The organism is Pseudofrankia sp. EUN1h (assembly GCF_001854645.1).
GTDB lineage: Bacteria > Actinomycetota > Actinomycetes > Frankiales > Frankiaceae > Pseudofrankia > Pseudofrankia saprophytica.
Genome location: NZ_MBLN01000054.1, coordinates 57,672 through 115,342, shown reverse-complemented (window position 1 = coordinate 115,342; position 57,671 = coordinate 57,672). Strand labels below are relative to the sequence as shown.

The window sequence follows — 57,671 nt, the reverse complement described above, 5'->3', positions numbered from 1 at the left end:
TTCCGAGCCACTATCCGAACGGGACTGTCGAGCCGGGGGGCGCGAAAGCCGCGACAAGCGTGCGGACCAGGTAGGGGCCGGCGTCAGCGGCGGCCAACCGGTTGGCGTCCACGTCCTCCGCGGCGGCGTGCATGAGCGTGAGCATCACGGTGACGAGCCACGAGCCGGGCAGGTCGTCGCGGAAGACGCCCTCCGCCTGACCGCGCTCCACAAGTTGGCCGACACGCCCGAGGATGCCGTCGTGCACGTCGCGGATGCGCTCGTGCGCCAGCTCACGCGACGCGGCGCCCAGCACGCCACGGTGCTGCTCGATGGTCCGCCACGAGGAGGTCACGAGCGTCGCCAACGCCCCGACCGGGTCACCGGAGAGATCGAGGCCGTCGAACACGGCGTTTGCGTGGCCGATCGTGCGGGCGAGAACGGCTTCGACCAGGTCGGCCCGGGTCTTGAAGTGGCCGTAGAGCGTGATGCGGCCGACGCCGGCCTCGGCCGCGATGTCCGCGATGCTCACGTCCGGGTCGCGCCGCAGGCTACGCGTGGCCGCATCCAGGATCGCCTCCACGTTGCGGCGCGCATCGGCCCGCTGGGCCCGCTGCCCGGTCGAGCCGCTACCGCTCACCGTTGCCCGACCCTCCCAGACGATCATCGATAACCCGTACTCATGGGTTCGAGTTCACGGTAGCGTGCCGAATAACTCGTACAAGCATGTTCAAGTTATGAGGAACCATGCCCCTCAGCCAGCTCTGCGAGAACTGCCACCAACTCATCACGGCCCGAGACGAGCACGACCTCGCGACCATCGCCGAGGCCCACCTCGACACGCATGCCGACGCCGTGATCGCACGGCTCGCGCCCGAACTGATGGACGCGGCTGCGATCGTCGAGGCTCTGACGACCCAGGAGGGGCGCGCCAACCCGTTCCCGCTCTACGAGCGAGCGCTCGAACTCGGCCCGGTCTCGGTCATCGCCGACGGCTGGTATCTGGTTTCCAGCTACGCCGAGGTCAACCGCGTACTGCGCGATTCCCGTTTCGGGATCGCCGAGCCCGACGACGGCTCGACCGAGCACGACGCATTGGCGGCTTTGAACCGGTCGATCCTGCGAGCCAACCCGCCCGAGCACGGCCGGATGCGATCCCTGATCTCCTCGGTGTTCACCCCGCGCCGGGTCGCGGCCCTGCGGCCGGCGATCGAGAACGCGGTCGACCTGCTCCTGGACGGGCTGTCGGGCGCGGGCGCCGCGGGCGCACCCTTCGACTTCATGGAGGAGTTCGCGTTCCAGCTCCCGGTCTCGGTGATCTGCGAGCTGCTCGGCGTACCGTCCTCCGACCGCCACCGGTTCCGGGCGCTGGCCGCGGACCTGACCGTCGCCCTGGAGCTCACGGCCGACCCCGCCGTCCTGGACCCGGCCGGCGCGGCGGCACGGGAGTTGTCCCGCTACTTCCGGGAGCTGATCACCGAGAGCCGCGCCGACCCGGGCGACAACCTCGTCAGTGCCCTGGTCGCCGCCCGCGACGCCGACGATGGCCGGCTTTCCGACGTCGAACTGGTCGCCAACCTGGTCGTCCTCCTGGTCGCGGGATTCGAGACGACCACGAACCTGCTCGGCAACGGCCTCGCGATCCTCTTCGAACGGCCCGGGTTGGCCGCGCGGCTGCGTTCCGGGGACGTCCCGACCGCGGGATTCGTCGAGGAGGTTCTGCGCTACGACTCACCGGTCCAGGCGACCATGCGGGTGGCACGCGCGGATGGCCTGACCGTGGACGGGACACCGGTCCCGAAGGGTGGCCAGCTCCTCCTGCTGATCGGATCGGCCAACCGGGATCCCGACCGCTATCACGACCCCGCCAGCTTCGACCCCATCCGCCCCGGCAGTGCGCCGCTCGCCTTCGGCGCCGGCGCGCACGTCTGCCTTGGCAACAGCCTGGCCCGGCTCGAGGCAGGAACGGCATTCCCCCGGCTACTCGACCGCTTTCCCGACCTGGCGCCCGCTGGAACGCCCACCCGCCGAGACCGCCTCGTCCTGCGCGGCTACGAGATCCTCCCGGTGACCATCACCGCGTGACGAGGCAGGGCGAGCCCGGGACCCGAACCTGACCCAGAGACGTCCTCGATGGGCCAGAAACGTGGCTGCGTCTCCGGTGTCGGCGTCAGGAATCAGCCGGGTCCGTCRCTCGCGGACGCCAACAGCGGCACCACCACATTGCTGACGGGCGTCGGGATGCCATGTGCCCGGCCACGTCGCAGGATGACACCGTTGCGGGTGTTCCATTCGAGCGGCCGGTCGGCTTCACGGTCGGCGAGGATGGAGCTTCCCAGGTCGGCCGGGTTGGCCTGGAAACTGTCGACGATCTCCTGCGGCACCTCGTCGCCCAGGACCGCGCCTTCGGCTCGGGCGACCTCGAGACACTCCCGTAGGTAGTCCAGGGACAACTGGGCGATGTCAGCGCGGCCAAACATGCCGGAACGGCGGCCGCTGAGGGCCATCAGCCCGGCGACCGCGTTCTGAAGCAACTTGCGCCACGCCACGGACGTGAAGTCCACGGCCAGGTGGACCGAGCACTGAGTGCCGCGCAGTGCCTCAAGCACCACGCGGGCCGCCGGTCTGTCCGGCACGGTCAGGCGGGCTTCGCCGCGCAGCCACACCGAACCGTCGGGCCGGACCTGGGCCGGGAACCACACGACAGCGGGCAGTACTGGGCAGTCGGGGACGTGGGGCGCGACGGTCGACTCCTGCTCGACGCCGTTCTGCAGAACGCAGACAATGGTGCCCGGATGGCACAACGCCGCCAACCACGGCGCCGCCGCGTCGACCTGTGTCGACTTGACGGCGAGGAAGACAAGGTCGACCGCCTCTTCGATCTGCGCTGGATCGATCCGCACAGGACCCGGCACGACGACGAGACCTTCGGCATCCTGCAGCACCAGGCGCTCACGAGCCGTGCGGCCACATAGCAGCGGGGTGCGGCCGGCCTTGTGCAGCGCCGCCGCGACCGTGGTGCCGATCGCCCCCGGACCCACAACCGCGACGGTTGGATTCACGGACGTTGTCATCCTTTCTGGATAGTCGATCGCCGCGGGGCCGGTCGAACCCGGCCACGAGGAAGGCCGTCTCGAGCCAGGTGACGGTGTCCCGGCGGTTCCGCCCCGCCCGAAGATCCATCGGGCTGCGATATAACCGAAGCTGGGCGAATCCCACGGCTGCCGACGGGTCGGGGCAATGGGCACGGTGATCCTCACTGGGGGTGGCGTGGTCGAGGTGCCGGCAGGAGTGGCGCCGCTCGACGACTTCGACCCTCGCCGGATCGGGCCCTACGTACTGCTTGGACGGCTGGGCCACGGCGGCATGGGCAGCGTCTACCTGGGGCACCGCGACGACGCCGACCCGAACGGCGGCGGCCCGAACGGCGGCGGCCCGCTCGTCGCGATCAAGGTGATCCGCGGGGACCTGGCGCAGGTTCCCGCGTTCCGTGCCCGCTTCGAGCGGGAGGCCCGGGCAGCGCAGAAGGTCCACCATGCGTTCACGGCCGCGGTGATGGACGTGGATACGGCCGGTAGCCGGCCCTACCTCGTCACCTCCTACATCCAGGGGCCGACGCTGGCAGCCCAGGTTCGTGACGACGGGCCGCTTCCCGCGACGAACCTGGAGTGGCTGGCGGGGGCGATCGCGGGGGCGCTGCGGGCGATCCACGCGGTCGGGGTGATCCACCGGGACCTCAAGCCGGCGAACATCCTGTTGTCGCCCTTCGGCGCCCGAGTGATCGATTTTGGTATCGCCCGCGCGCTTGACGCCACGACGATGGCCACCGAGGGCACGATCGGCACTCCGGCGTTCATGGCACCGGAGCAGGTCCTCGCCCAGGAGGTCACGGCGGCGGCCGACGTCCACGCCTGGGGCGCCGTCCTGGTCTTCGCCGCGACCGGCCACGCCCCGTTCGTCGGCGACACGATTCACACGATCATGCGCCAGGTCGTGGAGGAGACGCCCGACCTCGCCGGTCTTCCCGAGTCGCTGCGTCCGCTCGCCGCTCGCGCCCTGCTGAAGGACCCCGCGGACCGGCCCACCGCCGCGCAGCTCGTCGAGGCGATCCACGACCTCCACGCCGCTACGACGCAGACAGCGCCTCCGGAGCAGGGCTCTGGCCCCGGCACCACCGGGCAGGGCCCGAGTCCCGGCGCGACCATCGAGGCCGATGCGCCGCAGGCCGGGCCGACCGGCGGCGGAGCCGGCCGGGTTGCCAGCACGACCGAGCCGGTCGTCGTTGTCGGCGGAGYCGACCAGGCCGTGGACAACCGGTTCCCGCCGCCGGCTCCTCCACCCTCCAGCCGGCCAACGCACCGCCGCCGCGGGCTCATCACGACGCTCGCCACGGCGCTCGCCGTCGTGATCGCCGTCGTGATCACCTCGGTCGTCCTGACCAGCGGCGGCGGAACCGGCGGCGGCGAGGACGACCCGACGCCCGCGGCCCATTCGCGGGCGACCTCGATCCCGACGGCCACAGGCACCGGTGCCAGCCCTTCGGGCACGGCCTTGCCCTCGCCCTCACCTGAGCCCGCGATCACGACAGCCACGCCCCTCGGCCAGCCCCTGACCGGACCCACCGACTCGGTGACCTCGGCGGTGTTCTCCCCGGACAGCCGCACCCTGGCGGTCGGCAGCGACGACGCCACCGTGCGGCTGTGGGATGTCTCGAACCCGACCCGCCGCAGCCCTCTCGGCCAGCCCCTGACCGGGCCGCCCGGCACCGTGGTGTCGTCCGTGGCGTTCTCCCCGGACGGCCACACACTCGCCGCCGGCGGTGGCGACCGGTTCCACTCGCTGAGCGGTGCGGGCACCGTACGGCTGTGGGACGTGTCGAACCCGGCGAGCCCCAGACCGCTCGGCCAGCTCCCGACGGGCAACGCCGGCTCGGTGTGGTCGGTGGCCTTCTCGCCGGACGGTCACACCCTCGCCGCCGGCAGCGACGACTCCACCGTGCGGCTGTGGGACGTGTCGAACCCGGCGAGCCCCAGGCCGCTCCAGCAGCTCCCGACCAACATCAAGGCCGACGTGGAGTCGGTCGTCTTCTCCCCGGATGGCCGCACGCTCGCCGCCGCGATCGCCATCACGGCCCAGCTATGGGATGTCTCCAATCCGGCGAACCCCACCCATCTCGGCGAGGTGGCCGCGAGCGGCGCCGGCGGGGCGCGAGCGGCGGCGTTCTCCCCGGACAGCCACACGCTCGCCGTCGGCTGGGGCGACGGCGCCGTCCGGTCGTGGAACGTCTCCGACCCGGCGCACCCCACCCAGCTCGGCCAGCCGCTGACCATCCCAGGCGYCAGCGTCACGTCGGTGGCGTTCTCTCCCGACGGCCACGCTCTCGCCGCCGCCACGGTCGGAAGCGGCGGGCACCTGTGGGACATCTCGAACCCGGCGAGCCCCAGGCCCATCGAGTTGTCGCTGGCCGGCTCTCCCATCACCAGGCTTTCCACCGTCGTCTTCTCGCCTGACCGCCGCATCCTGGCGGCCGCCAGCTACGACAACGTAGTGCAGCTGTGGAAACTCAGCTGACTGCGAAGACTTGTTCGGCGGTCAGTCATGCGCAGGTGAGCGGAACCCGCCCCGCTCCTCCTACTGACCGGGCGCAGTGCGGAAAGGCCTTCTTCACCACTTGACGGCACAGGGCGTCAGACCGTCGTCGGCGTGGCGCGGGGCTCGTCGCCGGGGCGCTGGGCCGGAAGCCARGGGGGCTCCCGTAGCACCGGACGTAGGTAGACGTCCGCGGCGCGGCCCTCAACGCACCGGACCATCGCGCCGTACCCCGCGCGGATGCCATCGAACAGGATGCCGCGGTCGCGGGTGAACCGCCCGACCTTGTGTGATCCCGCCGGGCAGACGACGTCGAGCAGTTGGTAGGCCTGACCTGGCGCCGGAGGGGTGGCGGGATCGAGGATTGCCTGCACACGTTCCTGGTCGCGCTGTGCCTCCAGGAATGCCTTCCCCAGGCCAGAACGCATCTTCTCCAGCCGGCGGGCCGCATACTGCTCCACCGGGCCGACGTCGTCCCGGCGGGAGCCCTCCGGCTTGGTACGGAACACGACGATATGGCTCGCGCCATCCTCAATGGCCGTCAGGACGGGATGGGAGAGCAGCACGCCGCCGTCGAGGAGCAGATCGCCGTGGTAGGGCACGGGCGGACCGCCGACAACTGGGAGGCAGGCAGTTGCCCGGAGGACGGTCTTGAGGTCCTCCTTCGAGGCGAACTCGCTGATAGTCCGTGCCTTGATGTCCGGGATGGACGACACCGTCACGTGCAGCTTCAGGCCGGCGTCGAGCACCGCCTGAAAATCGAGCGGGTTGCGCCGCTCCATAATTTCGTCGATGACGAAGTCCAGTGACATCACCGGCTCACGGCGCAGCACGCGGCGCGGGTCAAAGAAGCCGGGTTCGATGAGGTGGTCGTAGTAGCAGGCAAGTGCCTCCCAGCTGGCGCCGGTGACAAAGTAGGCACCATTGAGCGCGCCCGCCGAGAACGCGTACACCGCGTCGAGGCCGGCCGTCAGCCCCATGTCGTTGAGGGCGACCATCATCGCGCCGGAGACGATCCCCCGCATCCCGCCGCCCTCGATCGCCAACGCGACACGATGAGGGTCGGTCCGCGATCCCGGGCGGCTGCCGGCGCGGCGGCGTTCGAGAAGGACATCCACTACGGAATTTCCCACGCCTGTCCCCGTCCCCGCGGCACGTCGCGCCGCCATCTTCAGACCTTTTCTGACACGCGCCGCCTCAATTGACCCAGGCGAGACGAGTCCCGCCGCGGTCTCGCCCGGCGGGCGGGCCAGCCAGCAGTTACGAAGAAGTGCGGCCCGAGCCTAGGAGTCCGACACGGCCGCGTCCACCGTGAACCGACCGCAAGTCCCTCAGTCGACCGGCCGGCACCCTTCTGGGCCGGATCGGCGACCCGTACGGCCCGCCGCCGAGTGACCACACGCTAAGGTCTGAACCGTTGTTGGGTTCAACTGACAGCTCCTGTCGGGGGGAGGCTGGTGTTGCGCCGGCTGAAGGTAATAGATGACTAATCCACCGTCGTCAGCACGGCCCAGTCCAGGCAGACCGGGGCGGCAATCGACGCCTCCCCAGGTGAAACCCGGCCCGTTCCAGGACTTCGTCCTGGAACTGTGGAATTTCCGAGAGTCTTGCGGGTCGCCGCCCTTCCGACAGATGGCCAGCTCCGTGTCGGGCACCAGCAAGGACTCGATGCGACGCGTCGTGGGCAGCGGAAAGCTGGAGCCCTTGGCTCGGGTGCTGGAGTTCGTGAAGGCACTCGACGGCGACGAGTCCTACTGGACCAACCGGTGGAACCAGACCAACGCGGCTCTCCTCCGCGAACGCCGACCAGCCGCGCGGAATCCAGGTCCTCCACCCGCGGGCGCGACGGCGACCCCGTCACCGTCCACCTCGTCGCCGGCCACGCCCTCGCCGCCAGGGCCAGGTACACCGCGCCCTGCAATGTCCAGCGCCGCGAACTCCGACCTGGCGTCCGGCCCAGTCGCGCACCCGTCCTCAGCCACGCCGCCAGAGGCGATGTCCACGCCGTCGCCGGCCACGCCCTCGCCGGCCGAGCCGAACGCACCGCCCTCAGCGGTCTACGGGACGCCGAACTCACGCTCCACGACCGACCCGAGCGCTCAGCCGTCCCCGGTGTCGGCGCCGTCCTCGCCCGTGCTGTTCACGCCCTCTCCGGTGGAGACGCACGCTCCGACCTGGAAGCCCGCGACGCCCGACCAGACGCCCGGACCGGACCMGCGCCCAGGCGGCCCACCGACGCCCTCCCCTCCGTGGGTCGARCCGTCGTCCGAGGCCAGGGAGGTCGCGGACAAACTCGCCAGGACGGTCCTGGGTCAGTGGACGAAGGAACTAGATCTTCGGCGGATCTGGGATCCCGCACCTCTTCCCGTCTCCTGGATGGAGGCTCCGCCAGACCTGGTGGAGCGCTGGGAGCACATCGACAGCGCCCTGCGCCAGCTGCGAACGGAAGGGGCGCGAGGGGAACGGCTTGCGGCCGTCGCGCCGCCATGGCTCGCCGGCGGCGACACCCAGATCGCCGACATCTTCAACACGCTTCCGACGCGGCGCCTAGTGGTGCTGGGCGATCCGGGCTCGGGCAAGTCGATCCTGCTCGGCCGCCTGGTCGTCGACCTGCTCAGGGAGCGCCGGCCCGGTGGCGCGGTGCCCGTGATCGTGTCGGCGGCCTCCTGGAACCCGACGGCTCAGGATCTGTGGCCCTGGTTGACCGGCAGGCTGGTCGCCGCGTACCCGGGCCTGGGCCGGCCGATGCCGGGCCAGCACTTCGTCCGGCGTTCACACCGCGTCCGCGAGGTGGACGCGCTGCGCGAAGCGAACCTGCTGGTACCGGTCCTCGACGGCCTCGACGAGATCCCTGGCCGAGTCCAGGCACAGGCCATCGCGAAGATCAACGAGGCGTTGCCCCCCGAGGACGGCATCGTCGTCTCCTGCCGCGTCTCGGAATTCCGCAGCGCCCTGCGCGCGGCGCCCAAGCTACGGAACGCGTTCGGCATCACCCTGCGCGATCTTGAGCCGGACGCTGTCAGGAACTACCTCGAACACGACGCCGGAGACGACCGGTGGGATCCGATCATTCCCGTCCTCGGTGGCAGTTCGCCGGTCGCGCAGGTGCTGCGGGTCCCGCTGTACGTCAGCCTGGCACGCACCATCTACAACCCCCATTCCGGAAACCTCGGGGCTGGCGCGGCCGGGCGGCCGACTGGCGTGGGCCGGAGTCCGGGTGAGGCGCCTCGCGGAGGCCTGCCGGACCCGGAGGAGCTCCTCGACGAGGAACGCTTCCAGACGCCGGACAAGGTGAAGGACCATCTCTTCCGCGCCTTCATCCCGGCGGCCTATCGCCGCACGACACCATCGCCGGGCCCGCGGGGCCCGACGCCGGCCGGCAGATGGTCCCGACGCATAGGCGGCCCCGGGCGTTATACAGCCGAGCAGGCCGAACGGTGGCTGACCTATCTCGCCAGGCACCTGAAGCGCAACGCGGACAACGTGACCGACCTGGACTGGTGGGATATCCGGCGAGCTGTGCCGCGGCCGCTGGCCGGGGCTGTCGTGGGTGCCATCTGCGGTCTCGCCACAGGGCTCGTCGCCCTCACCGACCCTCGGCTCGGCGTCGGCCTGGGAGTGGGGATGCTCACGGCGCTGGCCGTAGCCCTCCCTGTGCGGTTTCTCGCCGATCGGCGCCGCTCCGAGGCGGCTGGGAGCCACCCAAACGGGCGGATCCCGCTGCGGAAGGACCGCACACTGGCCAGCAGCCTCGTCTGTGGCGTCGTGGGCGGCCTGGCCGGCGGAGTCCTCGGCGGCGCCGCCARCATGGTCGGCATAGGCACGGCATCCGGACTGCTCAGCGCGACCGCCGGGGCTCTCGCGGTCGGCCTTGGGATCGGCGCGAGCGGCGGGCGGCTGGGCGGTGCGCTGGGTGCAACGGCGGGAGGGTGCGCCACCGCGCTCACGGCGGGTGTCGGTCAGGGCGTGCTCCCCGCGATCATCGACGGGCTCGCGATCGCGCTGGGCGCCGGGTTCGCGGTCGGGGTCGGCGGGGCCGATGAGCCCGCCGAGAAGCTGCGCTGGTCCTCGGCTGRCCTTGTGGGCGGCCTCGCCATCGGGGCGGGTGTCGGGGTGGGCGCCGTCCTGGGGCTCGGTGCGAGCCTGTTCAACGGCCTCATCGCCGGCCTGACGGCTGGCGTCGCGGCCGGCCTGGCGACGGGGATGCGCGGCGCGGCACCCACGGATCTGACGTTGGCGGCCGGGCCCAGGACGCTGTATGCCCGTGACCGGAAGACCTTCGCGGTCGTCACGACCATCTTCGGCGTCACCATGGTCTTCGGCACCTATGTGCCTGAGGGCTACAACGTGAGCCTCGGCGCCGCCTTCGCGGGCGCCCTGACCATAGGGCTCACCGGCGGCTTCCTCCATGCCTGCTGGGGGACGTTCGCGATCGCGCGTGCCTGGCTCGCGATACGCGGCGAGCTTCCTTGGGACCTGATGGGATTCCTCACCGACGCCCACGAGCAGCGAGGCGTGCTGCGCCAGGCCGGCGCCCATTACCAGTACCGTCACGCCGAGCTCCAGCGCCACCTCGCCGAGCGCGCCGACCACTGACCCACGCGCTGGTCGCCGAGCACGCCGGCGGCCGAGCGCGCCCGGGCCGCCCGGCGCATGCCGCCGTCGCCCGCACCCGCGCCGCACACATACGCCCAGGTCGCGTGGCCTCGCGACCGGAGGGCCACGCCAGAGCCGCCGGCGAGCGCGCCCCCCCCCACCCCGCGCCGCGGCGTCCGCGTCCGCGTCCGCGCCACCCGAGGTTGGCGCAGGGCGTGCGCCAACCTCGCCCATCAATGTGTGCGCCATTCTGCGTTTGAGCGCGCCATGAGACAACCATTGCCTTTCGCGAACCCACTTCTAACAATTCTGGTCATGCACCACGCCGCCGGCACGTCCCCACCCTGCCCGCACCGGGCAAGAGAAAGGGTGATGACCATGGAAACCTACGACTAAGAGACGGCCGGCGCACCCGACCACTCTGAGAAACGGGGGGCGGGCGGCGCCGGGAGACCCACGTCTTCCGGCGCCGCCCGTGGTCTTCCTGAAGGTCTCGGCTCGGGCAGCGCGACGAAAATCCTCACGAGAAAAAGCCATCCTTTCCTGGACCGCCTCACCATTCTTCCCCCGTCGACCCTTTGTTTAGGAGGAGATGTGGCCGACAACCTCCGGCAGACCCGATATGCCCGTCCGGGCCGGTCCCGGCGCAGGGGCGGGTCGTGGCTCCTTCTCGCGGGCGTTCTCGCCGTCGTCCTGGGCGTGGGCTGGTTCGTCCTCGCGCCAGCCGGCACACCGCCGCCCGCGATCGCCGCGGCACCGCACGCGAGCCGTCTCCTTCCGAACGTCTCAGGGGACCCGCTGGGGCCGCTGCCCGGGTGCGACGGCGAGGTCACGATTCCCGCCATCCTGCTGTTCGACCTGGACTCGGCGCGGCTCCGTCCCGAGGCGGGCGCGACGCTGCGCGACTGGGCCAGCGCCCACCAGTGCGGCGACCGCCCCATCACGGTGAGCGGCTACGCGGACGGGCTTGGCGACGACAACCCCGGCTACCTGCTCGATCTGTCCCGGCAGCGGGCATCCGCCGTCGCCGACGCGCTCGTCGACGGCGGCCTCGAGCGGGCCCGCATCACCGTGCGGGGCCACGGCGCCGAGGGCGCACCCCCACACATCGCCGCGCCCGAGTTCCGGCGCGTGATCATCAGGATTGGTTGATCGACATGGAAATCACGCGAGGTGCTCGTCCTCTGCGGTCGGCCGTCGGCCTGGCCCTGTCAGCCGTCATCACGCTGACCGGCGTGGGCTGCGCGAGCCACGGCAACACCCACACTGCCGTCGACGACTGCTCGGCGTACCAGGACCCCTACAGCCGGGCGCCGAGCGGAGTGGCGCCCTCCCTCCAGGTGATCGCCGTGGATGTGCCCGACAACGGCGAGGGCATGGAGCAGACGGTGCTCGACGTCACCAAGCCGATCATGGCGGACGCGCTCGAGCACGGGGCCTTCGTCCACCTCCTGACCAGCGGCGGTGTCGACCAGGAGATCAGGACATCGCCCTGCATGGCMGGGATCAACGGCTCCCAGTTCCTCATCGCGTCGGGCTCGCGGGCRCACGACCGGGCGGACTGGACGGACAAGGGAGACGAACTGGCCGTCATCGCGGGCGCCTTCACTCGGGAGCAGCCCGTCTCCCCGCATGGCAGCCTCACCAGGGTTCTCGCGGTCGTCGGTGGCGTCGTGCGCGACGCCCGGGCGTCCGGAAAGGTCGGCGACATCGACGTCACCGTCGTCACCAACCTTCTCGGTAACACCACGGCCGAGGACTGCCTGAGCATGGACAACATGACATTCCGACCCGACATCGCTGAAAAGATTGTGGACCGCTGTTTCACCTCCGGCCAGGTGGGGGCGTTCGACGGTATTCATTCGCTTCGTTTCGCCGGGGTCGGTGGCTACGCGCGCACGACGAATCAGGTACTTCTCGCCGAAAGTGTCGCCGAAGCACTCGGTCCCCGTCTCAGCCCCATGTTCAGGCAGGGAGCACAGTGATGGGCCAGGAAATCGTAGGTGCGTCGCACCCGTCCTCCGCCACGTCGACGATGACCATCGAGGACCACCGCGGGCCCGCCGCGGGGATCCTTTCCGACGACGCAGGCGCCGCCGGACCGCCAGAGGGTCGCTCGGGTCGCCTGCGCGAGCCCTGGGAGCACCACCTCAGGCCGCAGTATCTGCGCAGTCGGCACCCCCTGGCCGCGACCGTCGCCCTCGTCGTCGCCTCGGTCGTGTGCCTCCAGTTCATCGCCTCCGACGCGGTCGAGCGCCTCGCGCTGGGCATGTCCCTGCTTCTGTGCACCGCCGGCGCGACCCTGGCGGGCAACGCGGGCGGGCTCGAGCGTTACCGGACCGCTCTTGCCCGGGTCATCCGAACCAGCCGCGACCTGGAGCAGCGCCGGAAGGCATTGGAACTGCTCCCGCCTCGGTTCGTCGTCCGCCGCCGCAAGGTCGTCGCCGGAGCATGTGTGGCTCTCGGCGCCCTGGCGCTCGTGGTCGCCGCCTGGCGCACCGACGTCCACGACGACGCCTTCGCCCTGGTGATCGCGGCGCTGACGGTGCTCAGCTGCTCGGCGCTGGGCTGGTACCTCGGCTCGCTCATGCGCCCACTCGACTGATCGCCCTTCGTCCTCGGAGGAGGAGCAACTCATGAAACTGCTGTCCCCCAGGCACCGCCTGCGCCCCGAAAAGGTGGCCAAGACCGCACTTCGCGGCATCGAGAGGACTATTGCCAGTCCCGATGCCAGGCCCGGCCTGGTCGACGGGCAACGCGATATCGCTCTGGCCCAGATCGACTCCGGAACGCATCAGCGGACCGGGCCGCATGACGTGAAACGCGCCGAGCTTGACGCCCAGATCAGCAGGAACGCCCGACGTCGAACCGCCAAGCTCGCCGTCATCAGATCGCGACGGGAACAGGCGAACAGGCAGTACGACGCGGAGCGATCCCATGCCGACGACTGGCGGCTAGCCGGACTCGGCTGGCGGTTCACCTCCGTCCGTACCTCCGGATGGCTGCGCGTCCTGCTGCTCATGTTCCTGGCGGCGCTGGACTTCAAGGTGTTCGCCGACGCCTGGGCCTACGTCAACCGCGCCGAGTCGGGCCTGGTGCACTATCTGCTGGGCGGCGGAGTCGGGCTGGGCGTGTTCGTCGTCGGCATGGCGTTGGCCCACGGGCTGAGCCAGGTGTTCCTCGACCGCGCGCAGCGCGGCTTGCTGGAAGACGCCGACGCGGGCCTCGTGCATCTGGACGAGGATCTGCGCCGCCGGCTCGTCCTGGCGCGGCCGGTACTTGGGCGGGTCGTGATCACGGGGGTCATCTTCATGGTTCTCGTGCTGCTCGGGATGCTCGTGCGGATGGGCGCCGACCTGAACAGCGCCGACCGGCCCGCCGTCATCATGCAGGCACTGATCCCGCTCGTCGGCGTGGCGGCCGAGTTCTGGCTGACCGACCCGCTGGACCGTCCGGAGCGCCTCGCCGGCCACAGGGAACGCAGGCTGGCCGGTCCGGGATGGCTCGAGCAGCTGCGCGTCAACGCCCGCACCCGCGAGGAGACGAAGATCGTCGCTATCGCGACGGAGGGTGAAGACGCCAAGAACGTCCAGCGCGCGACCTACGGACACGCTCGTGACCTCGTCTGGGTGGCGCAGACCGACGCCGGTGTCATCGACCTCGAACCGCTTGACGTGCACCAGTCCGGCCCACACCCGTCAGCCATCAGCCGGCCGGAGCCGTGGGCTCGCCGGCACACCGACTAACCCGGCCGGCGGCGACGCCGGAAGGTATGCGCGGCCGGTGGCGCCCAGCGCTGGGTGCGCCACCGGCCCGCGGCCCAGTGACTGACTCGTCGCCGCCGCCCGGGCGACCGTTGCCGACAGGACCTCGGAGCCTAGAAGATGACGCTCACTCAGCCCCTTTCACCGCTCTATCTGACGCTGACCGTGTTGGGGCTCGTGATGTCGGCGCGAATGATCCCCGGGCTCCTGCTCGGCCGTGGGCTGGGCTCGCTGCTTCTGCCACGAGGCCTGCTGCGTGCGTTGGTCCTCCTTCTGGTGTTCGCGGCGCTGACCAGTGTCGCGGTCAGGGCCGCGAGCGACACGGCGATGACTACCAAAACCGACAGAAGTCCACGGCAGATCTACGTCGCCGACAGCAACATCTTCATGAACCGGCCCAAGGGCGCTGCCGCGCCCTGCGTGGCCCTGATCGAGAGCGCCTACCTGGAGAACCCGGCCGTCTACCTGTACATCCACCAGGTGGTGATTCTTCAGGAGGCACTGACGTCCGTGAACGACCCGGACGGGGTTCAGAGGTCGAGGCTCGACTTGGTGGCTGGCTACCGTCGCATCCCGGTCGCCACGCCGCCACCCGCGGGTGATCTGGAAACGGTCTCCAGGATGTTCGACCTCAACGAGCGTTTCAACCTCAATGATCTGACGCTCCTGGAGACCGCCCTCCGGCGCGGAGTCCCTCTCCTGACCACGAATACAAAGATGCGTGGCCAGATCGATGGTCATGCCTCACGGAGGCAGCGGTACGGCGGCGTACGGCTTGTGGACCCCTGCCCCGGCCTTACATAGCCCGCGGGCCGCGGATGCCGGAAATCAATGACTGACGATAGGGCTGACCCACCGGTCCGCGGCCGAAGGTCTTACGAATCCGACCTCGACAGGGCGCTCTGTCGTGCCGTCGAGACACCACCACGCGTGAACGGCGGGACGCCCGCGGGAGACCTCTCTCGTCTCTGGCACCAACCGCCGAACCACGCGTCAATCCGACCCGCCGCGGGGAGACAATGATCAGTAGATGGCCAGTGGTGGCCGCCATCGACTTCGGTACCCACAGCACTGGCTTCGCCTGGACCGAGGTCACCGAGGAGAACCGCGACCCGCGCCACCGCCGCCCGCTCGCCCGGTTCACCTGGCCGGGGGCACCGCACGGCGCGAACTTCCCCAAGGACCTGTCCGCGCTACTCCTGGGCGCGAACGGCGAGGTAGTCGCCTGGGGGCATGAGGCGAGGCGAGAGTGGGTCGACCGGGTGGAGACCGGCCACCACGGCCACGCCTACATCACCGGGTTGAAGATGGCCCTCAAGGCAGATGCCTACCACGGCCCCAGGCAACCAGGAACCGGCGCCTGGACCGTTGACACCCCGGCAGCGGCGTTTCCCCTTGTCGTCGCCTCGCTGCGCCGGATGTTCCAGCTCGCACTCGACGACATCCAGAAATGCGGATATCGCGAGGACCAGATCCGCTGGTGCCTGACCGTCCCGGCGATCTGGGACGACGCGGAGAAGCAACTCATGCGCGACGCCGCGCGCGCGGCGGGTATGCCAGCCGACCAGGAGCGTCTGCTGTTCGCGATCGAGCCCGAGGTGGCCGCGCTGCACTGCCAGATCCATCTGGCAAGAGTGTTCGGCACCCCGGACGAAACGGCCGACGTCACCGACATCGGCAGTCGTTTCCTGGTGGTCGACTGCGGCGGCGGTACCGTCGACATCACCTCCTACCGGGTGGACACCAGCCCCGACGGACAACCTCAACTCAGCCAGTTGAGCCGGGCGACCGGGGGCAGGCTCGGTTCCGAGTACATCGACGAGGAGTTCGTCAACAAGGTGCTTGTTAACCGCCTCGGCGGCTTGGAGGTGATCGACCGGATCCGCGCCCGATCCCCGCGAGCGCTGCTCGAGATCCTCCAGGCATGGGAGGGGGTCAAAAACTCCATGACCGCCCACCTCGACGAATCCAGCGACGGGGTCGTGGTCGATCGCGACGTGCTGCTGCCCCTTCCCGGCGAGGTGCGGGACCTGCTGGACGAGGTCGCGCTGGAACGCATCGCCGCGTTGCCCGGCGGCCGCAACCGGATCCAGGTGTCCGCTGAGGAGACCCGAACGCTGTTTGAGTCCGTCGTCGGGCCCATCGTCGTACTGGTGCGCGACCACCTCGCCGAGATGGTCGCGCACGACGGCCCCGCGACGGCTCCGGAGCACCTGCTGCTTGTCGGCGGCCTGTCCGAGTCGCACTACCTCCAAGCCCGGCTGCTGCGAGAGTTCGGCGACACAGTTCGGATCATCGTGCCCCCACAGCCGTCGGCCGCCGTGCTGTTCGGGGCCGTGCACTTCGGCTATGAGCCGGAGATCATTCGTATGCGGCGCACCCGGTACACCTACGGCTGTGCCTCCGGCCAGCAGTATGACCCGGCGCATGACCCGGTGGACCGATGGTTCCAGGACGACCGCGGGCGCGACATGTGCCGTGGCCGGTTCGACATCTTCGTCCGCAACGGCGATGAGCTCGCGCCTGGCCAGGAGATCACTCACCGGTTCGTGCCGAACTACCGCGCCGAGAAGCGCGCCAGCTTTGGCTTCTACCGGACACAGAGCCGGACACCGCGGTACGTCGACGAGCCCGGCTGCGAAACGATCGGCGAGCTGTCCCTCGAATACGGCGAGKAGATGATGGCCCTGCCCTTCGAGCGGCGTGGGCTGACCGTGCGACTGCGGTTCGGCGAGACCGAGATCCGTGTCATTGGCGCGACTACCGACACGGGCCTAGAAGCGATCATCACCCTGCGGCTCGACACGGCATATTGATCATGTGCGCGAGATCGGTGTCTCGTCAGGAGCCTGCAGGGACCCTGTCGACATGGCGCTGGCGCACTTGCGGATCAGTGACGGCCACACATCATGATCGCCATGCTCGGACAGTTCAGGGTCGCCCGAACCATGTCCGTTTCGATCACCGAATCGTGATCATTGAAGGTCCCGCGAACAGGTGGTGTGTGGGCGTGGCAGGGATCGAACCTGCGACCGCTCGCTTGTAAGGCCGAAGCCTGCGAGCGCTGTCCTGACCAGCCTTTTCGCACCACCCGCGCGAACGAAGACGCAACAGGCGAATTGTCTTCGGATAGGGTAGCAGGTCCCAGCCATCTGTCGCGCGCCGCTCACTCCTGCAAGCAATCGCTTGCAGGAGTGCGCAAGCATCGCTCACTTGCCAGCGCCTCGATGCTCCCTCGGTAGCCCGCACGCACGCGCACCCGCCGTCACGCTGAGTAGCCAGACAAGTCATTGATGGTGTCAGCCGTAGGTCACGCTCCAGCAAGGCGAGTACCGCGCTGGCCGAGGTTCGAGTCAGGTCAGAACGTGAATCGGTCCCATTACAGACGTCAACCGCAGGCGTGAGATGATCGGCACGTGAAGCAGGCTTTCCGCGCATGGTACCCGCTCGATGACGAGGAAAAGAAGGAAATTTACAAGTCAGGGATTGTAGTCCTTGATACGAATGTTCTCCTAGAATTATACCGATTCTCGACCGAAACGCGAGATGAGGTACTTACGGTTCTCGCCAAGGTTCAAGACCGACTCTGGATTCCATATCAAGTCGCGCTCGAATTTCATCGAAACCGGCTCGTGACGATGGGAAACGCGGGGAAAGAGGCGACTGAACTTTTCAGGGAAATCGCCAGCTCCGAGAGCAACGTAATCGAGAAGTTCCGGACAGCTGCAAAGCGGCGCGGGATTCGTGACCTAGACGAGTCGCGAATCGCAGCTAGCTTTGACGCGCTACGTTCGCTTGCCGGCGAGCTTGGGCCACAAGAGCCGTTCGAGCTTCCAGACAGCGCAAGTGATGATGCGATACTGAGCCGAATTACAGACCTGTTCGATGGCAGGGTTGGCCAAGAATTTGACTCTGACCGGCTAGCACGTGAATCAACAACGGGAACCAAGCGCCTGGCCGCCAAGATTCCTCCCGGGTATGCGGATACTAAAGAGAAGGGAGTTGACGCATCGCTAGGTGACTACTTTGCGTGGCGTCAGATCCTCGATGAAGTCCAGCGTGAGCCACGCAGTGTGCTTCTAGTGACGAACGATCAGAAAGAGGACTGGTACCAGAGAATCAAGGGAAAAATCTTGGGTCCCCGACCCGAACTGTCGGCAGAAATCATGAAGGTCGCCGGGGTGCGACTCCATCTTGCTACGACGCAGACGTTCCTAAGTCAGGCAAAAAGATATCTCGATGTATCAGTCAGCGATCGCGCGGTTGATGAAGCAGCAGCGGAGTCCGAGCCTGGAAGGCCCGATTTTGATAGGGTTGTGGCAGACCTCTTAGCAGAAACTGGGCGAGCTCATAGGGGTCCCTCCGCAGGATTGGAGCGATATCGCGCATTTGAGTCTCTATGCATGAACGCTCTGAGGGAACTTGGATGGCTCGCGACATCGACAGGGCGAGGAGACTATGACGCCGAGGTTCCGCTCRCCACACCGGACGGGAATCCGGCGGGGCGCATAATATTTGACTTTTCCACCATAGAGGCCTTCCGGGGAAACTCCGGAGCCAGGGGCCGAGTTGTTCGACTTGAAGAGCGAATGCGGAATATGGTCGACCGGTACCCATATCCGGTCGTCCTCGTGAATCCCGGACCTGATCCGATTACTTTCCAGACACCTCCCAGCGGGAGGTATTCATGCCCTTGGGGCGACTACCCTCGCTTTCAGTCGATTACACTGAGAAATCTCTTGACCGGCTCTTTTGATCTTCCCGTTGAGGGGATCGTTCCAGCCGAGTAATGCTCGCACGATGTGCTAGTAGCCGGGAGTCTTCCCGGCCCACTGCTCGGCCTCATTGATAAGGATGCGGCGCTGGTCTGACCGGTGGGGTAGCGGGTAGCGGCAGGAGTCGGGGCACGTGGCCCCACGCAAGCCATTCGGTGGGCTTCCGCCGCGTGACCGCTACCCGCTACGTCGGGCCATTGTTGCAGCGTGTCGGGGGTAGAGGGTGTAGCGGCGGGTGTAGCGCCGCCGCTACACCCTCGCCCAGCCGCTACAGGCGCCGTGAGACACGAAGGCTCGTCGAGTCGGCAGAGCGGCGCCCCGGACGCGGTGTGGCGATCAAGTGTGAAGTCGTCCGCGTCGTCGCCCGCCACGCGACGGGTGTAAGCCGGCCGATCGCCATGTGGCGGTCGATCGGGCCGCGCGGCGCCGGGAGGTAACGGGTAACCGCTCGTTCGGTCCGGCGCGGGCGCTGGGAGCCGTTTCTGGGCCGCGCTCCGATGATGGGGTTACCCGTTACACCTGGACGTTCATGCAGCTCAGACCACGTGCGGGGTGTAACCGCGTGTGTAACTCGGCGGTTACACCCTTCGCTGGCGGTTACATCGCCGGGCGATGGATTGCGGGGGACGTAGGTGCGCCGGTCCAGCCGTTCCAGGTGTCCGGGACCAGCGCGGCGACGACGGCCGCGAGTACGTCTCGGTCGGATGCGACGTCGTCCGCTGGTCCGTAGACGAGGATGATCGTGGTGTCGCCGAAGATGCCGACGAGCATCGCCCCCTCGGGGAGCGTGGCGACCTGCGCGGCCAGTTCGGCCGCTGTGGTGCCGGGGGCCACCGTAACGGTGGCTACCGGGCTGTGGGCGCTCACAGCGCCGCCGCCGACCGCGTCCGGCCCATGCCTGCGAGCATTGCGGGGACCTGGAACCTGTCGGTCATCTCCCAGATCACCCAAGACCGTGACGTCCCGTCCGCGATGACGATCACGGGATGCGGGACGATCACTACGCCAGCTTCCCACGCGCACGGGGGCCGAACCCCGCATGTGATCACGGCACCTGGGCCGTCCCACAGCCCCCGTTCGTCGACCAGGAGCCGCGCGACTTCCAGCGCCACCATGCTCCCAACGGGAGACACCAGCGCCGGGCAGAGGGCCAACACGCGACCTGCGCCCTGAGCCACCAGCGACCGGGCGATCGTGTCCGGCCAAAACCGCTTCGCCGGAACGAACCTCGGCGCTGGCGACCCGTCCACCAGCACGCCCGCGCGCATCGGTAGCGGATACGGCCGCCAGGGCACCGGAACGGGTCCTGACTCGTTCCCGTCCAGTTCGATCGTCACCACCGGCATGGCGCCTCCCACGGTCGCGCTCGACAAGGCCATCCGCGCACGCGGGCGGCCCGGAGTCAGTCAGACCGACATGTCCGATCCGACCAGCAAGCGCAACTATCCGGGGTCAGGAGAACGCCGAAAGTGACAACTCGGGATGGCACCCGGAGGACATCGGCGCGCGTGTCCAGGACAGCGATGGGGACATTTTTCGGGCCATTCGCCAGGACGGTGCCCGTCCGGGCTGACAGCGCGATGCACGCCCGCGACGATCAGGGGATCGCCACCGAACCGCCGAGGAAGCCATGCCCCCGAGCCCCCGACCGCGCACGCTCCTGGCGCTCTTGCTCGTCCAGCGGGAGTGGACCGTAGAGCAGTTCCGCAGCGCATACGCGGATACCGCGACCAGCCTTTACCGCAAGGCTCACGCCGTCAGCGACCGCACCGCGAAACGCTGGGTTGCGGGAGCCATCGACCGCCCGCACCCGGTTTCGCGGCGCGTCCTTGAGACGATGTTCGACGCTGACGTGAAGGCCCTCTTCGGGCCGCCCACCGCCACCGCCGGCCGTGACACGTCACTCGTCCCAGGCGGGATGGTCACCGATGCGCAAACGGGCGACGATGGTGATGCCATGCCCACCGCTCCAGCGGAGGTGAGTTCAGCGAACCGCCGTGACCTGCTGAACGCCGGAATCGCGCTTGCCACGACCACCGCCACCGGCGACCCTCTCGAACGGGCCGAACGTATTTCTCGTGCCATGGCCGCAGCGGCGCCCGACCCGCTTACGCTCGCCCAGCTCCAACACGGCATCCACTACCTTGCGGGTAGCTTCGCCGCCACCTCACTGACCGAGCTGACACGCCCGATCGAGCGGGCCTGGAACGACGCTGAGTCCTTGCTGGAGACACGCGTATCCGGCGGCACCCGTCGGGATCTGGAATCCGTGGCAGGGCAGTATGCCTTCTATCGGGGACGCCTCGCCGCAGATATGGGCGACGACACCGCAGCGCTCACCTTCCTTGTTCTCGCCGGGCAGCACGCCAAAGCAGCGGGCGACACCCTTCTTTCCGGGTCGGTCGCCGCCATGCGCTCCGAACTCGCGTTCTTCGCCGGTGACTTCGGTGGCGCAGCCGCCATTGCCGCAGAGGGGGCGATCGGCGCTCACCCGTACCTGGTGCCCGTGCTCGCCGGTTCCTGTGCTCGCGCGTTCGCTCAAGTCGGGGATACCGACGCCACGCTGACCGCGCTACGCACCATGAGCGACAACGTGTGGACCGGAAAAATTCAGCCTGGCGTCGACCCCGGCGACGAGGAAGCCTACGAGGCGTACAGCGCCATCGCGCTGGGCTACCTCGGGCACGGCGACACGGCGGAGGTGCACGCTCGTAATTCGCTGGCATTGGTAGGGCGGGAAGGGCGTCACATGCAACTGGCGGGAACCCATCTCGCGTTGGCCCGTGCATTCATCCGGCGGTCCAAGCCCGAGCCGGAGCTAGCAGCGGCCGCGCTCCGCGATGCCCTGCACGCCGGGCAACGCAGCGGTGGCGGGCGCACCACCGGCCGCGCTGTCGGCATCTACCAACACCTCGCCGCCAACCCACGTTGGGCGCGGCTCCMCGCTGTCCGGGACCTGGGCGCGCTACTGCGCGAGCATCGATCACTCGCCGCAGCTTCGGCGGTCTGAAGACGTTTACCAGCGCTTGCAGCCCGCTTGCAATTGCAAGCGGGCTGACTTGGATCTTTTGGATGCGCCCGTTCGTTGGACAGGTGTGACCTGCCTCGGTCGCGACGACGCGACTCGGGGCGTCACGTCCCCTCAACCCAGCCCACCGTGCGCCTACTGCGCGCGGCGGCGTCTGCGATAGGAGTCTTCATGACTGACCTCAGGAGCATTTCTTTTGGCCGCTTCGGACGCGAACGACCGGCGAACGATCGCCCGCATCGCCTCCCACACATCCTGGGCACGGACCCCTGACCGAACCGCCCGTACACAACCCGCACGCAGCCGCTTCCGCGACCGGTTCTACGAACAGGTCGATCCTGACGGAGTCCTTGCGCCCGACGAACGGGAGCGCCGGGCCGAGAGTGCCCGTCGCGCCTATTTCACAGCGCTGGCCCGCCGGTCCGCACTCGCACGGCGAAAGAACAAGAACCGAGAGTCCCGACAGACCAACCGCTAACCCAATAGCGTCGACATAGCGAAGGGCGGTTGGGCTCGGCCACGTGGCCGAGCCCAACCGCCCTTCGCGTTTCTCGAGCTTACTCCTCCGACATGATCCGGTCGTACGTCCGGCGCGCGCGGGCATTCCGCGCGCTCGCACCGTAGCGGCGGAGCATCTGCGCGGACGTCCAGCCGTTCAGCTCCATCAGGTCGCCTTCGCTCCCGCCGTTGTCCAGCCACGTGTGCGAGAAGTGGTGGCGGAACTTGTGCGGGTGAACCGGAACGCCGCATTCCTCGCCACGCCGCGCGATCATCTGGTAGATGCCGTTCGCGGTCATCGGGTCCCGGTTGTTCACTCCGAGCCAGAGGTTGTCGCGGTGGGCCTGCGAGTGCCGAGCGCGGACGCGGATGTAGCGGTCGATCGCTCGTGCGGCCGTGTGGCTGAACCGTACGATGCGCTGCTTCCGGCCCTTGCCCCGGACCAGCAGCTCCCGCGACACAAGATCCAGGTCGCTCCTGCTCGGGTCCTCCGGGTTGTACCGAATCCCGGCCATCTCCGCCAGGCGGATACCCGTCGCCTTGAAAAGCTCGATGATCGCCGCGTCGCGCCGGTCGACGAACGTCTTCCCGCGACACGCCTTGACCAACATCGCCAACTCATCCTCGGTGAACACCGGGACGACCTTCTCCCCCACCCTCGGCGGCTTCAGCCGCGCCATGGGGTTCGGAAGCTCCTCCTCCTCGGCGAGCCACCGGAAGAACTGCTGAAGCGCCCGGAACTGGTTGTTGGCGTAGCTGTCGCTGTACCGGTCGAGCAACCACGCGAGCCACGCCCGGACGTCGTCCGGCGAGACGTCAGCCCAGTCGCGACGCTCCGTGTTCGCCAACAGGTGCGCGCCCGCGAACCACTGGGTCGCTTCGACGTAGGTCGTGATGGTCGACGGGGATTTTCCCTCGGCCGCGAGATGGAGCCGGAAGGAAGTGATCATTGGCTGGAGCGGGCCAGCGTTCAAGATCCGACGCTGCCGCGTCCGGGACGCCACCATGAAAGTTTACCTCTGTTGCAGCGATATCCGACAGGGCCGCAATCCGGCCTGACTGAATCGGCGCAGGTCAGAGGTGGTGTGTGGGCGTGGCAGGGATCGAACCTGCGACCGCTCGCTTGTAAGGCGAGTGCTCTCCCGCTGAGCTACACGCCCGGGAGTCCAGCCAGAGTACGCAATGGGGCGTACCGGAGGGGCTGCCGGCGCTGTGATCTTACCGGTCGCCGGCCTCCTCGGGATGACGGCCGGCGGTGGCGGCCCGCCCGGGCCCGCGGCCGAACAGGCGCGCCAAGGCGGCCTCGACGTCTGCTGAGAGGTTGGAGCCTTCGGGTGGTCCCGGTTCGGCGTCGGCGGGCGCTGGCCTTACCTGGCTGCCGCTCATCCGGTCCGGGTCCGGTTCGCTGGACGGGGAAGGGATCGCCCGGGCGGGCAGGGCGGGCACAGGCGTTCCGGGTGCCGCCCCGCCCTGGCCCGCCGTGCCCGGACGCGCCTTGCCCGTCGAGGTGGCACTGCCCGGATGAGCTCCGCCCTGACGAGTGGCACCCGAAGGCGCTGCGCCTGAACGCGCTATGCCTGAACGCGCCGTGTCCGGGCGGTCCGCGCCGAGTTGGCCGGTTTCCGGAGCCGCCGGGTCGGTGCGGGCGCCGCAGTCTCGGCAGACGACCAGGCCGAGGGCCTTCGCCAGGTGGGTGGAGCCGCAGGTGGCGCAGCGGTCGAAGGGTTGGCGCCAGTCCGGCTGACGCTGGCAGTCCGGGCAGACGAGGACCTGTTCACCGCCGAGGACCGCCCGGCCCCACGGGCTTGCGCCGCGGGCCGGGTCGGTCTGGCGGGTGTGACAGCGATAACACGGCACGACGATCCACCCCCGCTCGCGGTACCGCTCTCGCCGGTCTTTCCCGGGTCCTACAGGGCGGCCAGCGCCTTGAGGTACTCGGCCTGGTCACGGGCGTCGGGGATCGCGTTGACGACCTTCCACTGCACGACACCCTCCTTGTCGATGACGAAGGTGCCGCGCACGGCGATGCCCTTGTCCTCGTCGAAGATGCCGTAGGACTTGGCGACCGCGCCATGCGGCCAGAAGTCCGCGAGCAGCGGGAACTCGTAGCCCTGCTCGTTGGCCCACACCTTGTGCGCGAACGCCGAGTCGACGGAGACGGCGAGGACCTGCACGTCGTCGTTCTGGAACGAGCCCAGGTCGTCGCGGACGGAGCACAGCTCGCCCTGGCAGACGCCGGTGAACGTAAGCGGGTAGAAGATCAGGACGACGTTGCGCCGCCCCCGGAAGTCGGACAGGGTCACGACCTCGTTGTTCTGGTCCTTGAGCGAGAAGTCGGGGGCGACGGCGCCGACATCGACGGTCACGTGATCATCCTCCGGTCATGGCCTGTGCGCGGACGCGCGTGCTGAGCCAAGCATGCCATCGCGCCGCGACCGACTCGTCCCGCCGTTGCCGCCCCCACAGGCGCGCGCTTGCCCCCGTCTCGCGGAATCCGGCGCGTCTCATGGAATCCGCCCCGCGCCGTCCCGACGCCGCGACAATGCCGGTGGCGACGACGACGCGGCGACAGCCGCCCCGCCGCCGCGGTCACGGCACGGCACGGCAGACATGGCAGACACGGCACGACACGCACGGCACGGCGGCCAGGGCACGGCGACGAACTCCGCGCCAAAGACACGCGATGTTCAGCCGCGAGGTGTCCAATTGCAGCCAGATAGCCCCATCGGCGCTACTCTGAGCGCGGCCGGCCGCCAGCCGGGCCGCGCGGAGGGACGAGATCCAGTGACGAACCCAAGTGCGACACCACAGTGGGCGCCGCCTCAATCGCCAGGACCGGACACATCGGCGGGAGCCGGATGGGGGGTGCTGGGCAAGCACCGTAACCCGGTCGCCGTATGGCTAGGCCTTCCCCTGATCACACTGGGGATCTACGGCCTGGTCTGGATCTACAAGACGAACCGTGAGCTGAGCCAGTACGACCGTCGGATCAACGTCAATCCGGCCATGTCGGTTCTGGCGTGCACATTCGGCGCGATCCTGTTGGTGCCACCGTTCGTCGCGGTATGGCGGCTGTGCACCCGGACGGCACAGGCGCAGCGCGCGGCGGGCGTGCCCGAGGTGAGCACCGGCCTCGCGTTCCTGCTGTTCCTGCTCGGCTTCGGCCCCTTGTTCCTCCAGCTGGAGATCAACAAGATCTGGTCCCGGTACCCGGCGGCCGTCGAGGGCCAGCAGGTCCCCCTCGCGGCCTGACCCACCGCCGGACCGCTCCGCTCGCGGCTCGGGCCGGTTTCCGGCCACCATCCCGCATCCCGCCCGCCGGTCCCTGCCCCGTCGGCCGCCTTGTCGTCCCGTCGGTCATTGCCGGGCGATGGCGGTCATGCTGTTCGGTGTCAGGCGGCGCACKAAGATCCACCGGACCGCGCGAGGCCGGTGAGAACGAATCGACCTTGGGCGCCGACCGAACGCCACCGGGACCCCGACCCGCCGGGCGGGTCGGCCCAGAACGGGCATATCGCCGATTGGCATATCACCTTGGGCGAACGAAAGCCATGGGCCGGAGATGCCAGGTGTGCACACGCGGCGACACCACTTTAGTGGTGGCGGGCCGCGCCCCCGGCCTGCCGGTGCCTGATGTGGCGCGACCGGCCGAGGGCGCGGACTAGGTCCGTCCGCGCCCCGCGGCGCGGACCGCCGCGCTGCCGGGAGTTACCTGTGCCGGACGCGCTGGGACTTGGGGGCGGCGAGGCGCATGCAAGTCCATTCCTGGGCGACGTTGACCGTGCTCGTCTGCACAAGGCCGGCAGTCGGCACCGCGTCGAGAACGTCGCTCGGTTCGACGTGGCCGGAGCGTCCGGCCTTCGGTGTCAGCAGCCAGATGATTCCCTGGTCGGAGAGCTGACGCCGGGCGTCGATGAGCGCGTTGGCAAGATCACCGTCATCGTCCCGCCACCACAGCAGCACGATGTCGACGACGTCGTCGGAGCCTTCCGGCACAAGCTCGGTCCCACTGGCGGCGACGACAGCCTCCAACAGGTCGCCCGCGATGTCGTCGTCCTCGTTGATGGACTGCACCATGGTTCCGGCGACGACTCCCAGACGCTCCGCACGTCGCTGACCCTCGGCGTTCGCCGCGGTCGGACTCACCCTCCGCTACCTCCTGCTCGTATGCCTGACGGGCGAGCGTAAGCCCGCGCGTCCCGGTCGGACAAACCTCACGGCCCTGCTGGCCGTGAGCCCCGCCGTGACCTAAGTCCACCGGACCATGCGGTGACAACGCAAGTGCCACGCCGCTGGTTGTGGACAACCGGGTGTATGCCGTCCGTTCTATGGCACCTCAACTGGACAAACCCGGCCAAGACGCCGAGCCCTGCCTCGATGTCAAGACATGGCACCAACGGAGCACCGCGGACCCTCCTCAGCCGGAGAGGAAGGAGAAGCGGACGGTCCGATCGGGGTTGTCCACGTTCAGGTCGACCAGAGCGACCGACTGCCAGGTCCCGAGGGCGAGCCGGCCACCGATCACCGGCACGGTAAGCGACGGCGGGATGAACGCGGGCATGACGTGCGAGCGCCCGTGCCCCGCGCTGCCGTGCGCGTGCCGCCAGCGGTCGTCCGCGGGCAGCAGGCCGGCGAGGGCGGCGAGCAGGTCCTCGTCGCTGCCTGACCCGAGCTCGAGGATCGCGACACCCGCCGTGGCGTGCGGCACGAAGACCGACAGCAGCCCGTCCCCGCGGCCGGCGACGAACCGGCCCGCCTCCCCCGTCAGGTCATGGACCCGGTCGCTACGCCCGGTCCGTACCGAGATCGTGGTCGTATCCATGCCGCGCATCATCGCCGCCCGGCTCGCGCCGGCCCCACCCCGCCCACCGCGCTTCACGCCGCGCCCACGCCGGCCAGCCAGCCCGCCCGATACCGGGGCGATCCGGGCCGAGGCGGGAGTGTCGGCGGCGTACCGAGCGCCTCGGGACGAGGCCGGTGGGCGCCGGAGCGTCAGGGCATACGGTGGGGCGCGGCGAGCGTTGATTTTGCTACGCAGTTTCGTTGACGTTCGTCACAGTCGACGCGGCGGAACTCGGCGTTAACCGGGGTGTGCGTGACGTCCCTGCCGGGACGGAGCACCATGACGTCAGCATGTCCGCCCAGGCACGACCTGCCTGGGATGGCCATCACCCGAGGGCTAGGAGCAGAGGAAAGTGGCACAGGACAGTAATCGGAAGTTCTCGGTCATCACCGACGGACTACCAAGCCAGCTGCCCGACGTCGACCCGTCGGAAACCAGCGAATGGCTCGAGTCCCTCGACGCCGTCATCGCCGAGCAGGGACGGGGACGCGCCCGTTTCCTCATGCTCAAACTCCTCGAACGAGCCCGCGCCAACGCGGTGGGCGTACCGTCCCTGACCAGCACGGACTTCATCAACACGATCTCCCCGGAGCAGGAGCCCTGGTTCCCCGGCGACGAGCACGTGGAACGGCGCATCCGGGCATACATCCGGTGGAACGCCGCCATCATGGTGAGCCGCGCCAACCGTCCCGAGTACAACGTGGGCGGACATATCGCCACCTACGCGTCGAGCGCGAGCCTGTACGAGGTCGGGTTCAACCATTTCTTCAGTGGCAAGGATCATCTGACCAGCTCGCCCGGCAGCTCCTCCGGCGACCAGATCTTCATTCAGGGCCATGCCTCCCCCGGTATCTACGCGCGCGCGTTCCTCGAGGGCCGGCTCAGCGAGACACAACTGGACGCCTTCCGGCGCGAGGGCGTTCCCGGCGGTCTTTCCTCATACCCGCATCCGCGGCTCATGCCCAACTTCTGGGAGTTCCCGACCGTCTCGATGGGCCTCGGCCCGATCGACGCGATCTACCAGGCTCGTTTCAACCGCTATCTGCTGAACCGCGAGATCAAGGACACGTCGGGCAGCCGGGTGTGGGCGTTCCTGGGCGACGGCGAGATGGACGAGCCGGAGTCGATCGGCGCGCTCGGCGTCGCCGCCCGTGAGGAGCTCGACAACCTGATCTTCGTGGTGAACTGCAACCTGCAGCGCCTCGACGGGCCGGTCCGCGGCAACGGCAAGATCATGCAGGAGCTGGAGGCGCTGTTCCGCGGCGCCGGCTGGAACGTCATCAAGGTGGTCTGGGGCCGGGACTGGGACCCACTGCTGGCCAAGGACACCGACGGCGCGCTCGTGAACAGGATGAACACGACGCCGGACGGCCAGTTCCAGACGTACTCGACCTCGCCCGGCTCCTACATCCGTGAGCACTTCTTCGGCTCGGACGCGCGACTTCGCCGAATGGTCGCGGATCTTTCCGACGACGACCTGCGCAAGCTCTCCCGCGGTGGCCACGACTACCGCAAGCTCTACGCCGCCTACAAGGCCGCCACGGAGCACGCGGGCCAGCCGACGGTCATCCTCGCGCACACCATCAAGGGCTGGACGCTGGGCAAGGACTTCGAGGGCCGCAACGCGACCCACCAGATGAAGAAGCTCACCAAGTCGGAGCTCAAGGAACTGCGTGACCGGCTCTACCTGGAGATCCCGGACTCGGCCCTGGAGGCGGACCTGCCGCCGTACTACCACCCGGGCCCGGACTCCGAGGAGATCCAGTACATGAAGGAGCGCCGGTCCGCGCTCGGTGGCTCGGTGCCACGCCGGGTGGTGCGCGCCAGGCCGCTGCCGCAGCCGCCGGCGTCGATGTTCGACATTCTGCGCAAGGGTTCGGGCAAGCAGCCGGTGGCGACGACGATGGCGTTCGTCCGGCTGCTGAAGGACCTCATGAAGAGCAAGGAACTGGGCGCCCGGTTCGTGCCCGTCATCCCGGACGAGGCCCGCACGTTCGGGATGGACGCGATGTTCCCGACGGCGAAGATCTACTCGCCGCATGGCCAGAAGTACGAGTCCGTGGACCGGGACCTGCTGCTGTCCTACCAGGAGTCCGAGTCCGGCCAGATGCTGCACGAGGGCATCAGCGAGGCCGGCTCGATGGGCTCGGTGATCGCCGCCGGTACGGCCTACGCGACGCACGCGCAGCACATGATCCCGGTCTACGTCTTCTACTCGATGTTCGGCTTCCAGCGGACCGGCGACCAGATGTGGGCGTTCGGCGACCAGCTCGGCCGCGGCTTCCTGCTCGGCGCCACCGCCGGGCGCACGACGCTCAACGGTGAGGGCCTGCAGCACCAGGACGGCCACTCGCTGCTGCTCGCGTCGACGAACCCGGCCTGCGTCGCCTACGACCCGGCGTTCGGCTTCGAGATCGCGCACATCACCCGGGACGCGCTGGACCGGATGTACGGCGAGCGCGACGAGAACGTCTTCTACTACCTGTCGGTCTACAACGAGCCGTACCCGCAGCCAGCCGAGCCGGCCGGGCTCGACCCGGCGCAGGTGATCGCGGGCATGTACCGGTTCCGGGCCGCCGAGGAGCTCCCGTCCCCAGCCGCCCCTGGCGGCGACGGGGCGGCGGCGCCGCGGGCGCAGCTGCTCGCCAGCGGCGTGGCGATGCGTTGGGCGCTGACCGCCCAGGAGATGCTCGCCGCCGACTTCGGCGTGGCCGCCGACGTGTGGTCGGTGACCTCGTGGAACGAGCTGCGCCGGGACGCGCTGCAGTCGGAGCGCGCGAACCTGCTCAACCCGGAGCAGCCGGAGAGTGTGCCCTTCGTCACCCGGATGCTGGCGGGCACGCCCGGACCCGCGGTCGCGGTGAGCGACTGGATGCGGGCGGTGCCGGACCAGATCGCCCGGTGGGTGCCCCAGCCCTACACCTCGCTGGGTACGGACGGCTTCGGCCGTTCGGACACCCGCGCGGCGCTGCGCCGGCACTTCAACGTCGACGCCGAGTCGATCGTGGTGGCGACGCTCGAGTCGCTGGTGCGCACCGGTGAGATCAAGGCGAGCGTGGTCGAGGAGGCGATCGCCCGCTACGACCTGCGCGGCGCCGCCGCCGTCGCCGGCACCCCCGCCGGCGAGGCCGACGAGCGCCCCATCTCCGGCTGACGTCGGGCCCGGAACACGCGGCCCGGTCCGGCTGGTGGCGATGGCTCCCAGCCGGACCGGGTCTGCCCGGACCGTGTTGGCCGGGGGCGCCGGCCAACCCGGGCGCCCCGAGCGGCCTGAGCGGCCTGAGCGGCCTGAGCGGCCTGAGCCAGTCCACGCCCCCGCGGGCGACACTCGGTGATGGGCCGGCGAGGCGCCCGCCGGTCCGCGGTGGCCAGGACGGCATAGATCGTCACCACGATCGGAAGGCCTGCCCACGAAGGGTCCCCGGGCATATGCCGACAGCATTCATAACCAGTGCCACTGGTCGACTCCCACCGAGCCGCGTCGGCATTGGCTACTATGAGTATCCGTCGGGCAGTGGGACGCCCTAGTTCATCCGCTCCGATAGGCCTGGATGATCCCGAGACGGGACAGTCCGCCTGTTTGGGTGCGATGGCACCGACGCGGYACTACGCTGACGAGGCTGACGCTCAGTGTTCACTGGCGGTCCAGCCCCTGGTTGCACTGGGAGAGAGACAGCCCAGTGCCGCCTGGGGAAGGACGTCCGGCGCTCACTGGCGGCGGCAGGGCGTCAGCGGCGCGGCCCGGCCGGCCACCAACCGGCAGGCACGGCCGCGTCCGCGCCGCGCCGTCGGTGCGTGCCCACGCGCCCGTCGGCGGGCTGTACGCATCCGCGGCGAAAGTGCTCGACGTGGAAGCGCCAATGGCGAGGAGGACACGTGAAGGCTGGCGTGACGAATGCCCCCCCGTTGATTTTTGCCGACGCAAAGATCAACAGGGAAACCGCACTCTGGGTTGGCCAGGAGCACCACTGTGACCTGGGCCGCAGGGTAGCGGGCGGGGCCGCGCCAGGCGCCGCCCATCCGGCCACCGGAGCGGCCACATGATCCTTCGCGCCCGCCGTATCGAACGGCTCGAGGAACACCCGAACCTGCGTGGCATCCTGGGCATCCTCGCCCAGCTGGTCCACACCTCCGACGGCGAGCTGGCCCAGCTCGCCGCCGAGTGGCGCAACTCGCCGGCACTCGCCGTCGCCAGGGACCGGGCTCTCTCGCCCGAGTCGCCTCTGGTCGTCGAGGTACTGGCCGCGTTCGACGCCCTGTCGGCCATCTACGCCGACGACCTGTCCGGCGCCGAGTACGTCACGATCGAGCCGTCCGTCACCGCGACCGCGCTGCGGTCGATGCGCGACGCGCTCGCCGCCGCCTACGCCCGGCCGATCCTGTCGCGCTCGGAGTACGCCGGCCTGATGCGTCCATGGCGCACGGTGTACCCCCGGGTCCGCTCGCACGAACCCGATCTCGGCCCATCCGCCGCGGACGTCAAACGCGTGCTGGCCGCGCTGCCGAGGCTCGCCGTGCGCTGCCACGACCCGCGCAGCTCGGAGGTCTTCGAGGGCCTGCTGGTGACCGCGCTGACCCGCGACGAGTCCGACCACCAGGAGGCGATGGACGCCGCCTTCGGCACCGCCGTGCTCACCGGCAGGCGCCGGGTGTGGACGTTGGTCCGCCGCAGCGCGGCCGAGGGCTTCTGGCGTCCTTGTCAGGACTGCCGCGGCGGCGGCGCGCTGCTGACCCAGGACCCGTCGTCGGAGGCCCGCGTCATGGAGCTCTGCGCGGACCTGGCCTGTGCGCTGCTGGTCGAGGACCTCCTCGACCCGGTGCTGTGCGCCCGCCTGACGACCCCGCTCACCGCCCTCATCCCGCTGCAGGACCACTCGGTCCACTGACCGGCACTCGGGGTCCACTAACCGGCCGTCGCGAGCGCGGACGGCGTTCTGGGGGCCGCCGACCCGTCGCCAGGCAGCTCAGTTCGGGCGGTAGACGATCAGACGGGCACCGTTGGGCGTGATGGTGATGCTTCGCACACCATCCGTGACCTCGCCGTCGCGGGCGAACGGGAGCGTCCTGACCGGCTCGGCCGAATCCGTGCCCCGGCGCGCCGCCCGGCCCCGCCTGCCCGCCGACGCGGCGGCTCCGACGGCGGAGACCTGGATGCGCGTGACCGTCCGCTTCTCGTAGACCCGGCTGCGCCGCAGCTGGCCGGTGAGCACGGCGACGACGAGCCGCGACCTGGCGAACGGGCTGACGCCGTCGACGAGGCGCAGGTCCAGCAGGGCCTCATCGAGCCGGGACCGGTACGTCGGGGCGAAGCCGGACGGGCGGTAGTTCCCGTTTCCGGCGAAGAGCAGCCACAACCGGCGCCGCTGCAGGCCGCTCGGCGCCGAGGCGCCGACCGGCCAGCCCACGCCCGTGGGGCCGTACCTCGCGCCGCGGCGGGTGGCCCGCGGGCGCGGCGGGCCCGAGGCGTCGAAGGCGGTCATGTCCACCTCGATCGGCGGGTCGTTGCGCAGCACCCAGGCCAGCGCCACGACCATCGAGGGCCACTTCCCGAACCGCTTCTCGAGCCGTTCCCTGATCGCGACCATGTGGGCGTAGCCACCCAGGCTGGCGGTGTTGAGGAACACCCCGTCGAACCGCTCGCCGTCGGGGTCGATCCCCTCGAGACGCCCGACGTCGACAGCGACGGCGGCGCCCTCGCGGACCGCGCGGGCCGTCTCGGCGATGCCGGTCGAGAGGCCCAGGTCCGCGGCGAAGTGGTTCAGGGTGCCGACCGGGAACAGGGCGAGCGGCAGACCGTGCGCGAGCGCCTTGGCGGCGGCCGCGCTGACCGTGCCGTCACCGCCGGCGACGCCGAGCACCCGGCTGGAGCCGGCCGCCTCCTCGAGCGCCTCCTCGAGGTCGTCATGCGGCCCCACCTCGACGACCTTGGCGAGCGGTAGCTCAGCCCTTAACTGCCCAGCGACGTCCGGACCCTGGCCGAACCAGGCGCCCGAGCCGGACCTGGCGTTGACGACCACCGTCAGGCCGTCGCCGTCCGGCAGGGCCGGCACCGAGGCCGACGCCGGCCGGGCCCTGGCGGGCGTCCAGGACCGCCGGGGCATCACCTTCGTCGTCGCGACCGCGCAGGCCGCGCCGAGCGCGGCGCCGACGACGACGTCGCTCGGGTAGTGCACCCCGATGTAGACCCGGGAGAACGCGACGAGACCCGCGAGCGCGCCCACGGGGGCGGCGGCGCCCGGCGCGTCCAGCGCCACGGCGGTCGCGAAGGCGGCCGCGGACGCGGAGTGCCCGGACGGGAACGAGAACGACAGGTGCTCGCGGCGCGGCCGGCGGACGAGCGGGACAGCGTGGTTGACGGGCCGACCCCGCCGGAAGACCATCTTTGCGGGGCCGTTGGTGACGGCGCTCGCGAGCCCGAGCGCGAGCAGGCCGCGCCCGGCCGCCCTGCGCCGCCGGCCTCGGGTCAATCCGAGGGCGCCGGCGACACCCCACCACAGCAGGCCGTGGTTGGCCGCGTGCGACAACCGCGGGAGCAGGGGGTCGGCGATCGGGCGAGTACCGGCGAGGGCCCCGAACAGCGCCCGGTCGGCGGCGCCGACCCGCGACGCCACGCCGCGCACGGCACGTCTCTTCTGGGAGGCGGACACCGTGATCCTGGGGGCGGCCTCCGTCACCGCGGCGCGCGCGGCGTCACCCGCACGACCGACCGGTCGCCGCGCCCATCGACTCTCCGCCACGTCCGCAGGCTAACCGGGTAGGTCCGCGGCCATCTAGCCCAGGGCACGTTCTACTCAGATGTGGGTTCGACGGAGATCGTGAATGGGGCGTCACCGCGCCGGGGCATCCGCCCGCCAGCTCGCTCACGACGCCGCGCCAAGGCCGTCATGGCGGCGCGGCGGAGCGGGTCACCGCGGATCAGACTCCGGCGGGGATGCCGGCGCGGCGCGCGGCCACCGGACGGGGAACGCGTGGCGGGCCGTACCTCGCCGGGCCGCGGCGGGGTTCCACCGTGCGCCCGGTGGGAAGGATCTCGCCGGTGTCCTCGAACATGATCACCCCGTTACAGAGCAGGCTCCAGCCCTGGTCGGGATGAGTACGCACCACCCGGGCCGCGTCCCGGTCGGCGGCATCCGCGGTCGGACAGACCGGCTGATGCTGACAACAGCGGCTCGCGTGAACGGTGTCACTATGGGCGCCGCTCGCGGCGCCGTCGCTCGGCATGGGGGCGGAGCCATGGGCAGAGGCTGGGTCGGCGGTGTCGTCAGACCCGTCGGCACCTGCCCACGCCGCCCGCTTAAAAAAACTCACCTGCACGGGCACCAGACGTTACGCCTACCGGTTACAGCCGTCACAACGACCTGCTGGCTACCGTCCCGGCGTGTTTTCATAGCAGGTTGCAAATCTGCCCAAACCAGGACCCGCCTCGATCGCGGAGGGTATCCGAACAGGCTCGACACCCCGCAAAATTGCCACCGAGAGTAGCCAACGCGGGGACCACATCGCCACGAACCGGCGACCTTCCCCACCTTCCCCCGCAAAGCCTCCATACCAGACGCGCGGCGTCGCCAACCGGACACCCAGCACGAGCCCACTGGCAGCCCTTCTGGATCTTCCGACGACGAGCTGGCGGGCCGCGAAGGGTCCGGCGGCCGACGCGTGGACCCGCGATGGGCGGGACGCCGGTCCCGGACGCGGCGCGCGCAAACGGTAGGTTACTGACCTGCCGCCCTGCGAGACCTTCGGGTGCCCGGCGAGAATGAGACGCCGGCCGAGGTGGGGCGCGCCACGGGCGGATGCCCTCGACATGCGGCGCGCCGCCGCGATCGTCGGTCTGGGGAGCTTCGTCCTCGACAGGGAGAGGGACGGTGGAGGACGAATCCGTGGATGCCGTCCGCCGGCCAGCCGTCACCGGCCAGGACGTCACGGCCGTCGCCGACCGGCCCGCGGCCACAAGGCATCCCGACCCGGTGAGCGGTCACGCGGCGAGCAACGGCCGCTCCGCGTGGAACGCGCCCGACTGGCACAGCCGCGCCGCGCCCGGCGAGTCGCCCCAGGTCGAGGTGTCGGTCGTGATGCCCTGCCTGAACGAGGAGGCATCGGTCGGCGACTGCGTACGCGCGGCGCGAGCAGGACTTTCGCGGCTTGGCCTGGCGGGAGAGGTGGTCGTCGTCGACAACGACTCGACCGACTCCTCCGCCGCGCGCGCCGCCGCGGCCGGCGCCCGGGTCGTGGCCGAGCGGCGCCGCGGCTACGGCAACGCCTACCTCACGGGCTTCGCGGCCGCCCGCGGCCGGATCATCGTCATGGGCGACGCGGACAGCTCCTACGACTTCACCGCCATCGACGCCCTGGTGACCCCGCTGCTGCGCGGCGAGGCGGACTACGTGCTCGGCTCCCGGCTGGGTGGGCAGATCCTGCCTGGCGCCATGCCCTGGCTGCACCGCTACATCGGCAACCCGGTGCTGACCGCGATCCTCAACCGGCTGTTCGGGGTCCGGGCCTCCGACGCGCATTCCGGCATGCGGGCCTTCACCCTGGACGCCTACGCCCGGATGGCGCTGCGCAGCGAGGGGATGGAGCTCGCCTCCGAGATCGTGGTGGCCGCGGCCCGCGCCGAGCTGCGCTGCGCGGAAGTGCCGATCACCTACCACCCTCGGGTGGGCGCCTCCAAGCTCGACTCCGTCCGCGACGGCTGGCGGCACCTGCGATTCATGCTGCTGCTCGCCCCGCGCCACCTGTTCGTCCTGCCCGGTCTGCTGCTGCTGGGGCTGGGCCTGCTCGGGCAGGCGTCGTTGCTGGTCGCCGCGGCGACCGACCCGGCGCGCGTGGCCGGCGGCCCCGGYGTCCACGGCGCGTGGGAGCCATATGGCTACTACGGGACGCTGCTCTGCCTGGTCGCCGCGCTGGTGGGTGGGCAGCTCGTGCTGCTCGGCGCGTTCGCGGACGCGCACCACGGCCGGGTCGGCTGGCGGATGCCGGGCCAGCGGCCGCCCCGGCTGGTCCGCTGGCCGCTCACCCCCGGCCGGGGCGGGTTCCTGGGGAGCACCCTGTTCACCGCCGGCCTGGTGGCGGCGGTCGTGCTGGGCTTCCTGATCGCGGCGACGACGAGCGGCCAGGACCCCACCGGGGTGGCCCGGGTGACGGCGCCGTGGCCGGGCTGGTCGCCGCGCCTGGGCGCGCCAGCCGCGCTGCCGGCGGTGGGGCTCGCGCTGACGGCGGCGGTTCTAGGCCTGCAGGGCATGCTCGGCACGCTCTACCTGCGCCTGGCCGCGACGGCGACGGCGACCGGCGCGGCCACGCGATGACGGCCGCCTCCGTGGCGACCGGGCCCGAGGGTGTCGGTGCCGACGAACGGACGGCGGGGACGCACGCGGCCGGGCACCTGGCCGGCGAGGCGCTCCCCCGCGGCCGTGACCCGCTTCGGCGGCTGGCGGTGGCGGCCCGGCGGCACTGGCTGTTCGCCGTGTTCCTCCTGGCCGGCAGCGGGCTGCGGTTGCTGGCGATGTACGCCTACCGGCCGGCCTTCGAGTTCTCCGGCGACTCGTACGCCTACCTGACCCTCTCCCGGCTCCACCAGCCGGACCCGATGCGCCCCGCCGGCTATCCGGTCCTGCTGAGCGTGCTCGCCCAGACCCACAGGCTCGCCGTCATCCCCGCGGTCCAGCACGTCGCCGGGCTGGGAATCGGCCTCGCCGTCTACGCGCTGATGCTGCGCCGCGGGATCGGGCCGCTGGTGGCCGCGCTCGCGACCGCGCCGGTGCTGCTCGACGCCTACCAGCTCGACATCGAGCACTTCGTGATGGCGGAGACGCTGTTCCTGGCATTGCTGGTCGGCGCGCTGGTGGCCCTGCTGTGGTCGCCTCGGCCGTCGATCGCCGCGTGCGCCCTGGCCGGCGGGCTGCTCGCCGGCGCCGGCCTGGTGCGCACCCTGGGCGTCGTGCTCGGGGTGCTCGCGTTCGCCTACGTCGTCGTCCGGCGGCTCGGCTGGCTGCGGGCGGCCGCGTTCGCGGTGGTACTCGCGGCGCCGCTGGCCGGCTACGCGACCTGGTACCACTCGTACGAGGGGACCTACGCGCTGTCCGGCGGCGACGACGCCTGGCTGTACGGCCGGGTCGCCCCGATCGCCGACTGCGACAGGCTACGGCTGAGCGCCGAGCAGCTCGTCCTCTGCTCCCCCCACCCACCGGCCGACCGGCCGGGCCCGAACTACTACGTCTGGTCGGACACCAGCCCACGGTTCCAGCTCACCGGAACCGACGAGCACAAGAACCAGGTGCTCGGCGGCTTCGCCCACGAGGTGATCCGCCGCCAGCCGGTCGACTACGCCCGGATGGTGGCCGCCGAGGTCGGCCACTACTTCGCCCCCGGCCGCTACACCGGCTACCGCGACTGGCCGGACGGCTCCTGGCGCTTCCCTGCCGCCGACACCCCGCGCTACTTCCACGTCAGCGAACCGCTGCTCGACTTCGACGAGCGACACCCGCCCAGGATCGTCCACGACTGGGCCGCCGGCCTGCTGCGCGGCTACCAGCGCTTCGCCTACACCCCCGGGCCGTTGCTGGCCGTCCTCGTCGTCCTCGCGCTCATCGCGACCGCCTTCGGCCTGCCCCGGCCGCGCCTTCCCGGCAACCGCCGACGTGGCCGGGCTGATGACGTCCTCGATCCGCCCGGCGACGACGCGACGCCCAGCGAGACCACCGGCTCCGCCGACCAGGCGGGCGCTGCCGCGACAGGCGCCGCCGGCACGGGCGCCGCCGGGACGGGCGCCGGCCACGCGGTCGATCCCACCGTGGGCGAGCGCCGCCGGATTGGCGCCGACTGCGCGCTGCTCACCGCGCTCGGCCTCGCGGTCCTGGTCGTCCCCTCCGCGACGGTCTGCTTCGACTACCGGTACATGCTCCCGGTCCTGGTCCTCTTCCCGCCCGCCGCCGCGCTGGCGGTGCGCCAGTTCCGCCTCGCCCGCGCCGGCTGACTCCGCCCGCCGCCAGCCGAAACTCGCCTCACCAGCCGGCGAGGTGGGCCTCGATCTTCGGACAGGTGTCCATCACGACCCGTAGACCGGCCGCCTCGGCTCGCGCGGCCGCCGCCTCGTCGCGCACGCCGAGCTGCAGCCACACCGCGCCAGCGCCCGCGGCGATCGCGTCGTCGACCACCGGGCCGGCGAGCCCCGAGCGGACGAACACATCCACCACGTCGACCTTGACCGGGATGTCGGTCACCCGGGCATAACCCTGCTCGCCCTCGAAGGCCACCCTCGACGGGTGTACGGGAATCACCCGCTTGCCGTGCTCACGCAGGTAGTGGGCGATCCGGTAGGCCGTCCGTGCTCTGTTGTCCGACAGTCCCACCACCGCCCAGGTCTCCGTCTCGACCAGCAGCGCCCGGACCGTCTCGGCATCTCCGTATCGCACGCCTGTCGCAACCACCACCCGCGCCCTGGTCATCCCCGACCCGCGACGATGGGGGCATGACGGCGGAGCGGCACGCGGCGGCGGACGGCGCCACGGGAACACCCGGGACGGTCGACGGCGGCGGCCCACGGGCGGTGATCTTCGATCTGGACGGGGTGCTGATCGACTCCGAGCAGGTGTGGGACGCGGTCCGGCGGGAGCTCGTCGCCGAGCGCGGCGGCCGGTGGGCGCCGGACAGCACCCGGGTCATGATGGGCATGTCGACGCCGGAGTGGGCCGCCTACCTGGTGAGCCTCGGCATCGGGATGACGGCGGACGAGGCGACCGACGAGGTGCTGCGCCGGCTGGGTGAGCGCTACGGCGACGCGCCGCCGCTGATCGACGGCGCGGTGCGGGCGGTCCGGGCGCTGGCGGCGGCCGGGCTGCCGCTCGCGGTAGCCTCCTCGTCGCCGCGCGACGTCATCGGGCTGGTGCTGCGCTCGGCCGGTCTCGCGGACGAGTTCCGGACGTTCGTGTCGTCGGAGGAGGTCGGCCGGGGCAAGCCGGCGCCGGACGTCTACCTGGAGGCGGCGCGGCGGCTCGGCATCCCGGCGGCGCGGTGCGTCGCGGTCGAGGACTCGACGAACGGGGTGCGTTCCGCCGCCGCGGCCGGAATGCCGGTGATCGTCGCACCGAACCCGCACTTCCCGCCGTCTCCGGAGGCGGTCGCCCTGGCCTCCGCCCGGCTCAGCCACATCGGCGACCTCACGCTGGAGACGGTCCACACCGCCTACCGAGGCCAACGCCCGATTCGGTGACCCGATTCCACCTATGATCGGCTGGTGCCGAAGTCACCCGTTGGTGTTGCCCGTCCCCGCGCGGTTCCCCGGGTAGGCGACCGATGAGCGAGAAATACCGGCTGGTACTGGCGCCGTCCRCCGAGCGGGACCTCGAGCGGCTGCCGGAGCTCATCGCGGCCGACGTGAAGCGCTTCCTGAACGGCCCGCTCCTGAAGGAGCCCTACAAGGCGGGCAAGCCCCTCGGCGGCCAGGACACTCAGGACGCGCGGTCCGCCGGCCGGGAGGGCGCGACACCGTCGGCGACGATGCTGGAGGCCTCCGAGCACTCCTGGCGGGTGCTGTACCGCGTCGACGCGAACACCCACACCATCCGGGTCATGGTCGTCGGCCACCGCCCCCGCGTCGTCCGCCGCCTCGCCAAGCCAGAGACGCGTGTTCCCTTCGTCGACCGCTTCCGCTAGGGACGACGGCGCCTACCTCCGGCGCGCGGCGGAGGCCGTCAGGTGACGTTGACGCCGAAGTCGACGGCGATGCCGCGCAGGCCGGTGGCGTAGCCCTGGCCGACGGCGCGGAACTTCCACTCGCCGCCGTACCGGTAGAGCTCGCCGAACAGCATCGCGGTCTCCGTCGACGCGTCCTCGGTGAGGTCGTAGCGGGCGATCTCGATGGCCGTGTTCGCGTCGGCCACGCGGATGAAGGCGTCGCGGACCTGCCCGAACGTCTGCCGCCGCACGTCCGCGTCGTAGATCGAGACCGCGAACACGACCTTCGCCGCCTGCGGATTGAGCGCGCGGAGGTCGACCATGATCTGCTCGTCGTCGCCGCCACCGCCGCCGACCAGGTTGTCGCCCAGGTGCTGAACGCTGCCGTCCGGGCTCGTCAGGTTGTTGAAGAACACGAAGTAGCTGTCGGACAGCACCCGGCCCCGGTCGTCCAGCACGATCGCGGATGCGTCGAGGTCATACGCCGCCCCGGACGTCTGCCGCACCTGCCAGCCGAGACCCACAGTGACCGTGGTCAGGTTCGGCGCGGCCTTGCTGAGGGAGACGTTTCCACCCTTGGACAGGGACACGGAGGCCATGGCCACAAAGCCTAGTACTGCCCATACAAACCGGACCATGGGATCTGCCGCGCCGGAGCCTCGCAGCGGCAGTCACCAAGCCGACGCCCCAACCGCTTGACCTCCCGGTTTGGCACCGGTTCTGGCACCAGCTCAGGGCCGAAAGATCCGGCCAGACGGCGGCGGCGCGCGCGGACCACCGGGCTCGGTGGCGCCGCCGGTAATCTTGCGTCCGATGTGCCCGCCGATCCCGACCGAGCCCCCGGACGCGCCGCCCTACCCCGACGGTGCGGCCCTCGCCGTCGGCGCGGACCAGGCGGCCGACGGTTCGGGCCGTTCTGACGGTCCGGGCGGTCCGGGCGGTCCGGGCGGTCCGGCGTTCGCCCGGGGGGCCGGGCCGGGTGCGGCGGACGACGGGATGGCGCGCCGGTTGAAGGCGCTGGCGCTGACGGCGCCGCTGCACGACCTGGACGCGCGCAAGCGCCTGCTCGACGGCGCCGACTTCGCCGTCTACGCGATGGCGGAGCTCGCGCTGCACGCGATCGACCTGGTGACGGTCGCGATGGACTTCGACCGGGGCGCGAGCCATGACCGGGTGCTGCGCCGCCTCACTCCGCTCGCCGCCGCGCAGGCGCCTAGGCGACCGGCGGCCGAGCACGAACGCGTCGCCCGCTGGGTGCTCGACAACCTGATCAACGTGGGCAGCGTCGACCGCGGCTTCGACACGGTCTACGGCACCTACCACCCGGACGGCCGCTACGAGCGGCGCCGGTTCGACTTCAAGCTGCTCGTCGAGCTCGCCGACCCGGCCGGCGAGATCTACCTGCGTGCCACCGACGAGGCCGTCACCGTTCTCGTCGGGGCGCTGGACACCGACGTCACCTCCGCCCAGGTCGCCGCCGAGGTGACGCTGGACAACCTGATCCGCCGCGGCCGGCTGTCCGACGCGCGCACCGCCGCCGAGGCCGCCCGCTACCGCACCGTGCAGTACGCCGAGCAGCTGCGCCGGAACCTGGAGGGCACCCGGCGCGACGTGCTGTCCGTCGACTGGCTGCACACGGTGCCGGCGCTGGTCGACGAGGCGCTCGGCCACGTCGAGGCCCGCTACCGGCACGAGAACGCGATCCTCACCCACATCCGCCGCTACCGCGACTCGGCCGAGGACCCGGCCCACAAACGGGCCGCGGCCGACCTGGTCACGATCGTCGCGGACTGCGTGCGCCGGCACACCCAGCTGCAGGCCCGCCTCCAGGAGGCGTTCGCGGTGTTCCGCGCGGAGCAGGACCGCCAGCAGTTCGCCGCGCCGGCGGCCCGCGGCGGGACCGGCGTCGACCTGTACACCCAGCTGCTCGCCCCGGCGCTCGCCCGCCCGGTCGGCGAGGCGGGCCGCGTGGCCGGGGCGTTCTTCCCGGGCGCCGCCGGGATCCGCCCGCCGCGCGCGCCGCGCCTGGCCGACCTCGTCGACGCGTTGCTGCGCCCGCCGGTCGAGCGCGACACTCTGGGCGCGCTGGTCCCGGAGGCCGAGCTGGTCGCCTGGGAGGAGCCTCCCCGGTTCGCCGACGACGCGTGGACGCTGGCGCTCGAGCTGCTCGACGAGATCGACCCGGACGCGCCGCGACGGCTCTCCGGCCTGCTCACCGAGGCCAGGGCTCGGGCGGGCGGCGAGGCCACCGCCGCCGAGGCGGCCCAGCTGCTCACCCTGCTCACGCTGCACGCCGTGAGCCCAAGGCTGGCCGCCGCCCACCACCGCGGCGGTGGCGCCGGCACGGCCAGCCCGCCGCGACCCGCCGCGAGCACCGGGCCGGCGGCCGGCGACCTGCTGCTGCTCGCCGTCGACGACGGCACCCCGCTGAACGACCCCGAGTTCGCCGGCGCGGACCTGCTCGTCGGCCGGGTCACCGTCACCGACCGCCCCGACCCCGCCGACGGCGACGGCGACGGCGACGGCGACACCACCGAAACGGCGACCCGGACCGCGACGGAGACAGCGGCGGGGACCCCGAGCATCGGGGCCGGGTCCGGCGAAGGCGGTCGCGCGGCCGGCGAGTCCTCCGTGGTCGACCTGGTGGGCGCGCCGTGAACCCGTCCACCGGCGGCGACGTGGCCGAGGTCGACACCGACGCGGCGGCGGGGACCTGGCGAGGCGGCCCTCCGCCGGTCGGGGCGGTGGTGCGGGACGCGGCGGAGCTGGTGGCGTTCGGGCTGCGGCCCCGGCTGGTGCCGGCGCGGGACACGCGCTACCGCGACCTGGTCCGCCGCTACCTGCACGAGGCCGGCTTCGCGGAACTGACGCACGCGGTCGCGGACGGGCTGGGCATCATCGTGCTCGACGTCTCGGACCGCGCAGGGCTGGTCGCCGGCGGTGGCGCCGAGTCGGCCTTCACCGTGCGGATCAGCGACTACGCCAGGCGCGCCGGCGGCGAGCACCGCGCCGCCGACCGGATGCTGCACGCGCTGGCGCAGCTCGCGACCGCCGCGCTCGCGTTTCCCCGCCCGGCCGACCTCACCGACGACTCGTACGTCGGGCGGGTCAGCGTCGACGGGGTGGACGCGTTCGTCCGCGAGGCCGCGCGGCTGCTCGAGGCCCGTGCCGGCGGTGCAGGCGGCTCCGCCGGCTCGGACCCAAGCCTCGATCCCGGCCCCGGCGATCAGCGGTCGCAGGACGAGCCACGGCTGGAGGCGGCCTGGCGGCTCTACGCCCGCCGGCCGGCGGCGGGAACGACCAGGGACTCGCGCCGGCTCGCCGGGTCGACGACCGGGATCATCGCCAGGGCGATGGGATTCCTCGTCGAGTCAGGTTGCCTGGTCCAGGTCGGCGAGGAGGGCGGCGGCACGTTTCGCACCACCGCGCGCTACCAGGTACAGGTCCGCGAGCTGGCCGCCGACGCGGCGATGGAGGAGCTGCTCACGCTCGGCGTCGTCACCGTCGCCGGCCCCGGCGGCGGCCTGCGAGTCGTCCCGTCCGCCCCCGACCTCCTGGACGCGGGCGCGCCCGCGTCCTTCGCCGATCCGGCGGGGACCACGGGAGCCCAGGCCGAGGAGCGTGACGATGCCTGAGCGGCCCGCCGTCCGTGCCTTCCCGGGACCGTGCCTCGACGACCGGTCCGCCCGCGGCCGCCGGCCCGCGACGGCGGTCGCCAGGAACGGAGGCGGCGCCGATGTATGAGCTGGCAAGGGTGCGGCTGCACTCGATCGGGCCGCGGGGTGCGCGCTTCGGCGACGTACTGCTCGACTTCTCCAACGTTGGCGGCCCGGTGACCGGGCCACGCCAGGACCCGATGTTCGATGTCGGCCCCGCCCAGCCGGCGCCCCCACCGGCGGCGGCCAGCGGCCCCGGTGACGCCGGAGGCACGGGTGCGAGCACGGGCGGCGGGGCGGCGACGGCGGGGCCCGCGACAGCGGCGGGAGCGTCGGGGAGAGCACCGACAGGCGCGACGGGCAGCGGCCTGGCGGCGGACGCGGTGCCGGCCGGGTGGCTGCTGGGCGGGGAGCCGCCGGCGCCGCGGCGGCCGTCGCCGGCCACCGTGCTGTTCCTGGAGAACGGCGGCGGCAAGAGCGTGCTGATGAAGCTGATCTTCTCGGTCGTGCTGCCGGGGCGCCGCCACGTCGTCGGCACGTCCAACGGACGGGTTCTGGACAACTTCGTGCTGCCCCGCGACTGCGGGCAGGTCATCTGCGAGTGGCAGCACGCGGTGACCGGCGAGCGCGTCGTCACCGGCAAGGTGAGCGAGTGGCGCGGGCGCGGCCCGGCCGACGGTGGCCGGCTCGCGGACGCCTGGTACTCCTTCCGTCCTTCCGGCGCCGTGGAGCTCGAGACGCTTCCGCTGCGCCGTGACGGCCGACTGGTGACGCTCGGCGGGTTCCGCGAGGCGATGACCCGCGCGCACGCCGCCGACCCGGCCCTCGATCTGACCTGGGAGACCCACCAGGGCGCCTGGCTGGAGCACCTGGACGCCCTCGGCCTCGACCCGGAGCTGTTCCGCTACCAGCGCGCGATGAACGCCGGCGAGGGCGAGGCGGCGGAGGCGTTCGCGTTCACCACCGACGAGGGGTTCGTCGACTTCCTGCTGCGCGCGGTGACCCCGCCCGAGGACCCGGCCGGCGTGGCCGAGGTCGTCGACGGCTACGCGGCCAAGCTCACGGAGCGGGCGGCGCTCGGCGCCGAGCGCGACTTCGTCGCGGGCGCCCTGGACCGGCTTTCCGTCCTCGTGGACGCCCTGCGCGACCGGGAGGCGGCTGCGGCGGGGCTGGACGTCGCCCGCGCCGAGATCGCCTGGCTCGCCAGCGCGGTAGGCGGGCGGCTGCGGGCCGGGGAGGCCGACCGCGCCGGACTCGAGGACCAGCTCGCGGTCGCCGGCGACACGGAGGCCGCCGCCGAGGCGGGCAAGGCACACGCCGGCGACCGGGTCGCCGCGCTGCGCCGCCGGCTCGCCGAGCTGCGGCTCGCCGACGCGCAGGCGGCCCGCGACGAGCTGGTCGCCGCGGCGAGGGCGACGGCGACAGTGGTCGAGGGCTGGAGGGCAAGCGCGGACACACTGCGGCTCGCGGCGGCGGGCGCCGAGGCGGCCCGGCTGACCGAACTGGTCACCGGGGCCCGCGACGCCGCCGCGCCGGCGCTGGCCGAGCAGGACGCCGCCGCCCGGGCGCTGGTCAACGGCCTGCTCACGGCGGCGGCCCGTGCTCGCGCCGCCGCCGACGAGGCCGAACGGCGGGCGACCGAGCGAGACCAGGACGCGGAGGCGGCGGCCGAGGCCGAACGCCGCGCCCTCGACGAGGCCGCGACCGCCCGCGCCGGCGAGCGCGCGGCCCGTGGCCGCGTCGAGGCGGCCGAGGCGGCGCTGGCCACCGCGGTCGCCGACGGCCTGCTCCCCGGCGGCACCGGTGGCGGCGAAGTGTGGTCGATGGGCGATCCCCCGGGCACGACAGCCGACCACACTTCGCCGCTCCCGGACGGACCGTGGTCGGTGGGCGTGTCCGGGGACACCGGCATCGGCCACGCATCGTTGCCCGAAGCGGCGGCGGCGGCCGCGGCGGCGGCCCGCGCGGCGGCGGCCGCGGTTCGGGACGCGCTCGCAGAGGTCGGCCGGCTGGACCGGGAGCGCACCGCGGCGGCCGAGGCGAGCCGACGGGCCGAGCGAGCGAGCGACGCGGCCCAGGCGAGGGCCGCGTCGCTCGCCGACCAGGTCGCCGCGGCCGACGACGCCGCCGCGGCCGTCACCGCCGACGGTCGGATCGCCGCCCTGCTCGGCCTCGCGGCGCCGGCCCCCGCCGCCGTGGCCCCGGATGCGGCCGGAGCCTCAGCGGTCGTCGCCACCCCGGAGGACGCCGACCAGCTCGCAGTGACCAGCCGGACCGGCGCGGCCGGTACGACCGGTGTGACCGATGAGGCGGCGGGGCTGAACGGGCTGGCCGAGCAGGCCCTCGCCGCGCTGCGGGCCGCGGTGGCGGCGGGTGAGCGGCGCAGGCTGGAGCTGACGGTCGAGTCCGACGCCGACCGGCGGGTGCTCGCCGCGCTCGGCGACGACGACCTGCGCCCCGCCCGGCCGGAAGTGGTCGCCGTGTGCGCGGCACTGGCCGGCGCGGGGATCTCCGCCGAGCCCGGCTGGGCCTACCTGGCGCGCGTGGTGCCCGCTACCGACCGCGAGGCCCGATGGCGCCGGCATCCCGACATCGTCGACGGGGTCGTCGTCACCACCCAGGACCCGGGCGGCGCGGGCGCCACGCTCGCCCGCGCCCGCGAAGTCCTCCTCGCCGCCCGCCTTCTTCCCAACGCGGCCGTCGCCGTCGCCACGCCGGCCGTGTTCGCCTCTCCCCACGACGATGCAGACCCCGCCGACAGTGCCGGGACCGCCGCCGGTGCCGGTCGTGCCATCGGAGCCGGCCCCGCAGGGGCGACGGCGCGCGCTGACCTCGCCGACGATGAGCCGACGGCCGGCACGTCCGTGTTCGTCGTGCCGCCGAATCCGGCGCTGTACGACGTGGACGCGGCCGCCACCGAGCGGTCGGTGATCCAGCGGCGCCAGGACGACCGGGCCCGGCTCACCGCCGAGCTCTCCACGAGGATCGAGGCCGACCGGGCGTTGCTGGCCGCGGTCACCGGCTGGCGGCGCGCCTACCCGCCGGGGCGGGTCGAAGCGCTGGCCGCCGAGCTCGCCACCGCCCGGCGGGCTGCGGCCGAGGCCGAGGGCACGCTCGCCATGACGGCGGCGGCGACCGAGCGGGCCATGGCCGCGGCGGACGAGGCGATCGCGGCCGTCGAGCCGCTGCGCGCGGCCGAGCAGCGCGCGGCGGCCAAGGCCAGCGAGCTCGACCGACTGGCCCGCGCGACCGGCAGCCCGGCCGAGGACCTCGCGCGAGCGGACGAGCTAGCCGCGGCCGCCGCCCGGCTCGCCGCCGCGGCCGAGGCGCACCGCGCGGATGCCGCCGCCGCCCGCCGCGCGGGCGCCGAAGCGCGCCGCGAGGCAGACAGCGCCCGTCGCACTGCGGACGCGGCCCGCGCTGAGGCCGCCGAGGTCATGGGCGTGGGTGCGGAGATCGACAGGGTCGACGGGACCGGGAGCGGCCCGGGAGCCGGCGACGGCGACGGCGAGGACCCGGGCACCGACCGCGCGGGTGAGGCACCAGCCCCGGTCGCGGTGGCGGTGCTGCGGGCCCGCTACGAGGCCGCCACGCGGACCTACCAGCGGGTCGCGGTCGGCGCGGACCTGACGGCCGCGCTCGAGCTGGCCCGCCGGGAGGAGGCCACCGCTCGGGCGGCTCTGGACGCGCTCGCGCCCGAGATCCGGCGAGCCGCGCGTGAGCTGCTCGACGGGCCCGAAGGCGCCGACGCCGCCTCGCGGGCGGCGGCCGCCGCCACGGCCGGACGGCGGGCCGAGGCGCTCGCCGCCGAGCTCGACGAGGTGCGGGAACGGGTCGGCGGCCTGCGCGAGGAGGTCCGCGCCACCGCCGAGGAGGCACGGCGTCGCCGCGCCGGCCCGCTGACCGGCGACCAGGTGCCCATCGACGCCCGGCACGCCGAGGAACTGCTGGGACAGGCGTTCGCCGCCGTCCGCGCCGCCGAGGCCGAGCTCGGGCGCGCCAAGGCGGGGCGTGAGCGCCTCGGGGTGCTCGCCGGCCAGCACGACGGCACGCTCGCCGCGTTCCGCGCCGTCGCCGAGACGCTCGCGGACGCTCTCGTCGACGCCGCGAACGCCCCGGACGCTGCCGCCGGCGCGGCGGCCACGGCGACCGCGACGGCGGCCGCGGCGGCGGCCGGAGGTGGCGCCGCTGGCGAGCCGGCCGGGGCCGCCGCGTTCGAGGGCGGTCCCGAGGAGGCCCGCGCCGCGGGTCGGGCGGCCCGTGACAGCTGGCGGGCCGACGCCGGGCGGCTGGCCACGGCCGCCGCCGCCGTGCGCGCCGCGGCGGACGCCGTCGCCGCCTGGGCCGGGCAGGACCGGTTCGAGGACGTCAGGGCGCCCGCCCGCCGCCAGATGGTCCGCGCCGGGCGGGAGGCGGTCGCGGCGAACGCGGCCGCCTGGGCTGACGCGCTGGCGCCCCGGCTGCGCAGCCTCGACGACGACCTCGCGCACATCGGCCGCAACCGGGCGGCGATCGTGGCCCGGCTGGAGGGGATGGTCCGCGCCGCGCTCGGCACGCTGCGCGCCGCGCAGCGGCTGTCCCGGCTGCCCGACCAGCTCGGCGACTGGTCCGGCCAGGAGTTTCTGCGGATCTCGTTCACGGATCCGGAGGCGGCGGGGCTCGCAGACGCACTCGGCGACGTCATCGACGCCGCGGCCGCCGCCGCACCGCGGCTGGACGGGATGGCACTGCTCCTGCGCGCGGTGCGCGCCGCCCTGCCGCGCGGGGTGCGGGTCGAGGTACTCAAGCCGGACGCGGTGCTGCGCACCGAGCGGGTCCGGGTGTCCGAGCTCGGCGACGTGTTCTCCGGCGGCCAGCAGCTCACCGCGGCGATCATCCTGTACTGCACGATGGCGGCGCTGCGCGCCAACGACCGGGGCCAGCTGCGCGCCCCGCACGCCGGCGTGCTGTTCCTCGACAATCCGATCGGCCGCGCCTCCGCCGGTTACCTGCTCGACCTGCAGCTTGCCGTAGCCGACCGGCTCGGTGTCCAGCTCGTCTACACCACCGGCCTGTTCGACACGGCGGCCCTGGCCGCCTTCCCCCTGGTGATCAGGCTACGGAACGACGCGGACCTGCGCGCCGGCCTGAAATACCTGCGGGTCGAGGAACATCTGCGGCGCGGCCTGCCCGCCGCCACCGGCGGCGGCATGGATGCCGCGACTGGCGTCCTCACCGCGACCCGCGTGTACCGGCGCCCCGCCTGACCACGTCGAGTGGACTTCCACGGCTGGCCTGGTCTGGTCTGGATACGGGCCGATCAACGCCCGCATCCAGCCGCCGACATGGATTTGTTGAGTTGGTGTCTTGTGCAACCCTCCAGTAGCTGCCACTATCGAAAAAGTGCCGCCCGGTACCCCCCGAGCCGGGCGGTACCTAAACTTGTCCCACTCGTTGTCCCCATTGGGTTGGCGTCTCACAACCMGCAATGTTGCTCCGGGGTCTACCCCGGAGTCCCGGCGTGGTCGGCACTCCCGACCTTTCGGGGCCCCTCGGCTCGTCGTCGCCTCGCGACGGCTGTCGCGCGTAGCCGTTTTGATCGGCGCTGGGCGGCGACATCGGCGTCTTCCGTTTCTCGCCCCTTGACCTCGGCGTAGTCGATCCGATTCCCTGCCGTCCGCGGCGGCAGTTGAGTTGCGTTTACAACTTCTTGGCGTGCCACCTTCCGTGGCGTCAGCCGGATGGACTCGTTTGGGCTTGGCGCAAGTTCAGGATTACCGCATGAGTCGCGTTTAGCTCGCGACTGAGCGGGTAGTTCGCTTCGACTCTCTGGTTGGCGAGCGGAATCAGAAACGCCGTCACCTCCGCTTTCACGTCACGCTTCCGACCGGTCACCGTCGACGCCCAAAGTCGATGTCCAGGTGCAATTTGTCGCCGCATCGCGCCGCTCGGGTAACGAATGCGCTTCTTGAACGTCACAAGCGCTGGGCGGACGGCCGGGAGGTCGGCCACCGTCACCTCTCATCGCCCACGGCACCCACCACGCTCGCGTCACCTGGGCAAAGAGCCGCCGGGCGCTACGAGCAGGCGGCGACGGGCACGGAGCCCTGCTGGCTGGCCACCCGGTTGTTGAGGTCCTTGACGGTCACGGTGTAGGCGAGGGTGCCGGCGGAGGCCGAGGGGCCCAGCTGGGCGGTCCAGGTGGACCTGTCGTCGGCGGTGGAGCCCAGCTGAAGGGCGACCGTCGTGGCTGCGCCGTTCGGGGTGGTTATCGCGACACTGCCGCCGGACATGCCGACCGGGTCCTGGACCTCGACCGTCAGCGTACCGGTCGCGGGGGCCTGGTCGGTGGCGCAGGCCTGAGCCCGAAGCGACGACGGCCCGGCGGCGGAGAGGATCTTCGGCCCGGCGGTGACCACGGCCGTCACGTGGATCGTCCCCCCGCCGGTACCCGCGGCCGGGGTCACGGTGATCGGGATGTCGAGCTGGCCGACCGGCGCGGCCGAGCGGTCCAGGCTGATGACCAGCTGGGTGCGGTAGCCCGGATCGAGGCGGGACGTGCGCGGTACCGCGTCCAGGTAGGCCGGTGCGCCACTGGTCCGGATCGTGACGGCCTCGGTGCCCGTGTTGGTGAGGTCGACCGTGTCGCTGGAGTCGACCTGACCGAGATTGACGGACGTTCGCCCGAGGGTGAGCGCGGGGCCGGTGCTCCTGGGCCCGGCGGGGGTGGGGACGAGGCTCGCCGCCGGGCGCGAGGCGGTGGGCTGGGGCGGGACCGGGAGGTCGGTCGGGAGGAACTCGAGGACCGTGCCCGGCGCGGGGCTGGAGGTCGCGCTGTCCGGACCCGTCCCGGCGCCGGTCGACGACGGGCCGGCGACCGTGACCCGGCTCGTGTCCCGGCTAGGTTGCCCGGAGGCCGCCGAGCCGCCGCCCGCGGTGCTGGTCGTCTTCGGGCCGCTGCCGCTGAGYAGCRCATAGCCGACCAGGACGCCKACCACGGCGAGGGCGACCAGGCCGCCGGCCACGATCCGGCCCCACCGGATCGGCAGGATCCGCCCCGACCTGCCCCAGGGAGACCGGTGCCGCCCTGGCGACGGCGAAGATGACGACGGCGACGGAGATGACGAGGGCGGCTCCTGAGACCGCGGCGCTCGCCTCGTGTAGGTGTCGGAGGCGCGGTCGCCCGCGGCATTGCCGCKCCGGCTGAGACTCCCGCCACGGTGCCGTTCGTCCCCGCGGTGCCGTTCGTCCGCCGCACGTTGCTCCATCTCCGCCGAGCCTAGGGCTGGGGGCATATATCCGTGGACGGTTTGCTCGTTTCTGTGACCACCGTCCAGCTGACGCGCGACCGGCCGCCGGGTGCCGCGCCACCGTCGCGCTCACCTGTGCTCGTGCCCGTGCCCGAGGAAAGATCACAAGGAGGGCCCGAGGGCGGGAGTTCCTGCCCAGCCGGGGATCTAGGTGCATCCGGGGCGAGTCCGTGGCAGCCTTGCAAGACCCGATATCGAACGATCGGGACAGGATCTGGTGACCTCCGGAGGCACGGGGCTCGCCCACCTCCGTCGGCCCAGCGCATCGCCGCGCGAATCCGCCCGTGTCCGTCGCGACCCGGCGGCCCGGAGCCGCGCCGTGAGGGAGGAGCCCCATGCCCGCACCGGGCTACACGATGGAGGTCGAACTCGGCAAGATCCGCGAGTTCGCCCGGGCGACCAAGTCGCGCAACCCCGACTACCTGACGGCCGAGCGGCCGGTCTCGCCGGCCACCTTCCTGATGACCTCCGCGTTCTGGTCCGACGGCGCCGGTGTGCCGTGGGACGAGATCGAGGGATACGAGGAGATCGACCTCGGCCGCGTGCTGCACGGCGGCCAGGAGTTCGTCTTCCACGGCGAGCCACCGCGCGCCGGCACCCGGCTCGTCGGCCGCGCGAAGATCGCCGCCGACTACGTCAAGGAAGGCCGCCGCGGTGGCACGATGCGGTTCATCGTGGTCGTCAACGAGTTCCGCACGCCCGATGGCCGTCTGGTCGCCGAGGCGAAGAACACCGTGATCGTCACCAGCCAGGCGCCGGCGGCGGCCAGCGCGGCCAGCGACGGGAAGGACGACGCCCGATGACCACCACAGCCGACCTCGGCACCGGTGCGGCCAGCACGCCGGTGCTCGGCCCCAGACCCGCCTGGGAGGACCTGGCGGTGGGCCTTGGACCCGCGCCGCTCATCGACCAACCGCTCACCCGCACGGACTTCGTCCGCTACCAGGGCGCGTCCGGCGACCTCAATCCCATCCACCACGATGAGGAGTTCGCCCGGGCAGCCGGGTTCCCGACCGTGTTCGCCGTCGGGATGCTGCAGGCCGGTGTTCTGGGCACGTATGTGACCGACTGCTTCGGCGCCGCGAACCTCCGCCGGTTCAGCACCCAGTTCCGGGAGCAGGCCTGGCCAGGCGACGTACTCACCTACCGCGCGACCGTGACCGGGCTGCGCGAGGAGGCCGGCCAGCAGCTCGTCGACCTGGATCTGCTCGTCACCCGCCAGACCGGCGGCACCCACATCAAGGGCGAGGCGACCTTCGTCGTCCCCGTCTAGACCCATCGGGGCTGTGCGGTGGCGGGGCGCTGAGCGCCTCGCCACCGCACAGCCGGGGACCGTCAGGATCCGGCCTGGGCCAGCAGGCCGCGGGCGATGACGATCTGCTGGATCTGGCTCGTGCCCTCGTAGATCCGGAACAACCGGGCGTCGCGGTAGAAACGCTCCACCGGGACGCCGCGGATGTAGCCGGAACCGCCGTGGATCTGCACCGCCCGGTCGGCGATCCGCCCGACCGCCTCCGAGGCGAAGTACTTGGCGCAGGACGGCCCGATTCGCTTGTCGCTGCCGTCGTCGAACTTGGCGGCGACGTCGGAGACAAGCGCGCGGGCGGCGTAGAGGTCGGTCGCCGAGTCTGCGATCAGGCCCTGGACCAGCTGGTAGGTGCCGATCACCGCGCCGCCCTGTTCCCGGGAGGCCGCGTAGGAGACGGACTCGTCGACGAGCCGCTGGCACATGCCGACGCACAGCGCCGCGATGTGGATCCGCCCGTGCGCGAGGCAGCGCATCGCGGTCGCGTAGCCCCGCCCGACGCCGTCCTCCCCGCCGATGAGCGCCGACGACGGAACCCGCACGTTGTCGAAGTAGACGTCGGCGGTCCAGGCGCCGGCCTGGCCCATCTTGTGGTCGCGCGGGCCGACGGACAGGCCGGCCGTGCCCTTCTCGACCATGAACGTGGTGATGCCCCGGCTGGGCGAGGCGTGCGGGTCGGTCCGGGCGAAGACCATGAAGACGTCGGCGAGCGGCGCGTTGGTGATGAACCGCTTGGAGCCGTTGATCACCCACTCGTCGCCGTCGCGGACGGCGGTGGTGGCCAGGCCGGCCGGGTCGGAGCCGGCGCCCTGCTCGGTCAGCGCGAACGACGCGGTCCAGTCCCCCGAGGCGACCTTCGGCAGCCAGGTCTTCCTCTGCTCCTCGGTCGCGCCCTCGAGCAGCACGTGGCCGGCGATCCCGTTGTTCGTCCCGAACATCGACCGGAACGACGGCGTGGTGTAGCCGAGCTCGTAGACGAGCCGGACCTCCTCGCTCATCGACAGGCCCAGCCCGCCGTAGAGCTCGGAAATCGCGAACCCGAACAGCCCCATCTCGGCGGCCGCGGCCCGCAGGGCCGCCGGTATCTCGTCGGTCTCTTCGATCTCCTGTTCCAGCGGCACGACCCGTTCGCGCACGAACCGTCGTACCGAGGCCAGCACCTCGGCGAAGTCACTCTCCTGCACGGCACCCGTCCGTATCTGCTCTCGATCCAGCATCGGTACGGCACTGCTCCCCCGCCGATTCCTGCTGGCGCTGGAATCGGTGAGGACCCCGCGCTCTGGGGTGAACCAAGAGCACCGCCGGTTGGGGCCTACGGCACGCGCCGTCCCCCATCCTGCCCACACGGGCGCCACGGCGCACACCGGACGCGTCCGGACGGCGGAGGTCGCTGCCTTCGCTGGCCCGTGACGCGCAGGCGCGACACGATGACCTCCAGCTCCGCCGCCGACCTCCGCCGCCGCGGAAATCGCTGGGTAAGCGAAGTTCGGCGGCACCAGATCTCCTGGCCGGCGGGCATATGGGACGTCAGACCAGCGCGGTTCGTCCCAGGCGCAGGCAAGATCGACAGAACAGAACGGAACTCGACACGTGACAAGAGGAGTCCGGGCATGAGCGGGATCTGCGAGGGACGCGTCGTCGTCATCACCGGCGCGGGCGGCGGCATCGGCCGGGAGCACGCGCTCGCGTTCGCCGCCGAGGGCGCGAAGGTCGTCGTCAACGACCTCGGCGGAGCCCGGGACGGCACCGGCGCGTCGGCGGGCCCGGCGCAGTCCGTAGCCGCCGAGATCGTCGCCGCGGGCGGCGAGGCGGTCGCGAACACCGAGGACATCTCGACCTGGGACGGCTCCAAGAACCTCGTCGACCAGGCCGTCGACACCTTCGGCACGCTGGACGTCGTCGTGAACAACGCCGGCATCCTGCGCGACCGGATGCTGGTGAACATGACCGAGGCCGAGTGGGACGCCGTCATCAAGGTGCACCTGAAGGGCACCTTCGGCGTCGCGCACCACGCCGCGGCGTACTGGCGGGACCGTTCCAAGGCCGGCGAGACCAACGACGCCCGCATCATCAACACCTCGTCGCCGTCGGGCATCTTCGGCAACGTCGGCCAGACGAACTACGGCGCCGCGAAGGCCGGCATCGCCGCGTTCACMGTCATCGCCGCCATGGAACTGGGCCGCTACGGCGTCACCGTCAACGCGATCGCCCCAACCGCGCTCACCCGGATGACCGAGGACCTCGGCTTCGTCAAGAAGCAGGAGGAGGACCTCAAGGAGCAGCCCGAGGCGAAGGCCGACTGGAACCCGCTCGGGCCGGAGAACATCTCCMCGCTGGTCGTCTGGCTCGGTTCGCCCCAGTCGAAGGGCGTCAGCGGCCGGGTGTTCTCGGTCCTGGGCGGCTTCATCAGCGTCACCGAGGGCTGGGTGAACGGCCCGTCGGTCAACCGCGAGGGCAAGTGGGAGCCGGGCGAGCTGGGCGAGGTCATCCCCGACCTGGTCGCCAAGGCCGCCGCGAACGCCGACATGCAGGGCAACCGCCCGTCGTCCTGACCCACCGGTTCGTGGTCGATGGTGGTGTCCTAGGACACCACCATCGACCACGGCTTGCACACGGTCGACGGAGCGTGGTCGATGGTCGTGCCTATTCGGGCGACCATCGACCACGGTTCGGTACCTACCCGGGAGGGTCGCCGGCCGGTCGCGTGGGCCGGTCGTGGGACCGCCGGCGATGATCACGGTCGCGGCGGCCCCACCAGACCCACCAGTCGAGGGTCCACAGGACGAGGGCGAAGCCGAACAGCAGGTCCTCGACGGGGGCGAACGCGACCCGCGGACCGAGGATCGTGGCCGGGTCGTAGCGCACGATGCCGAACCCGGTGAGCACCCCGTTCGTGATCAGCTGGCAGACGATGATGATCGCGTAGGCGGTCCAGAACGCCCGCCGTCGCACCAGCCTCAGCCGGAACACCAGCGCGTCGGCTGTGACGGCGGCGAGCACGCCCGCGACGGCGAGCGCCGTGTAGCTCATCCGGGCCCCGGCGRCTGAGACTCGGGGGGCGGCGGTTCGTCACCGACGGGCCAGTCGCGACGCCGGGCGCGGACGGCCTCCAGGGTGAGGATCGCGCAGATCGGCACGACGGCGAAGAACAGTGCCTCCTCCAGCGGGATCCCGCCCGGCAGCCGCACCCCGGTGACGCCGCGCGCGTCGAACGTCCACTGCTCGCGCGCGATCGCGTACAGGTCCCAGCCCACGAAGACGGCCAGCACCGGGATGAGGGTGCGCACCAGCCGGCGCCACCGGGCGTAGACCCGGGTGCGCAGGAACACCTCCAGCGGCGCGGTGCCGAGCAGGCAGGCCGCCAGCACCGCGAGGTAGCCGAGGTGACGCATCAGAACCGGCCGGACGCTGCGAGGACTGGGCTGCGCCGGGCTAGCCCGCGGCGCGCAGACGGGCGGCGAGGGCGGCGGACGCGGCGGACGGGTCGGGCGCGCCGGTGATGGCGCGGACGACGACGGCACGGCGCGCGCCGGTGGCGAGCACCGTGTCGAGGCGTTCCTCGTCGATGCCGCCGATCGCGAACCACGGCTTCGAACCGGGTGTGAACGGCGGGGCGGCGGCGACGGCCGCGGCGAGGAGTCGCGGGCCCACCCCGGGGCGGCCCTCCTTCGTCGGCGTCGGCCAGACCGGGCCGACGCAGAAGTAGTCGACATCCGGGTCGGCCAGCGCCGCCTCGAGCTGCCGTTCGTCGTGCGTCGACAGGCCAAGGATCACGCCGGGGCCGAGGAGGCGGCGCGCGACGGCCGGCGGGATGTCGTCCTGGCCGACGTGCAGGATGTCGACGCCGAGCACCGAGGCCAGGTCCGCCCGGTCGTTGCCGCTGACCAGCGCGCCGTGGCGGCGGCCGGCGGCGAGCATCCGCTCCAGCGCCGCGGCCTCCTCCCGCCACTCCAGCCCCTTCTCCCGGAGCTGGATCAGGTCGACGCCCGGCGCGGCAACGCCGTCAAAGCCGGTGCCGGTGGCGGGCGGGGCGAGCACGCCGTCGAGGAAGGCGTCGAAGTCAGGCTGGCGGGGGGTGCACAGGTAGAGCCGGGCGTCCGCGAGCCGCGCCAGCCTCGCCGCGCGGGCCGCCGAGGCGTCCGCGGGCGCCGCCGGGTCGCTGTCAGCCACCGGCGACCGCCCGGACGAGCTCGAGCCGGTCATCAGCGCGCAGCCGCACATCCCGGCGCTGCGCGGCGGTGAGCGCCTCGCCGTTGTACTCGACCACCACCGACCCAGGACGCAGGCCCAGCTCGGCGATCAGCTCGAGGAGCGGCTGCCCTTCCGGCACCCGCCGCTCCTGGCCGTTCACGATGACGACCACCGCGGCCACAGACGGATCACCCACACTCTGGACCCTACGCATTCTGGACCCTGGGCGCGGCGCCGCGCGGCCGCCGCCCGCCCGCCGCGGTCAGAATCCGAGCGCCTGGGCACGGCGCTTGACCTCCCTGCCACGGTTCTCGCGCAGCGCGTCCAGCGGCGTGCCGGGAAGGCTCGGATCCTCGCGCAGCAACCAGTCGATGGCCTCGTCGGGTGTGTAGCCGGCGTCGGCGAGCACCGTCAGCGTGCCGGACAGGCCCTTCGTGAGCTGGCCGTCCTGGATGAAGCCGGCTGGAACCCGCAGTATGCCGTCCTCCTGGCGGCGAGCGAGGAGGCTGCCCTCCCGCACGAGCTGACGCACCCGCGTGATCGGGACCCCCATCGCCTCGGCGATGTCAGGCAGCGGCAACCAGTTGTCCATGGTCGAAAGTAAACACGACCGGGAGGTGTCCTCAAGACCGGCCTCGCGCCCGTGACCAGTCAGGCAGGACACCGGTCAGGCCGGGCCGATCTGGACGCCGCCGCCGCCCGCGGAGCGAGTGGCGGCCTCGGCGACGGCGACGACCCTGCGGGCGGCCTCCACCCGGTAGGAGGTGAGCGGCCAGCCGGACAGGAGCGCGTCGGTGAGGTCGCGGTAGAACGGGTGGGCGGGGCCGGCCGGAAGCGGCAGCCGGGTTCTGGTGCCGTCGTGGGAGACCACCGTGAGCGGTCCGGCCGACAGCGGGGTGTACGGGGCGCCGTCGCCGTTTCGGCCGGCGTGCCGGCCGCCGGCCCGGGACCATGTGTCCGCCGGCGCCGTCTCGGCGGGGGTGCCGGTGGCGAGGGCGGCCATCGCCGGGTCGTCGCCGAATATCGAACCGGTGGTGCCGAGCACGTGCAGCCGGGCGGTGGGCACCGCGAGCAGGTCGGAGACCGTCACCTGTGCCTCGGCGCCGCTGGCGAAGCGCAGCAGGACGCGGGCGTGGTCGGCATTGGTGACGTGGTGCCAGACCCGCTTCTGGGCGGTGGCCGTGACCCACTCGACCGGCTCGTCCACCAGGTCGAGCACCCAGTCGAGGTGCCCCGCGGCACGGTCGTGAATGAGGCCGCCGCTGGCGCGCTCGTCGTCGCGCCAGCCGCCGGAAGGCCGGTTGTACCCGCCGTGGGCGATCTCGACCGACAGGACGTCGCCGATGGCGCCGCTGCGGACGGCCGCGCGCAGGCTCTGGTAGGCCGGGTCCTCGCGACGCTCCGGGTAGGTCGCGAGCAGCGACGAGCGGGCGGCGGCGAGCAGCGCCAGGTCGTCGGCCTCCTGGGTGGACAGCGCGAACGGGG

At 71.6% G+C, this 57,671-nt stretch carries 44 protein-coding genes, 1 tRNA gene and 1 pseudogene (1 of these 46 only partly in view); 24 read left to right on the top strand and 22 right to left on the bottom strand.

Features of this window, described 5'->3' with window-relative positions; genetic code table 11:
* Positions 1–10: 10 nt before the first annotated feature.
* On the bottom strand, positions 11–619 hold the full coding sequence (locus BCD49_RS18505; protein ID WP_027141308.1) for a TetR/AcrR family transcriptional regulator: 609 nt from the start codon (positions 617–619) through the stop codon (positions 11–13).
* 242 nt (positions 620–861) lie between these two features.
* Between BCD49_RS18505 and BCD49_RS18500 the strand changes: the two genes are divergently transcribed.
* On the top strand, positions 862–2,064 hold the full coding sequence (locus BCD49_RS18500; protein ID WP_027141309.1) for a cytochrome P450: 1,203 nt from the start codon (positions 862–864) through the stop codon (positions 2,062–2,064).
* 92 nt (positions 2,065–2,156) lie between these two features.
* Here the strand turns inward: BCD49_RS18500 and BCD49_RS18495 are convergent, their stop codons facing one another.
* Positions 2,157–3,053: an oxidoreductase gene (locus BCD49_RS18495; RefSeq protein WP_007510453.1), complete on the bottom strand. Its 897-nt coding sequence runs from the start codon at positions 3,051–3,053 to the stop codon at positions 2,157–2,159.
* A gap of 166 nt (positions 3,054–3,219) precedes the next feature.
* On the opposite strand from BCD49_RS18495, the gene BCD49_RS18490 reads away from it, so the two are divergent.
* Positions 3,220–5,550, top strand: a complete 2,331-nt coding sequence (locus BCD49_RS18490; protein ID WP_071041727.1) for a WD40 repeat domain-containing serine/threonine protein kinase — start codon at positions 3,220–3,222, stop codon at positions 5,548–5,550.
* 116 nt (positions 5,551–5,666) lie between these two features.
* Here the strand turns inward: BCD49_RS18490 and BCD49_RS18485 are convergent, their stop codons facing one another.
* On the bottom strand, positions 5,667–6,737 hold the full coding sequence (locus BCD49_RS18485) for a patatin-like phospholipase family protein (RefSeq protein WP_083401543.1): 1,071 nt from the start codon (positions 6,735–6,737) through the stop codon (positions 5,667–5,669).
* Positions 6,738–7,944: 1,207 nt separating this feature from the next.
* On the opposite strand from BCD49_RS18485, the gene BCD49_RS18475 reads away from it, so the two are divergent.
* The 8 genes from BCD49_RS18475 to BCD49_RS43160 all read left to right on the top strand — a co-directional run bounded on the left by BCD49_RS18475 (position 7,945) and on the right by BCD49_RS43160 (position 18,718).
* Positions 7,945–10,164, top strand: coding sequence for an NACHT domain-containing protein (locus BCD49_RS18475; RefSeq protein WP_071041725.1), 2,220 nt, complete (start codon positions 7,945–7,947; stop codon positions 10,162–10,164).
* 594 nt (positions 10,165–10,758) lie between these two features.
* Positions 10,759–11,316, top strand: coding sequence for an OmpA family protein (locus BCD49_RS18470; RefSeq protein WP_007510446.1), 558 nt, complete (start codon positions 10,759–10,761; stop codon positions 11,314–11,316).
* 5 nt (positions 11,317–11,321) lie between these two features.
* Positions 11,322–12,149, top strand: coding sequence for a hypothetical protein (locus BCD49_RS18465; protein ID WP_007510444.1), 828 nt, complete (start codon positions 11,322–11,324; stop codon positions 12,147–12,149).
* Positions 12,149–12,769 carry a hypothetical protein gene (locus BCD49_RS18460; RefSeq protein WP_007510442.1) on the top strand — a complete coding sequence of 207 codons (621 nt, stop codon included), beginning with the start codon at positions 12,149–12,151 and terminating at the stop codon, positions 12,767–12,769. The genes BCD49_RS18465 and BCD49_RS18460 overlap by 1 nt, the downstream gene beginning before the upstream one ends.
* A gap of 31 nt (positions 12,770–12,800) precedes the next feature.
* Positions 12,801–13,910, top strand: coding sequence for a hypothetical protein (locus tag BCD49_RS18455; protein WP_007510440.1), 1,110 nt, complete (start codon positions 12,801–12,803; stop codon positions 13,908–13,910).
* Between the two features lie 138 nt (positions 13,911–14,048).
* Positions 14,049–14,732, top strand: a complete 684-nt coding sequence (locus tag BCD49_RS18450; protein ID WP_007510439.1) for a hypothetical protein — start codon at positions 14,049–14,051, stop codon at positions 14,730–14,732.
* A gap of 236 nt (positions 14,733–14,968) precedes the next feature.
* Positions 14,969–16,744, top strand: a complete 1,776-nt coding sequence (locus BCD49_RS18445; RefSeq protein ID WP_071041724.1) for an Hsp70 family protein — start codon at positions 14,969–14,971, stop codon at positions 16,742–16,744.
* 600 nt (positions 16,745–17,344) lie between these two features.
* Positions 17,345–18,718, top strand: coding sequence for a PIN-like domain-containing protein (locus tag BCD49_RS43160; RefSeq protein ID WP_131803500.1), 1,374 nt, complete (start codon positions 17,345–17,347; stop codon positions 18,716–18,718).
* Positions 18,719–19,300: 582 nt separating this feature from the next.
* On the opposite strand, the gene BCD49_RS43615 is transcribed toward BCD49_RS43160, so the two are convergent.
* Complete coding sequence (locus tag BCD49_RS43615) at positions 19,301–19,570, bottom strand: hypothetical protein (RefSeq protein WP_007510434.1); 270 nt, start codon at positions 19,568–19,570, stop codon at positions 19,301–19,303.
* Complete coding sequence (locus tag BCD49_RS43610) at positions 19,567–20,049, bottom strand: hypothetical protein (RefSeq protein ID WP_007510432.1); 483 nt, start codon at positions 20,047–20,049, stop codon at positions 19,567–19,569. Before BCD49_RS43610 ends, BCD49_RS43615 begins: the two co-directional genes overlap by 4 nt.
* Positions 20,050–20,333: 284 nt before the next feature.
* Here BCD49_RS43610 and BCD49_RS18430 point away from each other — a divergent pair, with 284 nt between their 5' ends.
* Positions 20,334–21,713 carry a hypothetical protein gene (locus tag BCD49_RS18430; RefSeq protein ID WP_083401540.1) on the top strand — a complete coding sequence of 460 codons (1,380 nt, stop codon included), beginning with the start codon at positions 20,334–20,336 and terminating at the stop codon, positions 21,711–21,713.
* Positions 21,714–22,288: 575 nt separating this feature from the next.
* On the opposite strand, the gene BCD49_RS18425 is transcribed toward BCD49_RS18430, so the two are convergent.
* The 3 genes from BCD49_RS18425 to BCD49_RS18410 form a co-directional block, all read right to left on the bottom strand.
* On the bottom strand, positions 22,289–23,179 hold the full coding sequence (locus BCD49_RS18425) for a tyrosine-type recombinase/integrase (RefSeq protein ID WP_106410601.1): 891 nt from the start codon (positions 23,177–23,179) through the stop codon (positions 22,289–22,291).
* A 138-nt stretch (positions 23,180–23,317) separates the two neighbouring features.
* Positions 23,318–23,389, bottom strand: a tRNA-Val gene (locus BCD49_RS18420).
* Between the two features lie 747 nt (positions 23,390–24,136).
* On the bottom strand, positions 24,137–24,595 hold the full coding sequence (locus tag BCD49_RS18410; protein WP_007510426.1) for a peroxiredoxin: 459 nt from the start codon (positions 24,593–24,595) through the stop codon (positions 24,137–24,139).
* 499 nt (positions 24,596–25,094) lie between these two features.
* Between BCD49_RS18410 and BCD49_RS18405 the strand changes: the two genes are divergently transcribed.
* Positions 25,095–25,481 carry a DUF4234 domain-containing protein gene (locus BCD49_RS18405; protein ID WP_007510424.1) on the top strand — a complete coding sequence of 129 codons (387 nt, stop codon included), beginning with the start codon at positions 25,095–25,097 and terminating at the stop codon, positions 25,479–25,481.
* A 456-nt stretch (positions 25,482–25,937) separates the two neighbouring features.
* On the opposite strand, the gene BCD49_RS18400 is transcribed toward BCD49_RS18405, so the two are convergent.
* Both BCD49_RS18400 and BCD49_RS18395 read right to left on the bottom strand, forming a co-directional pair.
* Positions 25,938–26,375, bottom strand: coding sequence for a DUF3052 domain-containing protein (locus BCD49_RS18400; protein ID WP_007510422.1), 438 nt, complete (start codon positions 26,373–26,375; stop codon positions 25,938–25,940).
* A gap of 271 nt (positions 26,376–26,646) precedes the next feature.
* The gene (locus BCD49_RS18395) at positions 26,647–27,051 is read right to left on the bottom strand and encodes a secondary thiamine-phosphate synthase enzyme YjbQ (RefSeq protein ID WP_027141319.1); all 405 of its coding nucleotides are present in this window, start codon (positions 27,049–27,051) and stop codon (positions 26,647–26,649) included.
* Positions 27,052–27,424: 373 nt separating this feature from the next.
* On the opposite strand from BCD49_RS18395, the gene aceE reads away from it, so the two are divergent.
* Together aceE and BCD49_RS18385 are read left to right on the top strand one after the other, a co-directional pair.
* The gene (gene aceE / locus BCD49_RS18390) at positions 27,425–30,226 is read left to right on the top strand and encodes a pyruvate dehydrogenase (acetyl-transferring), homodimeric type (RefSeq protein WP_007510418.1); all 2,802 of its coding nucleotides are present in this window, start codon (positions 27,425–27,427) and stop codon (positions 30,224–30,226) included.
* Between the two features lie 886 nt (positions 30,227–31,112).
* Complete coding sequence (locus tag BCD49_RS18385; protein WP_007510415.1) at positions 31,113–31,958, top strand: hypothetical protein; 846 nt, start codon at positions 31,113–31,115, stop codon at positions 31,956–31,958.
* Between the two features lie 78 nt (positions 31,959–32,036).
* Here the strand turns inward: BCD49_RS18385 and BCD49_RS18380 are convergent, their stop codons facing one another.
* Positions 32,037–33,719, bottom strand: a complete 1,683-nt coding sequence (locus BCD49_RS18380; RefSeq protein ID WP_007510413.1) for a bifunctional phosphatase PAP2/diacylglycerol kinase family protein — start codon at positions 33,717–33,719, stop codon at positions 32,037–32,039.
* A gap of 268 nt (positions 33,720–33,987) precedes the next feature.
* A pseudogene (locus BCD49_RS45875) lies at positions 33,988–34,233 on the bottom strand (DUF5999 family protein); the annotation flags it as partial.
* Positions 34,234–34,937: 704 nt separating this feature from the next.
* Here BCD49_RS45875 and BCD49_RS18370 point away from each other — a divergent pair.
* Together BCD49_RS18370 and BCD49_RS18365 are read left to right on the top strand one after the other, a co-directional pair.
* On the top strand, positions 34,938–36,377 hold the full coding sequence (locus tag BCD49_RS18370) for a glycosyltransferase family 2 protein (protein ID WP_051467454.1): 1,440 nt from the start codon (positions 34,938–34,940) through the stop codon (positions 36,375–36,377).
* Positions 36,374–38,044: a hypothetical protein gene (locus tag BCD49_RS18365; protein ID WP_007510408.1), complete on the top strand. Its 1,671-nt coding sequence runs from the start codon at positions 36,374–36,376 to the stop codon at positions 38,042–38,044. Before BCD49_RS18370 ends, BCD49_RS18365 begins: the two co-directional genes overlap by 4 nt.
* A gap of 28 nt (positions 38,045–38,072) precedes the next feature.
* Here BCD49_RS18365 and BCD49_RS18360 read toward each other — a convergent pair whose 3' ends face one another.
* On the bottom strand, positions 38,073–38,483 hold the full coding sequence (locus BCD49_RS18360) for a CoA-binding protein (RefSeq protein WP_035931178.1): 411 nt from the start codon (positions 38,481–38,483) through the stop codon (positions 38,073–38,075).
* A gap of 56 nt (positions 38,484–38,539) precedes the next feature.
* Between BCD49_RS18360 and BCD49_RS18355 the strand changes: the two genes are divergently transcribed.
* Positions 38,540–39,280, top strand: a complete 741-nt coding sequence (locus BCD49_RS18355; RefSeq protein WP_007510403.1) for an HAD family hydrolase — start codon at positions 38,540–38,542, stop codon at positions 39,278–39,280.
* A gap of 83 nt (positions 39,281–39,363) precedes the next feature.
* Positions 39,364–39,723 (top strand): type II toxin-antitoxin system RelE family toxin, encoded by a 360-nt coding sequence (locus BCD49_RS18350; RefSeq protein WP_071041722.1) that lies wholly within the window; start codon positions 39,364–39,366, stop codon positions 39,721–39,723.
* 38 nt (positions 39,724–39,761) lie between these two features.
* On the opposite strand, the gene BCD49_RS18345 is transcribed toward BCD49_RS18350, so the two are convergent.
* Positions 39,762–40,343 carry a TerD family protein gene (locus BCD49_RS18345; RefSeq protein WP_007510399.1) on the bottom strand — a complete coding sequence of 194 codons (582 nt, stop codon included), beginning with the start codon at positions 40,341–40,343 and terminating at the stop codon, positions 39,762–39,764.
* 214 nt (positions 40,344–40,557) lie between these two features.
* On the opposite strand from BCD49_RS18345, the gene BCD49_RS18340 reads away from it, so the two are divergent.
* From BCD49_RS18340 to BCD49_RS43605, 3 genes are all read left to right on the top strand, one after another.
* The gene (locus tag BCD49_RS18340; RefSeq protein ID WP_007510397.1) at positions 40,558–42,402 is read left to right on the top strand and encodes a hypothetical protein; all 1,845 of its coding nucleotides are present in this window, start codon (positions 40,558–40,560) and stop codon (positions 42,400–42,402) included.
* Positions 42,399–43,379 (top strand): hypothetical protein, encoded by a 981-nt coding sequence (locus tag BCD49_RS18335; protein ID WP_007510395.1) that lies wholly within the window; start codon positions 42,399–42,401, stop codon positions 43,377–43,379. The genes BCD49_RS18340 and BCD49_RS18335 overlap by 4 nt, the downstream gene beginning before the upstream one ends.
* Positions 43,380–43,480: 101 nt before the next feature.
* The gene (locus tag BCD49_RS43605) at positions 43,481–48,646 is read left to right on the top strand and encodes a hypothetical protein (protein WP_071041721.1); all 5,166 of its coding nucleotides are present in this window, start codon (positions 43,481–43,483) and stop codon (positions 48,644–48,646) included.
* Between the two features lie 810 nt (positions 48,647–49,456).
* On the opposite strand, the gene BCD49_RS18325 is transcribed toward BCD49_RS43605, so the two are convergent.
* Complete coding sequence (locus tag BCD49_RS18325; RefSeq protein WP_083401537.1) at positions 49,457–50,404, bottom strand: hypothetical protein; 948 nt, start codon at positions 50,402–50,404, stop codon at positions 49,457–49,459.
* 620 nt (positions 50,405–51,024) lie between these two features.
* On the opposite strand from BCD49_RS18325, the gene BCD49_RS18320 reads away from it, so the two are divergent.
* Together BCD49_RS18320 and BCD49_RS18315 are read left to right on the top strand one after the other, a co-directional pair.
* On the top strand, positions 51,025–51,492 hold the full coding sequence (locus BCD49_RS18320; protein ID WP_007517848.1) for an FAS1-like dehydratase domain-containing protein: 468 nt from the start codon (positions 51,025–51,027) through the stop codon (positions 51,490–51,492).
* Positions 51,489–51,962, top strand: coding sequence for a MaoC/PaaZ C-terminal domain-containing protein (locus BCD49_RS18315; RefSeq protein WP_007517850.1), 474 nt, complete (start codon positions 51,489–51,491; stop codon positions 51,960–51,962). The genes BCD49_RS18320 and BCD49_RS18315 overlap by 4 nt, the downstream gene beginning before the upstream one ends.
* A gap of 62 nt (positions 51,963–52,024) precedes the next feature.
* Here the strand turns inward: BCD49_RS18315 and BCD49_RS18310 are convergent, their stop codons facing one another.
* Positions 52,025–53,212 carry an acyl-CoA dehydrogenase family protein gene (locus BCD49_RS18310; protein WP_106410602.1) on the bottom strand — a complete coding sequence of 396 codons (1,188 nt, stop codon included), beginning with the start codon at positions 53,210–53,212 and terminating at the stop codon, positions 52,025–52,027.
* 393 nt (positions 53,213–53,605) lie between these two features.
* On the opposite strand from BCD49_RS18310, the gene BCD49_RS18305 reads away from it, so the two are divergent.
* Positions 53,606–54,547, top strand: coding sequence for an SDR family oxidoreductase (locus tag BCD49_RS18305; protein ID WP_071041719.1), 942 nt, complete (start codon positions 53,606–53,608; stop codon positions 54,545–54,547).
* A gap of 124 nt (positions 54,548–54,671) precedes the next feature.
* On the opposite strand, the gene BCD49_RS18300 is transcribed toward BCD49_RS18305, so the two are convergent.
* The 6 genes from BCD49_RS18300 to BCD49_RS18275 all read right to left on the bottom strand — a co-directional run.
* Entirely contained in the window at positions 54,672–55,025 is a 354-nt protein-coding gene (locus BCD49_RS18300) for a lycopene cyclase domain-containing protein (RefSeq protein WP_007517855.1), read from the bottom strand.
* Positions 55,022–55,387, bottom strand: a complete 366-nt coding sequence (locus BCD49_RS18295; RefSeq protein WP_071041718.1) for a lycopene cyclase domain-containing protein — start codon at positions 55,385–55,387, stop codon at positions 55,022–55,024. The genes BCD49_RS18300 and BCD49_RS18295 overlap by 4 nt, the downstream gene beginning before the upstream one ends.
* A gap of 40 nt (positions 55,388–55,427) precedes the next feature.
* A complete protein-coding gene (thiE, locus tag BCD49_RS18290) occupies positions 55,428–56,165 on the bottom strand; it encodes a thiamine phosphate synthase (protein WP_007517859.1) in 738 nt (245 codons plus the stop codon).
* On the bottom strand, positions 56,158–56,382 hold the full coding sequence (gene thiS, locus BCD49_RS18285) for a sulfur carrier protein ThiS (RefSeq protein ID WP_232794389.1): 225 nt from the start codon (positions 56,380–56,382) through the stop codon (positions 56,158–56,160). Before thiS ends, thiE begins: the two co-directional genes overlap by 8 nt.
* Positions 56,383–56,448: 66 nt before the next feature.
* Positions 56,449–56,778, bottom strand: coding sequence for an Rv2175c family DNA-binding protein (locus BCD49_RS18280; RefSeq protein WP_007517862.1), 330 nt, complete (start codon positions 56,776–56,778; stop codon positions 56,449–56,451).
* 75 nt (positions 56,779–56,853) lie between these two features.
* Positions 56,854–57,671, bottom strand: partial view of a Gfo/Idh/MocA family protein gene (locus BCD49_RS18275; protein ID WP_007517864.1) — the 3' portion only. It continues 838 nt past the right edge of the window; the window shows 818 of its 1,656 coding nt (coding positions 839–1,656); its start codon lies beyond the right edge, outside the window — the gene reads right to left on this strand; its stop codon occupies positions 56,854–56,856.

Excerpts from the sequence above, each read along its gene's own strand:
- BCD49_RS18460 (WP_007510442.1), top strand. The coding sequence starts at position 12,149 with ATGGGCCAGGAAATCGTAGGTGCGTCGCACCCGTCCTCCGCCACGTCG.
- BCD49_RS18315 (WP_007517850.1), top strand. The coding sequence starts at position 51,489 with ATGACCACCACAGCCGACCTCGGCACCGGTGCGGCCAGCACGCCGGTG.
- BCD49_RS18425 (WP_106410601.1), bottom strand. The coding sequence starts at position 23,179 with ATGATCACTTCCTTCCGGCTCCATCTCGCGGCCGAGGGAAAATCCCCG.
- BCD49_RS18320 (WP_007517848.1), top strand. The coding sequence starts at position 51,025 with ATGCCCGCACCGGGCTACACGATGGAGGTCGAACTCGGCAAGATCCGC.
- BCD49_RS18355 (WP_007510403.1), top strand. The coding sequence starts at position 38,540 with ATGACGGCGGAGCGGCACGCGGCGGCGGACGGCGCCACGGGAACACCC.
- BCD49_RS18310 (WP_106410602.1), bottom strand. The coding sequence starts at position 53,212 with ATGCTGGATCGAGAGCAGATACGGACGGGTGCCGTGCAGGAGAGTGAC.
- BCD49_RS18450 (WP_007510439.1), top strand. The coding sequence starts at position 14,049 with ATGACGCTCACTCAGCCCCTTTCACCGCTCTATCTGACGCTGACCGTG.
- BCD49_RS43610 (WP_007510432.1), bottom strand. The coding sequence starts at position 20,049 with ATGCCGGTGGTGACGATCGAACTGGACGGGAACGAGTCAGGACCCGTT.
- BCD49_RS18340 (WP_007510397.1), top strand. The coding sequence starts at position 40,558 with ATGTGCCCGCCGATCCCGACCGAGCCCCCGGACGCGCCGCCCTACCCC.
- BCD49_RS43605 (WP_071041721.1), top strand. The coding sequence starts at position 43,481 with ATGTATGAGCTGGCAAGGGTGCGGCTGCACTCGATCGGGCCGCGGGGT.
- BCD49_RS18385 (WP_007510415.1), top strand. The coding sequence starts at position 31,113 with ATGATCCTTCGCGCCCGCCGTATCGAACGGCTCGAGGAACACCCGAAC.
- BCD49_RS18455 (WP_007510440.1), top strand. The coding sequence starts at position 12,801 with ATGAAACTGCTGTCCCCCAGGCACCGCCTGCGCCCCGAAAAGGTGGCC.
- BCD49_RS18300 (WP_007517855.1), bottom strand. The coding sequence starts at position 55,025 with ATGAGCTACACGGCGCTCGCCGTCGCGGGCGTGCTCGCCGCCGTCACA.
- BCD49_RS18345 (WP_007510399.1), bottom strand. The coding sequence starts at position 40,343 with ATGGCCTCCGTGTCCCTGTCCAAGGGTGGAAACGTCTCCCTCAGCAAG.
- BCD49_RS18395 (WP_027141319.1), bottom strand. The coding sequence starts at position 27,051 with ATGGATACGACCACGATCTCGGTACGGACCGGGCGTAGCGACCGGGTC.
- BCD49_RS18500 (WP_027141309.1), top strand. The coding sequence starts at position 862 with ATGGACGCGGCTGCGATCGTCGAGGCTCTGACGACCCAGGAGGGGCGC.
- BCD49_RS18365 (WP_007510408.1), top strand. The coding sequence starts at position 36,374 with ATGACGGCCGCCTCCGTGGCGACCGGGCCCGAGGGTGTCGGTGCCGAC.
- BCD49_RS18280 (WP_007517862.1), bottom strand. The coding sequence starts at position 56,778 with ATGGACAACTGGTTGCCGCTGCCTGACATCGCCGAGGCGATGGGGGTC.